Annotated in this window: 55 protein-coding genes (2 of these 55 running past the window's edge); 29 read left to right on the top strand and 26 right to left on the bottom strand. The window is 61.0% G+C overall.

What is annotated here, in order from left to right; translation table 11 throughout:
- A protein-coding gene (locus tag AC2FME_RS13435; RefSeq protein ID WP_496687282.1) for an Ldh family oxidoreductase crosses the window boundary here: on the top strand, positions 1 to 85 show its 3' end. 926 nt of this gene lie to the left of the window's left edge; 85 of the gene's 1011 nt are visible here — the last part of the coding sequence; its start codon lies beyond the left edge, outside the window; its stop codon occupies positions 83 to 85.
- A 44-nt stretch (positions 86 to 129) separates the two neighbouring features.
- Here the strand turns inward: AC2FME_RS13435 and AC2FME_RS13430 are convergent, their stop codons facing one another.
- Positions 130 to 351: an ATP-binding cassette domain-containing protein gene (locus AC2FME_RS13430; protein WP_496800673.1), complete on the bottom strand. Its 222-nt coding sequence runs from the start codon at positions 349 to 351 to the stop codon at positions 130 to 132.
- 1124 nt (positions 352 to 1475) lie between these two features.
- Here AC2FME_RS13430 and AC2FME_RS13425 point away from each other — a divergent pair.
- From AC2FME_RS13425 to AC2FME_RS13410, 4 genes are all read left to right on the top strand, one after another.
- Complete coding sequence (locus tag AC2FME_RS13425) at positions 1476 to 3908, top strand: efflux RND transporter periplasmic adaptor subunit (protein ID WP_496800672.1); 2433 nt, start codon at positions 1476 to 1478, stop codon at positions 3906 to 3908.
- On the top strand, positions 3905 to 7084 hold the full coding sequence (locus AC2FME_RS13420) for an efflux RND transporter permease subunit (protein WP_496800671.1): 3180 nt from the start codon (positions 3905 to 3907) through the stop codon (positions 7082 to 7084). Before AC2FME_RS13425 ends, AC2FME_RS13420 begins: the two co-directional genes overlap by 4 nt.
- A 33-nt stretch (positions 7085 to 7117) precedes the next feature.
- Positions 7118 to 7462 (top strand): copper-binding protein, encoded by a 345-nt coding sequence (locus tag AC2FME_RS13415; protein ID WP_496678544.1) that lies wholly within the window; start codon positions 7118 to 7120, stop codon positions 7460 to 7462.
- A gap of 318 nt (positions 7463 to 7780) precedes the next feature.
- A complete protein-coding gene (locus AC2FME_RS13410) occupies positions 7781 to 8320 on the top strand; it encodes a cysteine hydrolase family protein (RefSeq protein WP_496800670.1) in 540 nt (179 codons plus the stop codon).
- Positions 8321 to 8532: 212 nt separating this feature from the next.
- On the opposite strand, the gene AC2FME_RS13405 is transcribed toward AC2FME_RS13410, so the two are convergent.
- Positions 8533 to 9675: an NADH:flavin oxidoreductase/NADH oxidase gene (locus tag AC2FME_RS13405; RefSeq protein WP_496800669.1), complete on the bottom strand. Its 1143-nt coding sequence runs from the start codon at positions 9673 to 9675 to the stop codon at positions 8533 to 8535.
- 443 nt (positions 9676 to 10118) lie between these two features.
- Here AC2FME_RS13405 and AC2FME_RS13400 point away from each other — a divergent pair, with 443 nt between their 5' ends.
- Positions 10119 to 11315 (top strand): adenylate/guanylate cyclase domain-containing protein, encoded by a 1197-nt coding sequence (locus AC2FME_RS13400; RefSeq protein WP_496800668.1) that lies wholly within the window; start codon positions 10119 to 10121, stop codon positions 11313 to 11315.
- A 76-nt stretch (positions 11316 to 11391) separates the two neighbouring features.
- Positions 11392 to 12540, top strand: coding sequence for a hypothetical protein (locus AC2FME_RS13395; RefSeq protein ID WP_496800667.1), 1149 nt, complete (start codon positions 11392 to 11394; stop codon positions 12538 to 12540).
- A 128-nt stretch (positions 12541 to 12668) separates the two neighbouring features.
- Here AC2FME_RS13395 and AC2FME_RS13390 read toward each other — a convergent pair whose 3' ends face one another.
- From AC2FME_RS13390 to AC2FME_RS13375, 4 genes are all read right to left on the bottom strand, one after another.
- Positions 12669 to 13556: an SAM-dependent methyltransferase gene (locus AC2FME_RS13390; RefSeq protein WP_496800666.1), complete on the bottom strand. Its 888-nt coding sequence runs from the start codon at positions 13554 to 13556 to the stop codon at positions 12669 to 12671.
- An 82-nt stretch (positions 13557 to 13638) separates the two neighbouring features.
- Positions 13639 to 13923: a hypothetical protein gene (locus AC2FME_RS13385; protein WP_496800665.1), complete on the bottom strand. Its 285-nt coding sequence runs from the start codon at positions 13921 to 13923 to the stop codon at positions 13639 to 13641.
- A gap of 54 nt (positions 13924 to 13977) precedes the next feature.
- On the bottom strand, positions 13978 to 14313 hold the full coding sequence (locus AC2FME_RS13380) for a DUF5681 domain-containing protein (RefSeq protein WP_496800676.1): 336 nt from the start codon (positions 14311 to 14313) through the stop codon (positions 13978 to 13980).
- A gap of 158 nt (positions 14314 to 14471) precedes the next feature.
- Positions 14472 to 15032 carry a DNA-methyltransferase gene (locus AC2FME_RS13375; protein WP_496800675.1) on the bottom strand — a complete coding sequence of 187 codons (561 nt, stop codon included), beginning with the start codon at positions 15030 to 15032 and terminating at the stop codon, positions 14472 to 14474.
- A gap of 282 nt (positions 15033 to 15314) precedes the next feature.
- On the opposite strand from AC2FME_RS13375, the gene AC2FME_RS13370 reads away from it, so the two are divergent.
- The 3 genes from AC2FME_RS13370 to AC2FME_RS13360 are packed head-to-tail and all read left to right on the top strand — an operon-like array spanning position 15315 to position 19910.
- Positions 15315 to 17201 (top strand): CHASE2 domain-containing protein, encoded by a 1887-nt coding sequence (locus AC2FME_RS13370; RefSeq protein ID WP_496800664.1) that lies wholly within the window; start codon positions 15315 to 15317, stop codon positions 17199 to 17201.
- Positions 17202 to 17219: 18 nt separating this feature from the next.
- Entirely contained in the window at positions 17220 to 17867 is a 648-nt protein-coding gene (locus AC2FME_RS13365; protein WP_496800663.1) for a hypothetical protein, read from the top strand.
- Positions 17868 to 17882: 15 nt separating this feature from the next.
- On the top strand, positions 17883 to 19910 hold the full coding sequence (locus tag AC2FME_RS13360; protein ID WP_496800662.1) for a caspase family protein: 2028 nt from the start codon (positions 17883 to 17885) through the stop codon (positions 19908 to 19910).
- Positions 19911 to 20531: 621 nt separating this feature from the next.
- Here AC2FME_RS13360 and AC2FME_RS13355 read toward each other — a convergent pair.
- From AC2FME_RS13355 to AC2FME_RS13345, 3 genes are read right to left on the bottom strand one after another with little or no spacing between them, the layout of a single operon-like run.
- Entirely contained in the window at positions 20532 to 23579 is a 3048-nt protein-coding gene (locus tag AC2FME_RS13355; RefSeq protein ID WP_496800661.1) for an efflux RND transporter permease subunit, read from the bottom strand.
- Between the two features lie 11 nt (positions 23580 to 23590).
- Entirely contained in the window at positions 23591 to 24628 is a 1038-nt protein-coding gene (locus tag AC2FME_RS13350; RefSeq protein WP_496800660.1) for an efflux RND transporter periplasmic adaptor subunit, read from the bottom strand.
- Positions 24625 to 25092: a MarR family winged helix-turn-helix transcriptional regulator gene (locus tag AC2FME_RS13345; RefSeq protein ID WP_496800659.1), complete on the bottom strand. Its 468-nt coding sequence runs from the start codon at positions 25090 to 25092 to the stop codon at positions 24625 to 24627. The genes AC2FME_RS13350 and AC2FME_RS13345 overlap by 4 nt, the downstream gene beginning before the upstream one ends.
- A 165-nt stretch (positions 25093 to 25257) precedes the next feature.
- Between AC2FME_RS13345 and AC2FME_RS13340 the strand changes: the two genes are divergently transcribed.
- Positions 25258 to 26382: a beta-ketoacyl-ACP synthase III gene (locus AC2FME_RS13340; RefSeq protein ID WP_496800658.1), complete on the top strand. Its 1125-nt coding sequence runs from the start codon at positions 25258 to 25260 to the stop codon at positions 26380 to 26382.
- Positions 26383 to 26470: 88 nt separating this feature from the next.
- Here the strand turns inward: AC2FME_RS13340 and AC2FME_RS13335 are convergent, their stop codons facing one another.
- Entirely contained in the window at positions 26471 to 26932 is a 462-nt protein-coding gene (locus tag AC2FME_RS13335) for a hypothetical protein (protein ID WP_005981593.1), read from the bottom strand.
- A gap of 368 nt (positions 26933 to 27300) precedes the next feature.
- Here AC2FME_RS13335 and AC2FME_RS13330 point away from each other — a divergent pair, with 368 nt between their 5' ends.
- On the top strand, positions 27301 to 27879 hold the full coding sequence (locus AC2FME_RS13330; RefSeq protein ID WP_496800657.1) for a thymidine kinase: 579 nt from the start codon (positions 27301 to 27303) through the stop codon (positions 27877 to 27879).
- Here AC2FME_RS13330 and AC2FME_RS13325 read toward each other — a convergent pair.
- The 5 genes from AC2FME_RS13325 to AC2FME_RS13305 form a co-directional block, all read right to left on the bottom strand.
- On the bottom strand, positions 27876 to 28826 hold the full coding sequence (locus AC2FME_RS13325) for a 2-hydroxyacid dehydrogenase (RefSeq protein ID WP_496800656.1): 951 nt from the start codon (positions 28824 to 28826) through the stop codon (positions 27876 to 27878). The genes AC2FME_RS13330 and AC2FME_RS13325 overlap by 4 nt on opposite strands.
- On the bottom strand, positions 28826 to 29164 hold the full coding sequence (locus tag AC2FME_RS13320; protein WP_496678576.1) for a tRNA-binding protein: 339 nt from the start codon (positions 29162 to 29164) through the stop codon (positions 28826 to 28828). Before AC2FME_RS13320 ends, AC2FME_RS13325 begins: the two co-directional genes overlap by 1 nt.
- Positions 29157 to 29972: a pyrroline-5-carboxylate reductase gene (proC, locus tag AC2FME_RS13315; RefSeq protein ID WP_496800655.1), complete on the bottom strand. Its 816-nt coding sequence runs from the start codon at positions 29970 to 29972 to the stop codon at positions 29157 to 29159. Before proC ends, AC2FME_RS13320 begins: the two co-directional genes overlap by 8 nt.
- Before the next feature lie 39 nt (positions 29973 to 30011).
- Positions 30012 to 30512 (bottom strand): type III secretion system chaperone family protein, encoded by a 501-nt coding sequence (locus AC2FME_RS13310; protein ID WP_496687251.1) that lies wholly within the window; start codon positions 30510 to 30512, stop codon positions 30012 to 30014.
- 339 nt (positions 30513 to 30851) lie between these two features.
- A complete protein-coding gene (locus AC2FME_RS13305) occupies positions 30852 to 31100 on the bottom strand; it encodes an accessory factor UbiK family protein (protein ID WP_496711253.1) in 249 nt (82 codons plus the stop codon).
- 97 nt (positions 31101 to 31197) lie between these two features.
- Here AC2FME_RS13305 and lgt point away from each other — a divergent pair, with 97 nt between their 5' ends.
- From lgt to AC2FME_RS13285, 4 genes are all read left to right on the top strand, one after another.
- Entirely contained in the window at positions 31198 to 32085 is an 888-nt protein-coding gene (gene lgt / locus AC2FME_RS13300) for a prolipoprotein diacylglyceryl transferase (protein WP_496800654.1), read from the top strand.
- A complete protein-coding gene (locus AC2FME_RS13295; protein WP_496800653.1) occupies positions 32082 to 33149 on the top strand; it encodes a class I SAM-dependent methyltransferase in 1068 nt (355 codons plus the stop codon). Before lgt ends, AC2FME_RS13295 begins: the two co-directional genes overlap by 4 nt.
- Positions 33146 to 33904: a peptidoglycan editing factor PgeF gene (gene pgeF, locus AC2FME_RS13290; RefSeq protein WP_496743057.1), complete on the top strand. Its 759-nt coding sequence runs from the start codon at positions 33146 to 33148 to the stop codon at positions 33902 to 33904. The genes AC2FME_RS13295 and pgeF overlap by 4 nt, the downstream gene beginning before the upstream one ends.
- Positions 33905 to 34640: 736 nt before the next feature.
- Positions 34641 to 35423, top strand: coding sequence for a Hint domain-containing protein (locus tag AC2FME_RS13285; protein WP_496796465.1), 783 nt, complete (start codon positions 34641 to 34643; stop codon positions 35421 to 35423).
- Between the two features lie 128 nt (positions 35424 to 35551).
- Here AC2FME_RS13285 and AC2FME_RS13280 read toward each other — a convergent pair whose 3' ends face one another.
- Positions 35552 to 36052, bottom strand: coding sequence for an Lrp/AsnC family transcriptional regulator (locus tag AC2FME_RS13280; RefSeq protein WP_005981568.1), 501 nt, complete (start codon positions 36050 to 36052; stop codon positions 35552 to 35554).
- Between the two features lie 208 nt (positions 36053 to 36260).
- Between AC2FME_RS13280 and trxB the strand changes: the two genes are divergently transcribed.
- The 3 genes from trxB to AC2FME_RS13265 all read left to right on the top strand — a co-directional run bounded on the left by trxB (position 36261) and on the right by AC2FME_RS13265 (position 40924).
- Positions 36261 to 37202, top strand: coding sequence for a thioredoxin-disulfide reductase (gene trxB / locus AC2FME_RS13275; protein WP_496687241.1), 942 nt, complete (start codon positions 36261 to 36263; stop codon positions 37200 to 37202).
- A gap of 114 nt (positions 37203 to 37316) precedes the next feature.
- On the top strand, positions 37317 to 39008 hold the full coding sequence (locus tag AC2FME_RS13270) for an adenylate/guanylate cyclase domain-containing protein (protein WP_496800652.1): 1692 nt from the start codon (positions 37317 to 37319) through the stop codon (positions 39006 to 39008).
- Between the two features lie 197 nt (positions 39009 to 39205).
- Positions 39206 to 40924: a bifunctional sulfate adenylyltransferase/adenylylsulfate kinase gene (locus AC2FME_RS13265; protein WP_496711258.1), complete on the top strand. Its 1719-nt coding sequence runs from the start codon at positions 39206 to 39208 to the stop codon at positions 40922 to 40924.
- Positions 40925 to 40999: 75 nt separating this feature from the next.
- On the opposite strand, the gene AC2FME_RS13260 is transcribed toward AC2FME_RS13265, so the two are convergent.
- The 4 genes from AC2FME_RS13260 to AC2FME_RS13245 form a co-directional block, all read right to left on the bottom strand.
- A complete protein-coding gene (locus AC2FME_RS13260) occupies positions 41000 to 41866 on the bottom strand; it encodes a hypothetical protein (RefSeq protein ID WP_496800651.1) in 867 nt (288 codons plus the stop codon).
- Positions 41863 to 42750, bottom strand: a complete 888-nt coding sequence (locus AC2FME_RS13255; RefSeq protein ID WP_496800650.1) for a PhzF family phenazine biosynthesis protein — start codon at positions 42748 to 42750, stop codon at positions 41863 to 41865. Before AC2FME_RS13255 ends, AC2FME_RS13260 begins: the two co-directional genes overlap by 4 nt.
- A gap of 96 nt (positions 42751 to 42846) precedes the next feature.
- On the bottom strand, positions 42847 to 43071 hold the full coding sequence (locus AC2FME_RS13250) for a DUF1150 family protein (RefSeq protein ID WP_496678593.1): 225 nt from the start codon (positions 43069 to 43071) through the stop codon (positions 42847 to 42849).
- Positions 43072 to 43074: 3 nt separating this feature from the next.
- Positions 43075 to 43488 (bottom strand): Hsp20 family protein, encoded by a 414-nt coding sequence (locus AC2FME_RS13245; RefSeq protein WP_149776452.1) that lies wholly within the window; start codon positions 43486 to 43488, stop codon positions 43075 to 43077.
- Positions 43489 to 43653: 165 nt separating this feature from the next.
- Here AC2FME_RS13245 and AC2FME_RS13240 point away from each other — a divergent pair, with 165 nt between their 5' ends.
- The 3 genes from AC2FME_RS13240 to AC2FME_RS13230 all read left to right on the top strand — a co-directional run bounded on the left by AC2FME_RS13240 (position 43654) and on the right by AC2FME_RS13230 (position 45508).
- A complete protein-coding gene (locus AC2FME_RS13240; RefSeq protein WP_005981552.1) occupies positions 43654 to 43878 on the top strand; it encodes a YdcH family protein in 225 nt (74 codons plus the stop codon).
- An 81-nt stretch (positions 43879 to 43959) separates the two neighbouring features.
- Entirely contained in the window at positions 43960 to 44448 is a 489-nt protein-coding gene (gene purE, locus AC2FME_RS13235; RefSeq protein ID WP_496687236.1) for a 5-(carboxyamino)imidazole ribonucleotide mutase, read from the top strand.
- Positions 44441 to 45508, top strand: coding sequence for a 5-(carboxyamino)imidazole ribonucleotide synthase (locus AC2FME_RS13230; protein WP_496800649.1), 1068 nt, complete (start codon positions 44441 to 44443; stop codon positions 45506 to 45508). Before purE ends, AC2FME_RS13230 begins: the two co-directional genes overlap by 8 nt.
- Here AC2FME_RS13230 and AC2FME_RS13225 read toward each other — a convergent pair.
- From AC2FME_RS13225 to AC2FME_RS13200, 6 genes are all read right to left on the bottom strand, one after another.
- On the bottom strand, positions 45505 to 46665 hold the full coding sequence (locus AC2FME_RS13225; RefSeq protein WP_496800648.1) for an alpha-D-ribose 1-methylphosphonate 5-triphosphate diphosphatase: 1161 nt from the start codon (positions 46663 to 46665) through the stop codon (positions 45505 to 45507). The two genes, AC2FME_RS13230 and AC2FME_RS13225, sit on opposite strands and share 4 nt — an antisense overlap.
- Entirely contained in the window at positions 46662 to 47435 is a 774-nt protein-coding gene (locus AC2FME_RS13220; RefSeq protein WP_496678599.1) for an alpha/beta fold hydrolase, read from the bottom strand. The genes AC2FME_RS13225 and AC2FME_RS13220 overlap by 4 nt, the downstream gene beginning before the upstream one ends.
- Before the next feature lie 38 nt (positions 47436 to 47473).
- The gene (locus tag AC2FME_RS13215) at positions 47474 to 48316 is read right to left on the bottom strand and encodes a DMT family transporter (protein WP_496800647.1); all 843 of its coding nucleotides are present in this window, start codon (positions 48314 to 48316) and stop codon (positions 47474 to 47476) included.
- A 193-nt stretch (positions 48317 to 48509) separates the two neighbouring features.
- Complete coding sequence (groL, locus tag AC2FME_RS13210; RefSeq protein WP_496678602.1) at positions 48510 to 50153, bottom strand: chaperonin GroEL; 1644 nt, start codon at positions 50151 to 50153, stop codon at positions 48510 to 48512.
- A 51-nt stretch (positions 50154 to 50204) separates the two neighbouring features.
- Positions 50205 to 50516 carry a co-chaperone GroES gene (locus tag AC2FME_RS13205; protein WP_496678603.1) on the bottom strand — a complete coding sequence of 104 codons (312 nt, stop codon included), beginning with the start codon at positions 50514 to 50516 and terminating at the stop codon, positions 50205 to 50207.
- A 163-nt stretch (positions 50517 to 50679) separates the two neighbouring features.
- Positions 50680 to 51354, bottom strand: coding sequence for a DUF2161 domain-containing phosphodiesterase (locus AC2FME_RS13200; RefSeq protein WP_496800646.1), 675 nt, complete (start codon positions 51352 to 51354; stop codon positions 50680 to 50682).
- A 105-nt stretch (positions 51355 to 51459) separates the two neighbouring features.
- On the opposite strand from AC2FME_RS13200, the gene AC2FME_RS13195 reads away from it, so the two are divergent.
- From AC2FME_RS13195 to AC2FME_RS13165, 7 genes are all read left to right on the top strand, one after another.
- Positions 51460 to 52440, top strand: a complete 981-nt coding sequence (locus AC2FME_RS13195) for a TraB/GumN family protein (RefSeq protein ID WP_496800645.1) — start codon at positions 51460 to 51462, stop codon at positions 52438 to 52440.
- A gap of 109 nt (positions 52441 to 52549) precedes the next feature.
- Positions 52550 to 53470 carry a manganese-dependent inorganic pyrophosphatase gene (locus AC2FME_RS13190; RefSeq protein ID WP_496678608.1) on the top strand — a complete coding sequence of 307 codons (921 nt, stop codon included), beginning with the start codon at positions 52550 to 52552 and terminating at the stop codon, positions 53468 to 53470.
- A 238-nt stretch (positions 53471 to 53708) separates the two neighbouring features.
- Positions 53709 to 54584 carry a TIGR01459 family HAD-type hydrolase gene (locus tag AC2FME_RS13185; protein WP_496795218.1) on the top strand — a complete coding sequence of 292 codons (876 nt, stop codon included), beginning with the start codon at positions 53709 to 53711 and terminating at the stop codon, positions 54582 to 54584.
- 101 nt (positions 54585 to 54685) lie between these two features.
- Complete coding sequence (locus AC2FME_RS13180) at positions 54686 to 55129, top strand: MaoC family dehydratase (RefSeq protein ID WP_005981529.1); 444 nt, start codon at positions 54686 to 54688, stop codon at positions 55127 to 55129.
- 80 nt (positions 55130 to 55209) lie between these two features.
- Positions 55210 to 56142 (top strand): bifunctional riboflavin kinase/FAD synthetase, encoded by a 933-nt coding sequence (locus tag AC2FME_RS13175; RefSeq protein ID WP_496800644.1) that lies wholly within the window; start codon positions 55210 to 55212, stop codon positions 56140 to 56142.
- Positions 56139 to 56612 (top strand): YcgN family cysteine cluster protein, encoded by a 474-nt coding sequence (locus AC2FME_RS13170; protein WP_496678614.1) that lies wholly within the window; start codon positions 56139 to 56141, stop codon positions 56610 to 56612. Before AC2FME_RS13175 ends, AC2FME_RS13170 begins: the two co-directional genes overlap by 4 nt.
- Positions 56612 to 56664, top strand: the 5' end (the start) of a protein-coding gene (locus AC2FME_RS13165) for a threonine aldolase family protein (protein WP_496800643.1). The gene runs 982 nt beyond the window's last position; only the first 53 of its 1035 coding nucleotides appear in the window; the start codon lies at positions 56612 to 56614; the stop codon falls past the right edge of the window. The genes AC2FME_RS13170 and AC2FME_RS13165 overlap by 1 nt, the downstream gene beginning before the upstream one ends.

The following is a 56664-nucleotide window of genomic DNA, read 5'->3' as shown; positions in this document are numbered from 1 at the left end:
GAAGCATCGAGTGAAGGCGCGTTTGCAAGGGGTCGAAGTGGATAACGCGACCATCGAAAGGATCAGGAATATTATCGGCGACTAGACGGAAAATTGGTCGCTTATGCACTAATGGTCAAACTGGACCACTCAGGTGGGGCTGATCAACGCGACAATGTTCAGCAAGGTCGATTTTCCGCTGCCTGAAGCGCCAAGTAGCACAACGATTTCTCGTTCCGGAATGTCTAGAGTTACTCCACGCAATGCGTGCACGGCCGCAGGCCCTTCGCCGTAGACTCTCTTTAGGTTTCTTATTGTAAATGCACTCTTTTCCACGTCTGTAATGTAGCAAATTGCAGGTTTAAGGTACATTTGAAAGCGTTTCCGCTTGACACGGAAGAGAGTACCGCTTCGAATTTCCAAAAAATGGAGACTCTGCTATGTAATGGATACCATCTTTGGTATTCCACGACACCGTAGCGGTTCGTGGCTGCATAGTTATGGCCAGCAGCGCCAATCTGCTGACTTTCGGAAAAAATGTAGCGAAGCGCAGGAAATTAAACCCCACCAGCCCTCGGCGGATAGTGTTTGGCGTTACTCAGGTTGCCACCTACACGCGCCGGTAGCCTTGAATTAAGTCAATGATAACTTCTTCCGTTGAAGGCTACGCCTAAGCCTTTGATTGCTGAATACAAGCGACCGGCAGTTTTGTCCGCAACTCGGACCTCAGGGCAAAAAACACGCAACAGTCGGTTCGAACGGCAGCTTTTCTTTCTGCAGCGCAGCTGGCGACTCAGCCGGAGTGGTTTCTGCGTCTGCCAGCGTGCGAGCAGAGGCACTTCCGGATACCGCTCTTAGGAGACATCTGACGGTTTCGGTCAGGTTCGGACCGAGGCCCACTTGGCCGAATGACTGCTTGACGGACTTATCAGTCATGAAACAGCGCCCCTTCAGACGCGTTCACGCAAAATCTAGTTGTCTCGATACGTAGCCGAAACTATTTCAGAGTCATGGCAACGGTCGCGTACAGATTTGCAGCGAAGCGTCTAACGGCGCTGATCATGTGCATGTCGCTCATGATCACAGGACTGGCTGCGGCCGTTTCGATGGACCACGCGGGGCATGACATTCATGGAAACGTCGCTTGGATATCGTCCGACACCGGATCGATAGACCACGCATCGCACCATATGACATCCGGGAACCCCAACGCAGAATGCTGTGAACCCGAGAGCAAGGCCGCGTCAAACTGCCATGTATCGGTTTGCTGCCTTTCTGAATTTCAACATTCTGACATTCTACTGGCCACTGATCACAGCCGAAGCGCCTGCGCTCAGCGGATGACAAATCTGGTCGGACCTTCGATCGACACCCCTCTCCCTGAACGCCCTCCCCGACTTTCCTGACAGGTTCTTGCGGACCCGAGCCTTTTAGCGGTTCGGGTTCATCTTGATTTCTTGGCCGATCCACAGCGGATCGGCTGGCAGGAGGTTGCAATGCGTGGACGCTACACGGCTCTCGCGATCCTTGCTTTGGCGGGCGGCACCGCAGGCGGTATCACACTTGAGAGGCTCTACCTTAATCCGGAGAATACCGGGGGATCGGACGGTCCGGAGATCCTCTATTGGGTCGCTCCGATGGACCCGAATTTCCGGCAACCCGGCCCGGGCAAGTCGCCCATGGGAATGGATCTGATCCCGGTTTATGCCGGGCAGGAACCTTCCGACGACCCTTCGGAGGTCTCGCTCAGCGCGGCCGAGATCAACGCCATCGGGGTACGGACCGCGCTAGCTCGGATGACGGATGTGGCGCCAAGGATCGAAACCGTCGGATTTGTCAGCTACGACGAGCATCTGACCAGCCATGTCCACACGCGCGTCGATGGATGGATCGAGGTTCTGAACGTCAGGGCGGTTGGCGACGTCGTACGAAAAGGCGACGTGCTGTTCGAGCTCTTTTCTCCGGAATTCGGCGTCGCGAGCTTCGATTTCCTGCGCTCGCTTGAGCGAGGCACCGGCCTGTCCCTTGAGGCTGCGCGTAACAAATTGCGCAGCCATGGGGCTACCGACAGACAGATTGCAGAGATCGAGGCATCCGGCGAAATTGCGCGCCGCATCACCGTAGAAGCTCCAAGAGATGGCATCGTAGTGGCCCTTGAGGCTGCGGATGGCATGTTCCTGCAACCCGGCACCCAGGCGGTCTCGATCACGGATCTGAGCCAGGTCTGGCTGATCGTGGATGTGTTCGAGCGTGACATCTCGCGCCTGTCCGAAGACATGACTGCTGTCGCCCGCTTCGAGCATCTTCCCGGCAGGATCTTCGAGGGCCGGATCGACTACATCTATCCCGAGCTCGACCCGCGCACGCGCACTCTTCCCGTCCGCCTGCGGTTCGACAATGCGGAAGGCTTGCTTCGGCCCGGCATGTTCGGCAACGTGAGCCTCCTTCCCAATACAAGCCGTCAGGCACTTACAGTTCCGTCCGAGGCTGTGATCCGCACCGGATCGGCGGAGCGGGTCATCCTGAAGACGGGCGAGGGAACATTCCGGCCGCGGCTCGTCACGACGGGCCTTCGCGACAGTTTCGGAGAAGGTGGCCGCACGGAAATCCTGCAAGGCTTGTCTCCGGGTGAGGAGGTCGTCGCCTCGGCGCAATTTTTGATCGACAGCGAAAGCGCCCTGAGTGCGGGCTTCATGCGGATGGCGCCGACCGATGAAGAGCCGGCTCGTGGGACAGGCACGCTTGTCGCGCTGGACCGTGACCGGCGGGTCGCGACGCTTCGCCATGGTGCCCTGGAAAGCCTCGACTGGCCGGCAATGACGTCCGAGTTCCCGGTGCGCGCGGACGTGTCGCTGGACCGGCTGCGGGAGGGAGAGGAGGTGTCGTTCCGCGCCGCACGCGGCGCCGACGGTCTGCTTGGCCTGATCGAACTGGGTCCCGATGATGGTGTCGCTGCGACGGGAACAGGTATGGCGCTGGCCGTGACGCCCGAAGGCAAGCTAACGCTCGATCATGGCCCTATTCCAGACCTGGGCTGGCCTGCCATGCAGATGGATCTTGATCTGGCCGGCATCGATCCCGCGAGCGTGCCACTCGATACGCCAATCGAGTTCGATCTCGCCAAGGATGAGAACGGCTTGTTCTCCATTATCGCGGTGCGCGCCGAGGGCGAAGATGCACCGGCGGTGGAGGAAGTTGACGAGACGCCGACCGCGGCGGCTCCTCCAATCGTCGTTTCAGGAACGATTGACGCCATCAACCCGGCAACGGGACAGGCAACGATCACCCACGGACCGATCACTGAAATCGGCATGCCAGGCATGACGATGGCATTCGCAGTGGCCCCGGAACTGGACCTCTCTGGAACCGAAACAGATCAGGAGATGACCCTCACCTTCGCAAGGCCGGATGGAATGACCATGGTGCTGGCGGCCGCCGAGCCTGTCGTCCCGAGTGCGCCGCCAATCACCGTCACCGGTACCATCGACGCCGTCGATGCCGAGGCCGGGCGGGCGACCATAACCCACGGGCCGATCATGGAGATCGGGATGCCAGGGATGACAATGGAGTTTTCCGTCGATGCCGATCTCGACCCGACCTCTTTGCCGACCGGGATGGAAGTGTCGCTTACCTTTGCGCGCCCAGACGGCATGACGATGGTTTTGGCGGGGGCTGAGCCCGTGCAACCGCCGATGGAGGTCTCGGGCACCATCAACGCAGTCGACCCGGACGCTCGGATGGCCAACATCACCCATGGACCCATGGCCGAGATCGGCATGCCGGGCATGACCATGGATTTCGCCATCGCTGATGACATTGATCCGACTGCCTTGCCCACAGGTGAAGAACTCATCCTGCTTTTGCATCGCAACCCCGACTTCTCGATGACCCTCGTGGGCACCGCCGCCGCTCGGAGTGTCTCTCAATGATTCCGGCCATCATCCGCGCCTCGATTGCGAACCGCTTCATCATCGTGGCGCTCGCGCTCATGATGGCGGCGGCCGGAGTCTGGGCCATCCGCGAGACACCGGTGGACGCGATCCCCGACCTGTCCGACGTGCAGGTGATCGTGCGCACGCCTTATCCGGGTCAGGCGCCGCAGGTGGTCGAGAACCAGATCACTTATCCACTGGCCACGGCGATGCTGGCTGTGCCAGGCGCGCAGGACGTGCGCGGCTTTTCGTTCTTTGGGGACAGCTTCGTCTATGTTGTCTTCGAGGACGGCACTGATCTTTACTGGGCGCGCTCGCGGGTGCTGGAATATCTCGGCCAAATTACCGGAAGTCTTCCCGAGGGCGTCTCCCCGCAGCTGGGCCCGGATGCGACGGGCGTAGGGTGGATATACCAATATGCCCTGATCGACCGCACCGGGAACCATGACCTGTCGCAGCTCCGCACGCTTCAGGACTGGTTCCTGAAATACGAGCTACAGGCAGTCGAAGGCGTCTCTGAAGTCGCCACCATCGGCGGGATGGTCAAGCAGTACCAGGTTGTCGTCGATCCAAACAAGCTCAGAGCCTATGACATCACGCTCGCGCAGCTGCGCGGAGCGATCCAGGCCGCAAACAGGGAGACCGGGGGCAGCGTGATCGAGATGGGCGAAGCGGAGTTCATGATCCGCTCGTCGGGCTACATTGACGAGCTTTCGGACCTCGCCAGCGCGCCCTTGATGGTCAATAAGCGAGGTGCCGCGCTGACGCTGGGCGACGTGGCCGAGATCCGGCTCGGGCCGGAGATGCGACGCGGCGTCGGCGAGTTCAATGGCGAAGGCGACGCTGTGGGCGGCGTTGTGATCCTGCGCTGGGGCGGCAACGCACTGGCCACGATCAAGGCGGTGGAGGCTCGGATAGAAGAACTGCGCCCAAACCTGCCCGAGGGCGTCGAGATCGTCACGACTTACGACCGCTCCGGGGTGATCGAACGGGCCATCGAGAACCTGCAGAAGAAGCTGACCGAGGAATTCATCGTGGTGGTGCTGGTCTGCGCCGCGTTCCTTCTGCACCTGCGCTCGTCGCTGGTGATCCTACTGTCGCTTCCTCTGGGCATTTTCGCGGCCTTCATCCTGATGAAGGCCCAGGGCGTGAACGCCAACATCATGTCGCTGGGTGGCATCGCCATCGCCATCGGCGCAATGGTCGACGCCGCCATCGTGATGATCGAGGCGATGCACCGTCGGCTCGAAAAGGAGAAGCTGACGGCTGAGAACCGTTGGCGGATCGTGCAGGAATGCGCATCCGAAGTTGGACCTGCGCTTTTCTATTCGCTTGCCATCATTACGGTGAGCTTCCTTCCGGTCTTCGTTCTGGAAAATCAGGAAGGACGGCTGTTCAAGCCGCTGGCCTATACCAAGACCTATGCAATGGCGGCAGCGGCGATTTTGTCGATCACGCTGGTGCCGGTGCTGATGGGATACTTCATTCGCGGTCGGATCCTGCCCGAACGCAAGAACCCCCTCAATCGCATCGTTGTCTGGACATATCGCCCATTCCTGGACGCGGCCATCGCCTGGCCCTGGGCCACGACGCTTCTGGCCGCCGCGGTCGTCGCCTCGATGTGGTATCCGCTCCAGCGCCTCGGTTCGGAGTTCATGCCGGAACTGAACGAGGGTGACTTTCTCTACATGCCGTCGCTCTACCCCGGTGTCTCGATCGGCAAGGCGCGCGAGGTCCTGCAGCAAACTGATCGGCTGATCGCAACCATCCCCGAGGTGGAGACGGTGCACGGCAAACTCGGACGCGCGGACACGGCAACCGATCCGGCGCCGCTGACGATGATCGAAACCACGATCCAGCTGAAGCCCGAGGAGGAATGGCGCCCCGGAATGACGATGGAGAGGATCCGCGACGAACTTGACCGTGTGGTTCAGGTGCCGGGCGTCACGAATGTGTGGATCCAGCCGATCAAGAACCGGATCGACATGCTGGCGACGGGGATCAAGACGCCGGTCGGCGTGAAAATCTCAGGCGCCGATCTAGACGTCATCGAGCAAATCGGTGTCGCCGTTGAAGAAGCGGTAAAAGGGATAGATGGCACCGCCTCGGCCTATGCCGAACGACCCATCGGTGGGCGCTTCATCGAGATTGACGTGAGACGAGAGGCGGCCGCCCGTTACATGATGAGCGTCCGGGACGTGCAGGACGTTGTTCAGACGGCAATCGGTGGCATGCAGGTGTCGGAGTCCGTCGAAGGGCTAGAACGGTTCCCGATCAATCTGCGCTACCCACAGTCCTGGCGGGACAGCCCCGAGCGGCTCGAAACCTTGCCGGTGGTCACACCCTCGGGTGCCCATGTGCCGCTCGCGGCACTTGCCGACATCCGCATCGTGGACGGTCCGGGGATGATCCGGTCCGAGAACGCCCGGCGCACCGGCTTCGTCTTCATCGACATCGCAGGGCGCGATCTCGGCAGCTATGTCGCTGAGGCCCGTGCGCGAGTAGCCGAAGAGGTCACCTTGCCCCCGGGCTATTCGCTCACCTGGTCTGGCCAGTACGAATACATCGAACGGATGCAAGAGCGGCTCACTATCGTGGCCCCTGCGACGCTTCTGATCATCACGCTGATGCTCTTCATGGCCTTCAACCGGATCATCGAGGTGAGCATCATCCTCGCGGCCCTGCCGTTGGCGTTGGCCGGGGGCGTCTGGTTCCTGTGGTATCTCGCTTTCGACATCTCTGTGGCAGTGCTCGTCGGCTTCATTGCGCTCGCGGGGGTCGCGGTCGAGACCGCCATCGTGATGCTTCTCTACCTCAATCTTTCTTGGGAGAAGCGCCGCAAGCTCGCACAGGCGGAGAACCGAAAGCTGACTCGGGACGACATCGAGGAGGCCGTCTTCGAAGGTGCGGTTCTGCGGGTCCGGCCCAAGGTTATGACGGTGGCCACGATTTTCGCGGCGCTCATCCCGATCATGTACGGCACCGGCACCGGCTCCGAGATCATGCAGCGGATTGCGGCCCCGATGATCGGCGGCATGGTCACCGCGACCCTGCTGACCCTTTTCGTCATCCCTTCGATCTTCGTGATTTGGAAGATGCTGGCACTGCCCCGTGTCAACCGCGAGATCGGCCCCCTCGTTCTGCGGCCTGAACATTCAGCGCCTGCCGAATAATAGAAACTGCAACCTGAACTCCTGGAGTTTACAATGAAGAAACTGACTGCAACGCTCGGCCTCCTGGCCTTCACGACCCTGCCGGCCCTCGCTCAGATGAACCACGGCAATATGGACCATTCCAACATGCCAATGTCGTCCGAACAGATGGAAGGCGCCGTACACGCAAAGGCCGTCGTTAACTCGATCGGCGACGGCATGGCCAATGTCAGCCACGACCCAATCCCGGAGATCGGCTGGCCAGCGATGACGATGGATTTGCCGCTTCTCGATAACGCCCAAATGATGGGTGAGATTGCCGCGGGCGACGAGGTTACGCTTATGCTCGTGAAGGGATCGGACGGCATGTACGCAATTGGCGCGATGATGCCGAACTGAACCACGGAACAAAGCGACCGGCCACTCCGCGCCGGTCGCCCACAATTCTATGACGGGGCTGGGATATGAACCGAAACCTCTACCGCTTACTGGGCGCGATCGCGATTTGCCTATCAGCAACTTCTCTTATGGCGCATTCCGAAAAGTAAGGCACAACGCCTATGGACGGTACACGGCTGACCGAAACGCCCGAGATGATCCACATGGTGTTCGACAACCAGAACACGATCGCACGGCAGCGTCAGGCTTGACCGCAGGCAACTTCGTTGCATCATGCCTTGCTTATTGCACGCAACCTGCCGAGGAAGAGGCCCAAGCATGAAGACTGCTCTAATACTTGTGGATATCCAGAATGATTATTTCGAAGGTGGAAAATGGCCCGTTGCCAATATGGCAGAGGCTGCTGTCAATGCAGCACGGCTCCTGAAGGCAGCCCGGAAGAAAAAGGATATAATTGTCCATGTGCACCATGAAATGCCGCAAGGTGGGCCGTTCTTCGTCGCAGGTACGGATGGCGCAAGGATCAATGATACAGTCTCACCGCAAGGTGATGAAACGACAGTTCTGAAACACAGACCCAACAGCTTTCACGATACCGGGTTGGAAGCTCTGCTTCGCGATGCGGGGGTAACCAGCGTCACGATTTGCGGAGCGATGTCACAGATGTGTATCGACGCGACGGCACGCGCAGCACGCGACCTCGGGTTCGATGTGACCGTCATAGAAGATGCTTGCGGCGCGAAGGAAACCTCTTTTGGGAACGTTACAGTGCCGGCCGAATTTGTTCACGCCACTATTATGGGGGCGCTGAACGGCAGCTACGCGACTGTAACCAATACAGATTCCTACCTTGCCTGAGCCCCGAACGGGTGGCATGCGACATCCCACATAGCGAAGCGCTGACCTGGCACCATGCGTTATCACCCCGGGCAACACGGCTAGCGACTTCAGTATCTTGCTCCGTGCTTTTGCATAACCAAAACGGCTCATCGGCAAGGTAAGATATGCAGCCCCTCCGAAAGCTCCTTTTTGTGAACCAGAAGGCGCTCACCAACGAGAAGTTCACGACTTCAGGGCTTATAGAAATCCGATGTCCTTTGACGGCTGGCGAGCCACCAGCCCGATTGTACGGGCCATTCCGTAAAGTCGGTGTCGTGGCCCAGATCTCTGGCGGCATGAAGCGCCCATTGCGGATCGACCAGCGCCTCGCGCGCGATGGCGATAAGATCCGCAGCCCCGTCAGCAAGGATTTTTTCGGCCTGCAAAGGGTGCGTTATCAAGCCCACGGCCATCGTTGCCATGCCGACTTCGTTCCGGACGCGATCAGCATAGGGAACCTGGAAACCCGGTTGCCGCTTTTGCGAGCCGCTTGCCGTTGCGGCCCCGGCGATGCCGCTTGAGGAACAATCCATCACGTCGACGCCAATGTCCTTGAGCGCACGCGCCAGCACAACAGTGTCCTCGAGGCTCCACCCATCGGGCGACCCGTCGACCGCCGAGGTGCGAAAGAACAAGGGCAGGTCTTCCGGCCAGGCGCCGCGCACCGCTTCGGCGATTTCGAGGGCAAGCCGCATGCGCCCGGTCAAATCCCCGCCATAGGCGTCCTTGCGCCTGTTCGAGAGCGGCGACAGAAAGCTGTGCAGCAAGTACCCGTGGGCGCCGTGAATTTCGACTATCCTGTAGCCGGCCTCTCGCGCGCGGTGCGTCGCGGACACGTAATCGTCGATCAGGGCCTTGATCTCGGACACCGGCAGCTCATGCGGAACGGGCCAGCCATCGGCAACAGGTATCGCGCTTGGCCCGACCGGCGTCCAGGGCATGTCGCCGCGGGCGATATCGGCGTCGTTCAGAGGGCCATTGCCGAACCACGGCCGCTGCATCCCTGCCTTGCGCCCCGCATGCCCAAGCTGGAGCGCCGGAATGGCACCGTTCCGCAGCGCGAATTGTGCAATCCTTGCGTGACCCGGAATCTGGCTGTCGGCCCAAAGCCCGGGGCACCCGTGCGTGATGCGCCCGGCCTTTTGCACGGCGGTCGCCTCGGTAAAGACGATGCCGGCGCCGCCAATCGCGAAGCGGCCGAGTTGCACAAGATGCCAGTCATCCATGTGCCCTTCATGCGCCGAGTACTGGCACATCGGCGAGATGACGACACGGTTGCGGGTTTCGACGCCCCGAATCCTGAGGGGCTGGAACAGTCTTGGGGTCTCGGTCATCGGCATGCTTCCTTGCAAGATCATTCCATCTTGCATGCATGTTCACGCAGTTCAATCAGACGGCAGCGCGTTGAACGGTCGACCGGCGCTTTCCCCCGCCAGCGCTAGTCGCCGGAACAGGGAACATCGGGGCGCACGATCAGCGCCCTGGGTTACCGCCCACCGGCCCCGGAAACCGTCGTCCCGATGGACCAGAGGCCGACTACGCACTAACAGTCAAACTGGACCACTCAGGTGGGGCTGATCAACGCGACATAGGTCAGCTCAGCGGACTTAGCTGGCATTCACCTTGAAGCAAAAAGTTAGACGAACGCCTTATCATTGGAAAACTGCGGGAGCTGGAAATAAGAAAGCGCTAGATTTTCGATTTGGTCTCGGTATTTTTTGTTAAGCGTCAGTCGCGAACGTAGCACACTTACCATTGCATCATAAGAAAATGAATTTTGCCGCAAGATAACGAAACGCAAGCGAGTACTAACAAGATTGCAAGACGTCTTGCAGCCATACTGGCTGCCGACGTGGCCGGATATAGTCGTCTTACCAGCGTCGATGAAGAAGGCACTGCTAAAATGCTCTTAGAGCATAGATCAGTGACTGATGCGCTTATTGAGAACTTTGGTGGTCGGATTGCCAACACCGCTGGCGATAGCATTATTGCTGAATTTGCGAGCTCTGTCGAAGCGGTGCGATGTGCCGTTGAAATTCAGGAAGCAATTCGGACACGCAACCTCTCGGTTCCGTCGTCTTCACAAGTTCAGTTTCGCATCGGGATAAATGTCGGAGACGTGATCCTTCAAGATGGTGACCTTTTAGGTGACAGCGTAAATGTGGCCGCTCGACTAGAAAGCCTCGCTGAACCCGGTGGGATCTGCTTGTCTGGCGAGGTACACGACCAGATACAAGGCAAGCTGTCCCTTGGGTTCCGTGCTATGGGAACCAAGCGTCTAAGAAACATTGATCGTCCGGTGCGCACTTACAACGTTGAGGGCATCCAAGATGTCAGTGCGCGCAAAGAAAACAAGCTGCGCATTCTGGCCGCGGGAGGTGCCTTTTTCGCTGCCGCCTGCTTGGGTCTTGTGTATGTTCTAACTGCTCGTGACAGCACTACAACGCTTTCTGGTGGGTCGCCGCCGTGGACGTCTGAAAGCAACCTAGATGCACCTCCACTGCCCCAGATGTCTGACGTTGTTGCGTCAGGCGAATGGAATGAACATTCCTATTATGCAATTTTGACATGGGGCAGTTCCTGGCAGTCAGCTGTTGCAGATGCCAAAAAAAGGGGTGGCTATTTAGCCTCCATTACATCCGAAGCGGAGAACAGTTTTGTTTTCGAACTCATTAAGAACGATGAGCGCTTGTGGGATATGCATCAGGATGGGCAAGCTTTCGGACCTTGGATCGGCACATATCAGGAAGAAGGGGCCATTGAGCCAGACGGTGGGTGGGCGCTGGTCAGCGGCGAACCGGTTACGTTTTCGAACTGGTCAGAAGGCCAGCCAAACAATCATGGTGGGAACTCGGACGTCGTTCGGTTCCACAATTACGTTCACCAGCCTTCACCGTATTGGGACGATGCAAATGGCGCCGGCTCAGCACGAGGGTATATTTTGGAAATTGAGCGCGTGGATAGTACTAAATGAGAAAAAAGCGGGCCTTTGACGTTGCAAGTATCAATATATTCCAATTCTTTGAATACGGGGAACCTGAAGAAGCATAATGCAATTTTTCTTTAGACATTGGATCTTATCCGTTTTTGTCGCGTCGTCGATTATTTCGACGTCGGCAAGCGCGCAAAACGTGACGTTCCCAACGGACTTCTTCGCTGAACGCCTGCAAGGCTCTGCATGCTCGAAGTTTTTTTCTTCATCTCGCCTGAACAGTGACCTTAAGATGATTTCAGCACTAAGTTCGGCGAGCATGACGAGCACCAATTCTCTGAACGTCAACCACGATGCCTTCTCCAAAAGGTGGACAAAGCTCTTAGAAGTTTCATATGGCGCGGCGGCAAAAGGTGACGCCACGGCCGGCAAAAAAATCTTGGGCACTCTGGTCAATCTTGCGCAAGCGAACGCCCTGCTGAATGCCCCATCATATAATAGCGCAAAAAAAGTGGAGTGCTGGAAAGGTGGCCGAAGCGACCGACCATGTCCACTGCATGTTGTGCAACACACTGGGTATACTGGCGTTGCAATGTTGTATTCGGCCATTGTGCTTGAGGAGTACGCAACACCAGATCAGAAACGAATTCTGGATACGTACTTTGACAAGATCTACAAGAAATTCATTTCCCCACTGGCGTCAAACGGCGCGAAAAGTGACGGATTGTATGAATTTGGAGACTATGGTTTGGGCGTGCTTGCCTACGCTAGGTGGAAACGTGATGCACGGCTCGCCAAAAGCGAAATACGCAAGCGCCGCTCCTCTTTCATCAAAAAGATAGATGCCCAAGGCATGCTGAAAGAAAACTCATTTCGCGGCTACCGCGGCTATTGGTATCACACTCTGGGAGCAGAAAGCGCCTTTGGTTACGCGCTAGTTGCCAGAAGTTTCGGCACCGACTTTTTCAAGGACGCCAAACTTGGTCCAAGGTTTCAGAACCTTGCTAATCAAACGGTGAATGGTGGGGTGAGTTACTCTGATTTTCGGGAGCGCGCCCTGCAAAAATCTCCGAAAAATGCAATCAAGGACCCAAACGCAGAAATCCCGCACATGCATCAATTCGCCGTTGGCTTACCGATCATCCTAAAACGGGAATATGGCTACGATGTAACAACAGCGTCAGCTTACAAATCAAACGGCCGTCTCGAAACAATCAGCAAAATAACAGGTTTCAATGCTGATTGTTACTACTCCAGTTTTCGCTGAGTTCGGCAGCTTATCTGTTGCTGCGTGGCAAACTGAGAAATTCTAACGTTCTGCTTTGGGCTCGGTGCGGACGCTCGCAGTATTCTCGTGAGCGTCTGCTGCGCGGACAAAGCGCTCACTGGCTCACTCTAGGTTTCACGGCGGGACGCCCAAAGATGAAGTGGCGATCCAGCGGCGATATCTCCAACCGAAACAAGCCCGGCGTTCTCCGCCATAGTCGCCAGTTGTTTGTCGCTCCAGGCTCGACCTCCTGAAATTGTCGTCCGCAGGTCATTGAGAGCAGCCAACTTGCGATCCTCTGGCACGCGATATGCGGCCGCAAACAGCCATCCCCCCGGCTTGAGTGCCTGTTGAAGGTTCTTGAAGGTCTGGTCAATGATGGCCTCGGGAAGGAAAATGACCGGTACGAAGATAACGTCAAATGCAGCATTTTCCTTCAGGTCGGCGACGTTCTCGTTTCTGAAGGTGACGCGATCGGTTAGCCCTGTTTGTTCCAGGTTATTGGCGGCAAGGTCCAGAGCAGGCCCGAGGATGTCTATGCCGATTGCGGTAAGCGATGGCCATTGCTGGGCCATGGAAAGAGAAATCCATCCGACGCCGCTCCCAACATCAAGAAACCGTGGAGCGTTTGACAGGGTGGCCTCGAATTCCGGCTCTTTTGCCGCGTACTCGGTCAGAAATTTCGTCACGAGCCGGGATGAACGTCCCTGAGTTTCGAGAATGCCGGGGTCGTCGAACGACCAACCAAAGCTGCCGTCGTCGGGTAGTTCTAGTGGATGCAGCATTTGGCGCATGGCTGCCCTGACAAACCCATACAGCGCGTCCAGTTCTTCGTCCGTCAAGCCGTCCAGCAAGTCGGGCTCGAACGCGTCGACGACAGCGTCAAGTTTCGAGGTAAGAGTATCATTTGGTCGGAGGTGGCCTGAGGCCGCCCCAATTCTTGCGCCCAGCGCAGCGAGTGCGTCTGCCGCCCTGATGTGTTTTTGGATTGCTGCCATTGCTTCAGGAAAGGCCATAGTCTCGCTCCCTTCTCCTCATCGGTATACTCTTCACTCGAAGCAAGTCGGCGTAAAGCACTTGGGCGCTTTGGGCTCGTGCTCACTCCGAAGTGGGTTGCTCGGCCACTGCCAAAGCGGTGCTGGTCCGCTCGTACAGCTCTTCACCTATCCGGGTGTGGCGTTCGAGCTCTGCGATCTCATCTGGGTCGGTCTCGTGGACCATCGCCTCACGCAGATCGTCGATATTGGCACGGAGGTCAGGAAGCTTTCTACGCCAGTCGTCCAATACCTTTTTCTCTCCTTTGGTCATTGGTCCGACAATGCGCACCTTACCAGTTCGAAAGTCGATCTTGATGTGATCCGGATGCGGAATGGGCTTATCCATGGTTTTTTTCCCGGCTTCTGCGCCCCTGCGCAGTTCCTTCTCCCATTCGATCTTTTAGGTCAGCGCCTTGTCCAGATATTCAGCGTGAAGCATGTTGCGGGAGCTTTCCACCTCAGCCAGCAACTGTGAGAAGAGCCGCTGCGCGCGGTGCTGGCCCTTGACGGCGTTCACAGCCAGAGACCGCATGACCGCCTGCACCATGGGGATTGTCACGCTGCGGCGCCCTTCCCGGATCGTGATGTCGCGGTATGCCTCATCGAGAATGATGTCTTTCATACGTTCCTCATGCATGCCCGGACGTTTGTTCTTTGATCCCCTGGGCCGCCCCTTCGGATTACCAGACTTGCCCGGTTTGAAGCGGGCGTCTTTCGGCGGTTTACCATATCCCACGTCATAGCCGGGTCGGGCCACGAGCCCGCGCTTGTCCTTGTCGCTGCCCGTTCCGCCGCCTCCATCGCCTTGTTTGTCGCCGCTGGCGTCCAGCCGCAGAGAACCTGCGCCGCCTCGTCCCTGGCATAGGCCTCCTAGCGGGCAATGATGCGATCACATTAGATCTCGTCAAACTCGCAGAGATAGGCGCGCCGGCCGGTTTTCTCAGCCGCGATCAACGTCGAGCCGGGTCCGCCAAAGACATCGAGCACGATGTCACCGCGTCCGGACACATCGCGGACGGCATCGACAATCATCTGCACGGGCCTTACGGTCGGATGCAGCGCCAGTTCTTCCATGCGCCCTGCCCGCATGGTGTTGACGTCGCGATACTGCCAGACATTGGTCCGGTAGCGCCCGTGCTGCCCCAATTCAAAAGTGTTGATATGCGGCGCGTCCCTCTTCTTGAAGGCAAAGATCAAGTCGTGCCGTGAGCGGTAGAAGGTGCCCATACCTCCGTTGTCCTTGACCCAGACAATCAGGTTCTTGAGATCGTCGCAGACCCTCTGCCCCGCTGCAAGTATCTCGCCCATATGACGCCAGTCCATGCAGATGAAGTGGATCGAGCCGTCGACACTGTGATCAACAAGGTTGCGGAACGCGCGCCGCAAAAAGCGCGAGAACTCTGATGCCGACATCTCATCTGCTGCCGTGGTTTCGGGGGCATTTTGCGGAGCGATGCATCTACCTGCACGCCTGTCGAACCAGGTCAGAGGCCGGGCCGGTGTCTTAAAGTGGGTCAGGTTTTTCTACCGCACGCGCCCATTCAGCCCTTGGCGTAAAACCTTTAGCGATGATCCATTGCCTGAGACAAGACGAAAATCAACCCGATCGTCAGGAGCAGAGAGAGAAGCCAAAAACACGCCGGACACCGTCCAAGGATTAGCCAGTAGCTCAAGTCGGTTAGCAGCATTGCAAAACTGTTGTAGTCTTGGCTTGAGTTTGAATGGCCGAATTAGATTATGCAGTTGACGTTGTTCTCGAAAATAGCAGGGCTGTCTCTTGTTACTTGCGTGTCTGCAATTGTTTCGGGCTTGACGTTGCTGGCGCGCGGCACAGGCATTCTCGAGCCTGTTGAACTCGCCCATTATGATTTTGCCACTTCACAAGCTGCATCGTCCGATCTCACGCCCGACGTCGCAATAGTTGCCGTCCGCGACAATGAACTCGCTAAATGGGGATGGCCGATCAGTGATGAGCAACTGGCCCGGCTAATACATGCCGCTTTGGGGGCAGGCGCGAAAGTGGTGGGTGTGGACATCCTTCGCGAGCGCCCGGTCGAACCCGGTGCCGCTACGCTGGAGGCGGTACTGAAAAATCCGCGTGTCACGACGATCGGCAAGCTGGGGAATGCAGGCGACTTCGTTATCACGCCGCCAGATGTCTCTTTGAAAAGGGGATCATTCGGGTTCGCCGATGTGCCAGTCGACCGTGACGGCGTGGCGCGTCGCTCGCTGCTTATGGTGAACGATGGCCAAACGTTGAAATACTCTTTTTCACTCCAACTCGCATTCTCCGCTTTGGGCATCGCCGAACTGACCCCGTGGCCCGACGACCCCCAGGTTTTGAAGCTGGGCAACATACCCGTGCCGCCTTTGAGCTCGGATTTCGGCAGCTATGCCAGGCTGGACGCAAGTGGCTATCAAATCATGGCTCATTTTGCCCAGCGCCTGCCCGTGGCACCGATGCTGTCTGCTAGGGAATTGCTGGAAGGCGAAACCGATTTGAGAGGGAAAGTGGTTCTGATCGGACTAATCAGCGATTCGATCAAGGATCATTTCGTTACACCGCTGAACCGGAATTCTGGAACTCAATATGTCTACGGGCTTCAGGTTCACGCGGCATTGGTCCAGCAATTGGTTGACCACGTGCAAAACGGACTGCGCCCGATAACGGACCTACCACATTGGATCCAGGGCTTCATGGTTGTTGCTGCCAGTGTGTTGGCTTCGGGGATCGTTGTCCTGTTCCGGAACCCGGTCTTGGCAATCCTGCTTGGCGGAGCCGGGGCCATTGGACTGTTGGGAGGAATGACATTCTCGCTGAACTGGCACCTCTGGTTGCCCGCTGTGCCGGTTACCGCCGCGTGGATCACGGCCTTTGTGCTGACGTTCATCTTTGTGGCTTCACGTGCGCGGCAACAACGTCGCGTCATGTCTCAGCTCTTTGAAAGCCAGTTGTCGCCAGAACTGGCGCAGGAAATCTGGAACCAGCGGGCATCCATACTCTCCAAGGGCGAAACGATCCCGCGGCGATTGCAGGTGAGTTTGCTGTTCGCCGATGTGGTCGGCGCTACGACGGTGGGCGGTAAAGCTGAACCTGATGCCTACCTTGCTTGGATTGGTACGCTGCTTGACGCTCTCAGCGAAGATGCCGCTTGCCACGGTGGATTTGTCGAGAAGTTCACCGGTGATGGCATCTTGGTTGCCTTCGGTGCGCCCCTGGCCCGCGAGAGCGGCAAAGAACTGACCGATGATGCCCGCGCAGCCTGCGCTTGCGCCCTCAAAATGCGCGAGACGGTTGCACGACTCAACTCGGCAGACGGTGTTCGCTGGCCATATGCCATGAGGATTGGGCTTCACAGCGGGCTGGTTTTTGGCGGGACGATCGGGCGAAAGGGCTCGATGCGCTACAATCTGGTCGGGGATGCGGTCAATGTTGCGGCTCGTATCGAAGCCTATGCCAAGACGCTGGAAGGTCGACAAATTCAGCCTGTTACGATATGCTGCAGCGAAGAATTTATGCTCCTTTTGGATGGATTTGCCGAGTGCTCGCCCGCAGGCACTCTTCTGCATGACGACAAAACGACGACCCATCGGATTTATACGATCGCGGGACTAATTCGGTAACCGACATCGGGTGTTTCGATGAAACTCGACTTCTTGGTTATTCCTGCTTTGGCTGTTGCGACGTTTTTTGTCGGCGCAGCCTCGGTCACAGCGGAATCAAAGAAGGCTAACGAGTCCAAAGAGCAAACTACGGTTGTTTTCGTTCCTCCGGCCTCGGGCGTGCCAGCCGACCGCGTTGGCGCGGGCACCCGAGATCTCGAGCTTTCTGGCAAGCGGGTTCGTGTGATTGCTCCCGACGGAGGTGGATTATCTTCTGAAAGCCGCCCTCTTGTCGTCTGGGAGTTGACGGAACCATTTGATGGTATCATGCAAGCCGAGGTCACCTTGCTGGAGGAAGGGGTGCGGGTTGCCGGGACAGCCCAAAACGCACGTTTCCGCCCCGGACTCTACGGGCTCGACATGGCAAGGGGCGACAGAGATCTGGAGCCGGGGCGAATCCATGCGATCACGATCTATCTGGCCGATGGCAAAACGCGCGAAGTCGTAGAGCGAGCAACCAGCCTGATCGAGCGTAGCGGACCGCGCCTTGGGAACGCAGCAGAGGCGGCATCAGCAGGCATCTGGTTCGATGCGCTTGGATACCTGACCGATATCGACTTTTCGGGTCGTGTCCGCGTGCAGGATGTCAGCGGTTTCACGCAGCTTCTGCAATCGGCAGGACTTTGAAACGGGAAAGCAAAGATGAGACTCGAGTTTCTGTCGAAGGCTTCAGCCAGGAAGAGACAATTTATTCGTCTGGCCGCATGGTTTTTGCTACTCGCTTCCATCCTTCCATCGGTGGCTGCGGCGGAAAAACGCGTCGCACTTGTGATCGGCAATTCCGACTATGAGTTCGTCAGCAACCTCGGAAACCCGGCCAATGACGCCGAGGACATCGCGAAGGCACTAGAAAGAATCGGATTTGCAGTAACATCCGGTCTCAATCTGGATTATCGCGAGATGCGTCTTGCGATTCGGGATTTTGCCGAAACAGCTCAAGACGCGGATATGGTGTTTGTCTACTTCGCTGGTCATGGCGTGGAAATCGACAAGACCAACTACTTGATCCCTGTAAACGCCGAACTCCGAAGCGACCGGGACGTAGAGTTCGAGGCGATCAGGCTGGATGCGGTCATCAATGCGGTGGCCGATACGTCGGCTCTCAAGGTCGTCCTGGTGGATGCGTGCAGAAATAACCCGTTCCTGACCGACATGCTCCGAACCTCGGCGACCCGCTCGGTCGGGCAGGGCCTTGGGCGGATTGATCCCGGTGGCGTACTGGTGGGCTACTCGGCACGGGGTGGAACCTTGGCGTTGGATGGTGAGGGGCGAAACAGCCCTTATGCCGAGGCGCTTCTTGCCCATATCGAGGAGCCAGGGCTTGAGATTGGAAAGATGTTTCGCAAGATCCGCGATTCCGTTTATCGGACAACCGACGGGTATCAAGAGCCGTTTACCTACGGTTCGCTTCCGGGCGAGGACATTTTTCTGGTGCCAGAGGTTCAGGTCGCAGCAATGACTCCAGTTCCGGAAGCGCCCTCCATTGGACAAGAAATCGCAGCGGGTTTCGCTGATGCGGATCAAGATGGCTCTATAGGTGCCTGGCAAACTTTTCTGGAACGGTTTGGTGTTCATGAGGCACACCCCCTGGTTCGTTTGGCTGTGCGCAAGCACGAAGAACTCACCCGTACTGCCGCCGCACCACCCAAGAGTGACGTTGAAAAATCGGCCTCTAACATTCAGAATGAACTGACCGCCTATGCTGCTGCCGAAAAAATTGCCTCTCCACGCGGCTGGGCACTCTATTTTGAGCGCTTCCCGACCGGAAGGCTATCCAAAAGCGCGATTGTGCGCGAAGAGCAGGCCCTCTTTGACGATCTTCAAGCCCGAGCCTTCGGACGGTATCGCACGATCCGAGACGGTGAAGTCATGAATGCGGAAATGCGAAGGCTCGGCTTGGAAATGCTCGATCTGCCCAAGAAGCTGGTGTCCGAGATGCAGTGGGCACTGAAATCCAGGGGGAACGATATCGGGCAAATTGACGGTCAGATCGGTCCACGGACCATCGGGGCGATCGAGAAGGTTCAACTTGCGCTGGGCTTGCCGAAGACAGGATTGCCAACACGTGCGACCTTGGCCGCCCTTGGCCAAATTGACCGCGACACCCCCGCATCCGGCCTTTTTTCCACTTCGGGGGCGATAGCTCGACCTGTTGATCCCGAGGCAATAGGGATTCTGGAAAACGATACTAGGCTTGCCAGAGTCGTCCGCACTTTCAAGCGAAAGCCCCTAATCTACGGTTTTTTCCAAGGGAGTCTGTACGTGGCTGTAGATCTCGGTACCACGATCGGAGAACCTGACCTGGACGCGTATCTCAGAGAAGTCGGTGGCAAACTCGTCGAAATCGAAACGAAGGAGGAAGAAGAGTTCGTAGTTGATATGGTTCGTTTCGATCAAAAACTTTGGACTGCTCAAGCGTCGAGTATAAAAAACAATTACGGGCCTGCGATCGGGTTGACCAAGACTTCGTTGGGATGGCGCTGGCGCTCAGGTTCGGATTTGACATTGGAAAATTGGGCGCCTGGGCAACCTTCGCTCAAGGACGCCGAAGCGATGTATGGGATGCTGGTTCCCGTCGATAGATTATCAAGAAACGCACACCGAGTTGGCCGAGTAGGATGGATGCCAAGCCGTTTTATCTCCCGCCAACTCATCATCGAGATAAAGTGAAACTGAGCATCCGAGCATTGGCTGACTGCGAAAGTGTTGACCTTCGGTTTGGTGGGCAACTTGCCAGTCCTTGGCTAATTTCAGACACCCCCTCCCCTTAGGCTCGGGACCCATTGATTTCCGCCGTGCCACATGATTCATCGCACCCAAAGAAACCGGTGAACATGTCAGATCGATTCCGGCTGAGCGACGAGCAGATGGCCCGTGTGGAACCCTTCATGGGAAGGCGCAAAGCGCAGTGACCTCAAAGCAGAGAGCGCGCGGGGAGCATAACCTGACGTATGTCCCCGAGAACCGAGAACACTCCTGCATCTAAATAAAGAAGCAACTGCAGGAGGTTGATCGATGAAATACCTGTCTGGCCACCTGCGGTTTTTTTCGTGAATGAGGCGGTCTTGGCTGGTCTGCTCTGGTCCAACCTTTCGCCCCCGATTGCGGCGTTATTCCTGTCGACGGGGCCTCGCGCGATCCCGAAATTATTGCCAGACGTCGCTGGGCGTTTGCACCCAATACGCAAAGCTTGATGTCGCGCTGAAATCAGCCAGCCCGAAGGCCGGCTGATCCGTCCGACCTCCCCTCGATAGGCGCTTGCAATGCACCCGAGGTCCTTTCGATTACGATCTATGCCGCCTGCGCCGCCAGCCTGCGTTGTTCTTCGCGTGAAAAGAACAACAGGTAGAATACCGGCGCAGCGACCATGGTCAGGACCGTCGCAAAGGCCAGGCCGCCCATGATTGTGACCGCCATCGACACGAAGAAGGCGTCGGTCAGCAGCGGCGCCATGCCCAGAATCGTGGTGATCGCCGCCAGCATTACCGGACGCAGTCGCGAAACCGAGGCCTCGATGATCGCCTCGCGCAGAGGCTTGCCGGTGGCACGGACCAGGTCGATTTCCTCGACCAACACGATGCCGTTCTTGATCAGCATACCCGACAGGCTGAGCAGACCCAGAAGCGCGGTGAAGGTAAAGGGCAGCCCCGTACCCAACAGCCCGATCACCACACCGTTCACCGACATCGGCACCAGCAGCCAGATGATGATCGGCTGCCGGATTGCGTTGAACAGCAGCACCGAGATCAGAACCATGATCAGCAGGCTCAGCGGCAGTTGCCTGCCCAGGCTCGCCTGTGCCTTGCCCGAATCCTCGAACTCGCCGCCCCATTCCATCTTGTAGCCCAGCGGCAGGTCCATCGATTCGATGGCGTCGCGCACCTCGGCATGCACTTCCGCGGCAGTCAGATCGGCGGGGATATCGGCGCCCACTGTGATGGTCAGCACCCGGTCGCGCCGGTGCACCAGAGTGTTGAGCGCCTTGTACTGGAACCCGTCCACCATCTGCTCGATGGGTACGAATTTCTGGGACTGGTCCGAATACACCACCTGATCGACGATCGAATAGTCTCCGTCCGCCGGACGGCGCAGGATGATGGGGATAAGACGGTCGCGCTCCCGGAACACGCCGCCGGTGATGCCATCGGTCGAGAATTGCAGCGTCGCGGCAATGTCCTCGCGGGCAACGCCGGCGGTCTGGGCGCGTTCGGTCGCATAGATCGGCTGCAGCACCAATTCCTGCTCGCGCCAGTCGTGATGTACGTCCAGCGCGTTGGGAGATGCCTCTGACATGCGCCGCACCGCCTCGTCGGCCAGTCGCCGCAGCACGACCGGATCGCTGCCCGAGAACCGCGCCTCGATCGGGGTGCCGCCGCCGGGGCCGAAGACCAGGCGCTTGGTGCGGAACTCGCCCTCGGGGAACCGGGCCGAACCGAAGGCCTTAAGCTCGGCCTGAAGCGCGGGGATGTCCTCGAGCGTTTCGGTGCGGATGATCATGTGCCCATAGCTGGGGTTCGGCTTTTCGGCCGAATAGGTCAGCATGAAGCGCGTCGCGCCCTGCCCCACGAATGTCGCAACAGAGACCACGTCGTCACGCTGGGCCAGCCAGTCCTCGAACACGGCCATGTCGGCGGCCGTGCGGTCGATCGGGGTGCCCTGCGGCAGCTTGTAATGCACGAAGAACAGCGGCGTGTTCGAGTTGGGGAAAAACTGCTGCTTCATCAGCCCGAAGCCCGCATAACAGGCCACTGTGATGCCCACCAGCCCGGCCACCACCAGCCAGCGGAACCGCAGCGCCCAGGCCAGCGTCGCGCCATAAAGGCGGAACAGAAGGCCACTGTATGCGTCGATCCCTCCCTCTTTACCCTGATTGAAGAAATAGTGCCCCAACAACGGCGTGACCGTGATCGCCAGAACCCAACTGAGCAGCAGCGAAATGCCGATCACCGCAAACAGCGAGAACAGGAATTCGCCCGTCGCATCCGGGCTGAGCCCGATTCCCGCAAAGGCCATGATGCCGATGACCGTGGCCCCTAGCAAAGGGATCTGGGTCTTGGAAGCGGCCTCGTCTGCGGCATCGCGCGAGTTCTTGCCCTGCAGCATCGCGATCTGCATCCCTTCGGCCACCACAATGGCGTTGTCGACCAGCATCCCCATCGCGATGATCAGCGCGCCCAGCGAGATGCGCTCCATCTCGATGGAAAACACCGCCATGAACAGCAGTGTGCCCACCACCGTCAAAAGCAAGGTCGATCCCACGACGACGGCCGCGCGCCAGCCCATGAAGATGCCCAGCACCACCACCACGATGGCCACCGACATAGCCAGGTTGACCAGGAAATCGTTCGAGGCCTGCTCGACCACCACATGCTGCTGGTAGATGGGCAGAATTTCCACCCCGGCGGGGATTTCCACGTCGAGTTCGGCCAGCTTGGCGTCGACGCGTTTGCCGACCTCGACGATGTTCTCGGTCGACAGGCCGGCGATGCCTAGGGTGAATGCCTCGACCCCATTGAAGCGGATCAGCATGTCGGGATCGGTCTGGCGGGCGCGATAGACATTGGCCATGTCGAACAGGTTGATCACCTGCCCTTGCGAGCCGACCGACAGCCCGGCGATTTCCGACACGCTGTCGGACCCGTCCGCCGTCAGGATCGTGGTGCGGTGATCCTCGGCCCGCAGGGTACCCGATTGCTGAACCGAGTTGGCGTTGGCGATAGCCTCGTTGATCGCGGTCAGCGGAACGTTCTGGTTGACCGAAATGGCAAGGTCAGGCTCGATGAAGATCGCCTCGTCCGGCAGGCCCTGCACCTCGACATCGGCCACGCCTTCGACCGTCAGCAATTCGCGGCGCAGAAAGGTGGACAGTTCGTGTTTTTCCGCGTCGGTGAACCCTTCGGCGGTGACGGCATAGAACAGGCCGAACACGTCGCCGAACCCGTCATTGACGAACGGCGCGCTGACCCCCGAGGGCAGACCGCGCGACGCATCGCGCACCTTGGCCCGCAGGCGGGTCCAGATGTCGGGCAGTTTGGACCCGTCATAGGTGGATTTGATCTCGACCTCGATCAGCGACTGGCCCGGGCGGTTGACCGAGGTGATGACATCGACCTCGCCCATCTGCTGGATGGCGGATTCCAGCGGCTCCGAGACCTCTTCTGCGACCTGCTCGGCGGTTGCGCCGGGATAGCTGGTGATGATGACGGCGTTCTTGATGGTAAAGGCCGGGTCTTCCAGCCGGCCCAGCGCGGAAAAGCCCCAGATGCCGCCCAGCAAGGTGACCAGGATGATCAGCCAAGTCTGGATCGGCCTGTCGATCGAGGCGCGTGCGATATTCATCGTCGCCCCCTTCAGTTGGCAAAGCCGGCAAAGCGCCGGACGGTCTGCCCGTCGGTCAGAACTGCGCCGCCCGCGACGACGATCTCATCCCCATCCGAAAGGCCGGTCAGCACCCGCACGTCGCCCGATTGGGTGGGCTCGACCGTGACCGGAACCCATTTGACGGTTCCTTCGTCGGCGCCCACGGGCGAAAACACCATCACGCCAAGATTGCCCTCGGCGTCGGGAACGATGGCGGTGGGGGGCACGATGATGCCGGTGCGTTTGTCATCGACTTTGACGTTCACCGTGACCGATGAGCCGGGCAGTATCCGCAACCCTTCGGGCGGCGTCAGGCCGAACTGGATGCGGAAGGTCTGACCGACGCTGGATGTTTCGGCGTCGAATTCGCGGATTTCCAACGGGAACACTTGATCGCTGGCCGGGAATTTCGCGGTGATGGTGAATCCATCCTCCTGGCTGGTGCGCTGGAACAGGATTTCGGGCACGTCCACCTCGATGCGCAGTTCCGACATGTCATGGATGCGCACGATCGGGGTGCCGGCCGAAACGGTGGTGAAATTCTCGACCTCGCGCCGCGAAACCAGTGCATCGAATGGCGCAGTCAGGGTGGCATGTTCCAGGTTGTATTCGGCGTCGCGCACGGCGATGGCCGCCAGTTGCGCGGCGGTTTCGGCATCATCGACGGCGACCTCGCTGGCGGTGGTGCCGCGCAGACGCGACAGGCGCGCAAGCGTGCGGTCGGCCTGTTCCTTCTGAAGCTTGGCGCGATCCAGCGCCAGCTCGAACGGTTCCTGATCCAGCCGGGCGATCAGGCCGCCCTTGGGAACCTCGAAGCCTTCGTTGACGGGCAGTTCCAAGATCTGGCCGCCCACCTGAAACGCCAGGTCCACGGTCTGGCGCGCAGCCACACGGCCGAAGAATTGCCGCGAGAAACCGGGGGCGGTTTCCTGCACCACCATCAGTTTCACGGGTTTCACCGCTTCCTGCGCGGCGATCGGCGTGGCCACAAAGGCCAGGGCAAGACCCAGAGAAGTCAGCAGCTTCATTTCGTCAGTCCCTCGGGTATTCCCGTTTTCAAGATGTTGGCCCGGATCTTGCAGGCAAGTCGGGCAAATTCGGCGGTTTCGGCGTCGTTCAGGCCAGAGGCGCTGCGAAAAAGCTCTCCGGCGGTGGCGACCAGCATGTTACGGGTCTCGGTGCCCTTGTCGGTCAGCACCAGCAGCCAGGCCCGGCGATCGCTGGGGTCGGGCTGACGGGTCAGATAGCCTGCGCGCTCCAACGCGTCCGCCGTGGCGGTGATCGTCGACGGCACGGTCAGCATGTCAGCCGCCAGCACGCCCATGCGCTTGGGCTGGTCCAGCTTGACCAGCATGTGGCATTCCTGCTGACTGAGGTCGGTTTCGATGCTGGCAAAGCTTTCTTCCAGCTTCCAGTACAACGCATAGACGCCCATCATCGCCTGGATCTCGGGCGTCAGGCTGGACAGCCGCTGGCCGATTTCTGTCGTCATGTTCTTCTCCGCACGGATCAGACGGTCATATACTTCAACTAATGAACTATTCAAGACTTGAAGTTAAAGTTTGGTTTCCACGCTTGATTCCCTTGGGTCAACCTCTCTTGATCTGGGGGCGTTGTGACTGCATTTTGGGCGAATCCGAAACGTTCAGGACCCGACATGTATACGCCCGCAATCACCGGTACCGGGGTTTTCACGCCCGAAAACGTCATCACCAACGCCGAGCTGGTCAAAGCCTTCAACGCCTATGCGGACAAGATGAACGCCGCCAACGCCGAGGCCATCGCTGCGGGCGAGATGGAGCCGATGCAGCATTCCTCGGAAGAGTTCATCGTCAAGGCATCCGGCATCGAGAACCGATATGTCATGGACAAGACCGGCGTGCTGGACCCCGAGGTCATGCACCCCCTGCTGCGCCAGCGCAGCGACGACGAGCCGGGTATCATGACCGAGATGGCACTGGACGCCTGCCACAACGCGCTAGCCCAAGCGGGGCGGACGGCGGCGGATGTCGATCTGGTGATCTGTGCCGCGTCGAACCATGAACGGGCCTATCCCGCCATCGCCATCGAAATCCAAAAAGAGCTGGGCATCACCGGGTTCGGGTTCGACATGAACGTGGCCTGTTCCTCGGCCACGTTCGGCATCCAGGCGGCAGCCGACATGATCCGGTCTGGGTCCGTGCGGGCGGCGCTGGTGGTCAACCCCGAGATCTGCTCGGGGCACCTGGAATGGCGCGACCGGGATTGCCACTTCATCTTCGGCGACGTGGCCACGGCGACTCTGATCGAACGGATCGAGGATGCCAAAGGCCCGCATTTCGAGATCCTGTCGACCCGCTGCGCGACCGAGTTTTCCAACAACATCCGCAACAACAACGGCTTTCTGCGGCGCACCCGGCCCGACGGGTTGAAGGACCGCCGCGACATGCAGTTCATGCAGAACGGACGCAAGGTGTTCAAGGAAGTGCTGCCGATGGTCAGCAAGCACATCAGCGACCACATGGCCGCCGAAGGCATCCAAAGCAGCGATCTGAGGCGCCTGTGGCTGCATCAGGCCAACAAGACGATGAACGACTTCATCGGCAAGAAGGTCCTGGGCCGCGAACCTGAGCCGGGCGAACAGCCCAACATCCTGCAGGACTATGCCAACACCTCGTCGGCCGGATCGATCATTGCCTTCTCGAAATACTCCGACGACCTGCAGGATGGTGACATCGGCCTGATCTGTTCATTTGGGGCGGGGTATTCTGTGGGGTCCGTCCTCGTCAAACGCCACGCCTAGAGGGGCCGTTCCGCCAAGGTCGGTCCAAACGAGCCGCTCCGTCACGTCAGGCATGAAAGGTGTCGGGCGCAACCTGCCCAGACGGACGTTAGCTGACGCTTTCTTCTTCCAGATGCAGCTTCATTTCGATCAGCACCTGCTGCAGCATTGAGGTTTCCTTCAGCAGGCGCTTGGCCTCGTTCACGGTAATGATCCCATCCTCGATCGCCGACTGGTATTCAGTCATCAGCATGGCGAAACGCTGGCTGAGCGCGATCACGTCCGAGTTGACACCGCCCGTGCGGCTGCGCTGTGAATTTCGCTCGTCATAGGACAGGGTGATGTTCTTCAGATCGGCCAGCGCCGAGGTCACATGCGGATAGGTCGCGACCGCCTCGAGCCGGGCCACCGCATCGACGGGCATGAACCTGTCGGCGTGCTCGGGATTGTCCGAATAATACCGGCCCAGAGTTGCCTTCGACTTTCCGGTGATCTCGCATGCCGCCTCGATGCCGACATCCTTGACCAGGGCTTCGGTGTGTTTCTTCAGATAAGGCCCGATATCCGCCATGTTCTTCCCCGAGTCTTCGACATTGCCCTCCCGGCTGTCCACTCCGGGGAAAGGGTAGGAATAATTCCCATACAGGAATAATCTTTGAAATGCCATAAGTTTGCCATCCCTCGAAGAACCAAGGGATATCTGAGTGAGTGGCGGCAATATTCAGCCGGTAATGAGTACAAGCAAAGCCAATCTGATTGGCTTTGCGAAAGGTTCGGTCGAATTGCGACCGGCGGTGTCGCTGTTGCGTGCACGAGGTAATCCATCCCCAAGAGCCAAGCTCTGCCTCTGCAACCGCAACGGCGGCGTCGACCTTCCCCCGGCATCGCGGCCGGAACTGACCGCTTGCCCGCGCCGACGCGTCCGATTAGACCCGGGCCATGGCCAAGCTGTACTTCAACTACTCAACCATGAACGCGGGCAAATCGACAGTGTTGCTGCAGGCCTCGCACAACTATCGCGAGCGTGGCATGGACACCTATCTGATGACCGCCGCCATCGACGGACGTGCAGGGATGGGGCGCATCGCTTCGCGGATCGGGATTTCGGCCCGGGCCGACACGTTCCGCCCCGAGGATGACGTGTTCGCAATGGTTCGCGACCGGCTGGACCAAGGGCCAGTGGCCTGTGTCTTCGTGGACGAGGCGCAGTTTCTGTCCGAAACCCAAGTCTGGCAACTGGCGCGCGCGGTCGATGACCTGAACGTGCCGGTGCTGGCCTATGGGTTGCGGGTGGATTTCCAGGGCAAGCTGTTTCCCGGCTCGGCCGCCCTGCTGGCGCTGGCGGATGAAATGCGCGAGGTGCGCACCATCTGCAAATGCGGGCGCAAGGCCACGATGGTGATCCGCCAGGACGAAAATGGCCGCGCCATTACCGAAGGCGCGCAGGTGCAGATCGGCGGAAACGAGACCTATGTCTCGCTGTGCCGCAGACACTGGCGTGAGGCTGTGGGCGCCTAGACCGGGTTCGGCAGCAGACGCCCCGCAACAAAGGCCGCCACGTTGTCCAGTGCCATGTGCCCCATGTCGGTGCGCACCTCTTCGGTCGCGGTCCCGAGATGCGGCAGCAAGGTCACGTTTTCCATGTCGCGCAGGGCCTCCGGCACGGCGGGCTCGAACTCATAGACATCCAACCCCGCCCCGGCGATCTGACGCGCCTGAAGCGCATGGATCAGCGCGGTCTCGTCCACCACTTCGCCGCGAGCGATGTTGATCAGGATGGCCGAGGGGCGCATCGCCGCTAGCACCGCGCCGTCGATCAGGTGGAATGTCTCGACCCCACCGGGGACCGCAATCACCAGGAAATCGACTGCCGAGGCAAGCCCAGAAAGATCAGAAGCACAGTCCGCGGGAAAGTCCAGCGCCTTCGGGCTGCGCGAATGATAGGCGACCTGCATGCCGAACCCGAAATGGCAGCGCCGCGCAATGGCCTGCCCGATCCGGCCCATGCCGACGATGCCGACCCGCTTGCCCGTCACATGATGGCCCAGCATCTGGGTCGGGTGCCAGCCTTGCCACGCACCCGACCGGACCAACCGTTCGCCCTCGCCCGCGCGGCGCGCCGTGGCCAAAAGCAGGGTCATTGCGATGTCAGCGGTGGCGTCGGTCACCGCGCCGGGCGTGTTGGTGACCTGCACCCCGGCCGCGCGCGCGGCGGCCACGTCAATATGGTTGAAGCCCACGCCGAAATTGGCCAGCAGCCGGCAGCGCGGCTGGGGCACCTGCTCGAACACGCGGGCGGAAAACAGGTCGCCCAACGTCGGGATCACAACGTCGAACGCGCGCAGGGCATAGAGCAACTCGTCGGGGTCCAACGGCGCGGTGCTGTCGCGGATTTCGGCGCCGTACTCGGTGCGGGCGCGGTCGGTGACCGCAGGCGGCATGGGGCGGGTGATCCACAATTTCATCAGTGCATCCGCCCGCCCAACGGCACCTTGCCGTCGGGTCCGATCAGAACGATCTCGCCGTTTTCGTCAGGCAGGCCCAGCACCAGAACCTCGGACATGAACCGGCCGATCTGGCGCGGCGGAAAGTTCACGACCGCCAGCACCTGTTTGCCCACCAGCGTTTCCGGCTTGTAATGCGCGGTGACCTGGGCCGAAGTCTTGCGTTCGCCGATCTCTTCACCGAAATCGATCCACATCTTGATCGCGGGCTTGCGCGCCTCGGGGTAAGGTTCGGCGCGGATCACCTCGCCCACGCGGATATCGACCTTGAGGAAATCGTCGAAGGAAATCTCACTCATGCGACAACTCCTTCGAGCGTTCGGTGGCAGCGGTGACGGCGCGCTGCAGCAGCGCCGGAAAGCCGGTTTCCGGGTCCATCAACACCTCGAGTGCGGCCTGCGTGGTGCCGTTGGGCGAGGTGACGTTGATGCGCAGCTGCGCGGGGTCTTCCTCGGCCGCCATGGCCAGCGCCCCGGCCCCGGCCACCGTGGCCTTGGCCAGGTGCAGCGCCAGATCGGCGGGCAGACCGTTGGCCTGACCGGCGGCGGCCATGGTTTCGATCAGGTGAAACACATAGGCCGGACCCGAACCGCTGAGACCGGTCACCGCATCCATCTGGCCTTCGTCCTGAAGGCGCACCGTCTGGCCTACGGCCGACAGCAGGCCCTCGGCCAAGGTCATGTCGTCCTCCGAGGCATGATTGTTGCCGATCAGCGCGGTGATGCCCTGCCGGATCGCCGCCGGCGTGTTGGGCATCGCGCGCACGATCGGCGTATTCGCGCCCAGCGCTTTTTCAAAACTGGCGATCTGGGTCCCCGCGGCGACCGAGATGAACAGGCTGCCGCCCCCGCCCAGCGCCTGGATCGCCGGCAGCGCATCACCCATCATCTGCGGCTTGACCGCCACCAGAACCACCGCTGGGGATTCGGGCAGCGCAGTGTTCAGGTTGACCCCCTGCGCCCTGAGCCAATCCGAGGGTTTCGGGTCGACCACCCAGACCGAGGCGGCGGGCAATCCGTGGTCCAGCCAGCCGGCCAGCATGGCCGACCCCATCTTGCCACATCCCAGAAGCACCAGCCCCTGATCTGCGACGCGTGACATGTCCATGATCGCCCCTCCCCTGCTTTTGCGGTTCAGGGCAAAGCTTTACGCGCGGCCGTAAGCCTCTGCAATGGCGACTTGCATCGCCTCTTCGGCACTGCGGTTGCCCCAGGTCACCAGCTGGATCGCCGGATAGTAGCGCTCGGCGCTCAGGACGGCGGCGGTGATCATCGTGTCGATCTGCTCGGGGCTGGCCGACTGGCCACCCGCCATAACCAAGCCGTACCGATAGACCATCAGCTTCTGGTTGGCCCAATAGGTGAAGGCCCCGGCCCAGCATTGATCATTCATGTGATTCAGCAGTTCGTACAGATCACCAATCCGGTCGGATGGCGGCTCCATCTCGAACGAACAGACCATGCGCAACGTTTCGTCGTAATTGGACCAAGCCAGGGTGATCGAGTAGGTGCGCCACTGGCCTTCGACCGCCATGGCGATCTGGTCGTCGCCGATCCGGTCGAAATCCCAGTCGTGATGCTCGGCCAGATGTTCGACAATGTCGATCGGATGAAGGTCTTCTTCCAGAAAATGCTCGGACAGGGCCATGATGCCACCTCACTGAAAATCTAGCATTTCGGGGCTGGCAGCGCCCCAGCGCTAGTTGCCTGCTCTACAAGCCGGGCTTCCCCCTTTGGCCTGTACTAAATATGGTGCGCTGCAGGCCGGACTCTGACAACCCCCAAACTTGGGGATAACAGCAATAAGTTGTGGATGGATGGCAACGGCGATCAAAATATTGGCGGCAATTGCAGGTTTGTCTTGATTTATGCTCAACTGACGGCAAGATTCACCTCACCGCAGGATCCCGACCCGGACCCTGCGAAAAAGAGCGTTTCTTCCGAAGTTTTTGACTAGGGATTCGGGCGCGGAGCGCCCCGACCTGGCTTACTTGTCCAGCTTGGCCTCCAGCGCGGCGATGCGCGCCTCGAGCGCGGCGTTCTCTTCGCGCGCCTTCTGGGCCATGGCGCGGACGGCTTCGAATTCCTCACGCGTGACGAAATCGCGATCGGCCAGCCAACGGTCGAGCAGCGACTTCATCGCATTCTCGGCCTCTTCCCGCGCGCCCTGGGCCACACCCATCGCGTTGGTCATCAGCTGGGACATATCGTCCAGAAACTTGTTGCGGGTCTGCATGTCACTTCTCCGGTATCGCGGTTGACCCCTATATGGGGGATCAGGGGCGCGGGCTCAAGGTTGACTTGCCCCGCGAACCCCGGGCAATGAGACGCACATGCAGGCTGTTTTGAACTTTCCCGATTTGTCGCCCGAGCTGTTCTCGATTTCCGCCTTCGGGGTGGAATTCGCGCTGCGGTGGTATGCGCTGGCCTATATCGCCGGCATCCTGATCGCGTGGCGCATGGCGCTGATGGCGCTGCGGCGCCCGGCCCTGTGGCCCCATCAGACCCCGCCGATGCGCCCCGAGCAATTGGAGGACCTGATCACCTGGATCATCCTGGGCGTGATCCTGGGCGGGCGGCTGGGTTTCGTGCTGTTCTATCAGCCGGGATATTATCTGAGCCATCCGCTGGACATTCTGAAAGTGTGGCAGGGCGGCATGTCATTCCATGGCGGGCTGTTGGGCGTGGTGACCGCCGCATATCTGTATGCGCGGCGCAACACGGTGCCGATTCTGCCGCTGGCCGACCTGATCGCGCACACCGTGCCGCCTGGGCTGCTGCTGGGGCGGCTGGCCAATTTCGTCAATGCCGAGTTATGGGGCCGACCCAGCGACCTGCCCTGGGCGGTGATCTTTCCGGGAACGGAGGCGCAGGATTGCGCCAACGTAGCCGTCGGGCTGTGCGCCCGCCATCCCTCGCAACTGTACGAGGCCGCGCTCGAAGGGCTGCTGTTGGGCGCGCTTCTTTTGTGGCTGGTCTATCGGCGCGGGGCGTTTCACTGGCCGGGCCGGGTTATGGGCGTGTTCCTGGCGGGCTATGGTGCGTCGCGATTCATCGTCGAGTTCTTTCGCCAGCCCGATGCCCAATTCGTCTCGCCCGGCAACCCGCTGGGTCTGGCCTGGCATGTCGGCGGCTATGGCCTGACCATGGGCCAGTTGTTGTCCCTGCCGATGATCGCGCTCGGCCTGTGGTTCGCGCTACGCGCCCGGAGGGCGGGATGAACCTGCGAGACCATCTGATTGCCCGCATCCGGCAGGACGGGCCGATGAGCATCGCCGACTACATGGCCGAGTGCCTGCTGCATCCGACTTACGGCTACTATACCACCCGCGACCCTCTGGGCGCGCAGGGCGATTTCGTCACCGCCCCCGAAATCAGCCAGATGTTCGGGGAACTGATCGGGTTGTGCCTGGCCCAAGCCTGGATCGACCAGGGCAAGCCGGATCGGTTTGCGCTGGCCGAACTCGGCCCCGGGCGCGGCACGTTGATGGCCGACATCCTGCGGGCCACCAAGGGGGTACCGGGGTTTCACGACGCGGCACAGGTGGTGCTGCTCGAGGCGTCGCCGGTGCTGCGCGGCCTGCAGGCCGAGGCGCTGGCGGGGCACGCGCCGGACTGGATCGTACAGGTTGGCGCGTTGCCGGACCTGCCCCTATACTTGGTGGCCAACGAGTTCTTTGACGCCCTGCCCATCCGCCAGTTCCTGCGCGACGGCGACGGCTGGCGCGAGCGCCTGGTGGGGCTCAAGGGCGACGATCTGGCCTTTGGCCTGGGCGCACGGGCAGCGCAGCCGGCGTTGACCGCGCGGCTCGAGGACACGCGGGATGGCGATCTGGTCGAACTCTGTGCCGCCGCTGTTCCCGTCGTCACCGAAATCGCCCGCCGGATCCGCACCCATGGCGGCGTGGGCCTGATCATCGACTATGGCGACTGGCTTTCGCTGGGCGACACGTTCCAGGCCCTGAAGGGACACGAACGGGCCGACCCGCTGGCCAGCCCCGGCCAGGCCGATCTGACGGCCCATGTGGACTTCGAGCTGCTGGCCCAGGCCGCCCGCGCCGCGGGCTGCGCCCATACCCGGCTGACGCCGCAAGGGGTGTTCCTTGAACGGCTGGGCATCACCCAGCGTGCGCAGACTTTGGCAGGCCCGCTGACGGGCGATGCGCTGAACATGCTGGTCGCCGCACATCGACGGTTGACGCACCCCGAGGAAATGGGAAACCTGTTCAAGGTGCTGGGCCTGTACTGCAAACCCGCAGCACCGCCACCGGGACTCGAGCCATGACACTGGAAATTCTGACCTCGGACTTGCTTTCACCTGTTCGACACGGTTTCTTCAGCCGCCGCGGCGGCGCATCGTCGGGCATATTTGCGGGACTGAACTGTGGGCTGGGGTCCTCGGACCAGAGCGAGGCGGTCGCGCTGAACCGCCGCCGCGTGGCCGCTGCGATGGAGATCGCGCCCGAGGCGTTGATCGGTGTTCACCAAGTACATTCGCCTGCCGTCGTCACGATCGAAGGACCGATCCTTGGCGACAAACCCAAGGCCGACGCGATCGTGACCGCCACGCCGGGTCTGGCCCTGACTGTTCTGACCGCCGACTGTCAACCGGTGCTGTTTTCCGATCCTGACGCAAACGTGATCGGCGCCGCACATGCCGGCTGGCGCGGCGCTTTGGAAGGCGTGCTCGAGGCCACGCTCGACACGATGGAGACGCTGGGCGCCCGACGAGCAAACATTCGGGCGGTGATCGGGCCCACGATCTCGCAACGCGCCTATGAGGTAGGCCCCGAATTTTTGGACGATTTCATCGCCGATGATCCTGACAACACCCGCTTTTTCGCGAATGGCCAAGGTGACCGGATGCTGTTCGACCTGCCGGCCTTTGGGCTGCACCGGCTGCGGCGGGCCGGCGTCGGGCATGCCGAATGGACACGCCACTGCACCTATTCCGACCCGGAGCGGTTTTATTCCTATCGACGCGCGACCCATGCGGGCGAAGCCGATTACGGGCGACTGATCTCTGCGATCCGGCTGTAGACTTCGGCGAAAATTTGTTCCGACGCCCCCTTTTCGCCACAATTCCGTGAAAACATCGAAGGCGGAATCAGAAGAGTTTTCGGACGGTTATCAAAGCTTTGGACGCGGGGCCTCGTCCGTATGGCTGACCGATAAAAAAAGAGGCGCGTAAAGACCAAACACATCCCATCTCCAATTGATCCCAGTGCGGCCATATCAGTGCCGCAATGGTCCGGAATTCTCAGCGGGAAACGGGTGACCCCCACAAAAACGGGTGATCCCCACGAAACTGCGCAGGATGTGACATGAAGTCGAAATCGCGTTTTCTTCGCGGCGTCATAGCCGCGACATCGAACCAAAAGCTGGAAATGCCCTGGAAACGGGTATCCAGCAGATCCGTCAGGGTTGCGCGCCGTCTGGCACTGCAGTCCTGATCCGGACAGCGACCCTGGGCAAGCTGCCTGCCCATGGTCGCCTGCGCATCTCGGGCCTGCCCCGACCGGATGTGCCGTCCGCGCACTGAACGCGCGGAGAAATGTGCCAGGGGCATGAGTGCGTGGACAATTTCGTCCGCGGTTTACGAGTTTGTCTGGGGGGTCAATGATTTGACCGAATGTAAGACGTGTATTTTCTGCACTGCCTGCGCGGGTTGTTGCCGGGCCACGTATCACTCCTCGAGACAGGAATACGAACCGTCAGACGCGAATGCGGCCACGCTGCAATCGCCCAGATGGTCATTTGAGAGGATCAAGATTTCATGACTTTTCCAAATTCTCTGATGCGCGCAGCGAGAAACGCTATTGAAACAGCACCGTTGACGCAAAGTGGCGATCAGCCCGGCCACGCGCCCCGGCCGCAGCTGCGCCGCTACGAAGTCAGCGCCCTGCTGGCAAATGGCGACATTTCGCAAACCAGGCATATCGCGCCCGCTCTACCGGTCTTCGAAGACGCCTTCTGCGCGTTTTCCCGCGGGTCGCTGTTGGAGACTGAACACGGGCCTTTGGCAATTGAGGATCTTCTGCCTGGCGACACGGTGCTGACCCATGACGGGACATCGCAGACGGTTCTATGGAAAGGGTCGGTCACCCTGATCCCGGGGCGGCCCGACTCGCGGGGCCGAACCCGCCCGCTGACGCGGATTATGGCCGACGCCTTCGGGCTGCAAAAACCGCAATCCGGCGTAATCGCAGGGCCCGCGGCACGCCTTTTGGCCACACCCGCGCATTTGCGGCACCTGAACAACGGTCAGCCGATGCTGACCCCAGTGGATGAATTCCAGGACGGCATGAACGTGATCGAGACCCTGCCGCCGACCCCAGTCGAGTTGTTCCACATCTGCCTTAGGCGCCATGCGGTGATCAACGTGGACGGCCTGCAGTTCGAAACCTACCACCCCGGCCTGACGGCTTTGCGGATGATGACCCCCGCCTTGCGGGCGGTCTATCTCAATCTGTTCGCGCACGTCCATTCAATCAACGACTTCGGACCGCTGGCCATGGAACGCGCTCGAGACGGAGAAATGGACTCGATCATCGCCTGAACAATCTACTTACTACTTAAAACTGCATCAAAGTGGGGGAAACATGCAGATCTTGATCAGTTGGGCCATTTCGTTGGCCATCGCCGCTATCTTGCCGCCTTGCGCACCGCAAACGGCGCAGGCCGGGGTCACGCCGTCCGGTTCATCCGTTCTTCCAGCACGTCGAACGGGACGCCCGGTTCGTCCTTGGCGCCGCGGATGACAAGCGAGGTCTTGACGCTGGCCACGTTCGGCGTGGTCAGCAACTCGCCCGTCAGGAACTGTTGAAAACTGCTGAGGTCGGGGGCGACGCATTTCAGGATGAAGTCCACCTCGCCGTTCAGCATGTGGCATTCCCGGACCAGCGGCCAGTCGCGGCAGCGGTCTTCGAACGCCCGCAGTTCCGCCTCGGCCTGGCTTTCCAGTCCCACCATCGCAAAAACCTGAACTTCGAATCCCAGCTCGCGGGCGTTGACCTCGGCGTGGTAGCCGCGGATGTACCCGGCCTCCTCGAGCGTGCGCACGCGGCGCAGGCAGGGCGGCGCTGAAATTCCAACGCGTTTTGCCAGTTCGACATTGGTCATGCGCCCATCCGCCTGCAATTCTGCAAGGATCTTTCGGTCGATCTCATCCAGCCGTGTCGTGACCATGCGGTGCTCCTGAATTTTTCGGTTCTTATATCAGCACCCAGGCTGCGCGCAATATTCTTTCGCATCTGCGCAATTTTCTTTTCGCGCCGACCCTGCCCGCCCCGCCTGACGCAGGCGTGACAGGAAGGGGCTTTAAGCCGTGCGATGCCACCGCTATATCGAGGTCCGGCGCCCGCGACGGGCACAGGCAAATTCGAGTGGGGATTCCATGGCCGAGACACGACACACAAAGGTTCTTATCATCGGATCGGGGCCTGCCGGATACACCGCGGGCATCTATGCCAGCCGCGCGATGCTGAACCCGATTCTGGTGCAGGGCATCGAGCCGGGCGGCCAGTTGACCACCACCACCGAGGTCGAAAACTGGCCCGGCGACACCGAGGTTCAGGGCCCGGATTTGATGGTGCGCATGCAGGATCACGCCAAGGCCATGGGCTGCGAGGTGATCGGTGACATCATCAATGACCTGGACCTGTCCAAACGTCCTTTCACCGCCAAGGGCGACAGCGGCACGATTTATACCGCCGACGCGGTGATCCTGGCGACCGGTGCGCGCGCCAAATGGCTGGGGCTGCCGTCGGAGGAGAAATTCAAGGGCTTCGGTGTTTCGGCCTGCGCCACCTGTGACGGCTTCTTCTATCGTGGGCAGGAGATCGTGGTGATCGGCGGCGGCAACACCGCCGTGGAAGAAGCGCTGTTCCTGACCAATTTCGCCAGCAAGGTCACGCTGATCCACCGCCGGGACGAGCTGCGCGCCGAAAAGATACTGCAGGACCGCCTGTTCAAGAACGAAAAGATCGAGCCGCTGTGGTTCCACGAACTGGAAGAGGTGTTCGGCACCGAGGATCCGCTGGGCGTCGAAGGCGTGCGGGTGAGAAACGTCAAGACCGGCGAGATCACCGAGATCCCCTGCAAGGGTGTGTTCGTCGCCATCGGCCACGCGCCCGCCAACGAGCTGGTCAAGGACGTGCTGGAAACCCATATGGGCGGCTATGTCAAAACCAAACCCGGCACCACGCAGACCTCGATCCCCGGCGTGTTCGCGGCCGGCGACCTGACCGACCATGTGTATCGGCAGGCGGTGACCTCGGCCGGAATGGGCTGCATGGCGGCGCTGGATGCCGAACGGTTCCTGGCCGAACAGGAATAACCCCTAAAACGCGGCACGCAGGTGCCGCGTTTTTTTTTCGTTTTGCCCTACGCTTGACCCGGGGTACCCCCGCGCCGCAGACTTACGGCACGCACGTAAGAAACGGGTGATAGATTGGGCAACCCTCTTTGGCAGGGCACTTGGACGACCCGCCTGCGCATCGCTAGCGGCTTGGTTCTGTTCACCTTCGCCTTCTTTCATTTCCTGAATATAGGGCTGGGTCTGTTTCACACCGACCACCTGCACGGGATGCAGGATGCGCGGCAGCAGGTCACCCGGCATGTTCTGGGTGGCGTTCTGCTGTATTCTGCACTGCTGACCCATGCCGGGCTTGCCCTGGTGTCGATCGCCCGGCGCCGGACGCTGCGCATGCCTTTTCAAACAGCCCTGCAAGTGGTGCTGGGACTGTTGATCCCCCTACAGCTGATCTCGCATATCGTGCACACGCGCTATGCGCATGAGGTTTTCGGCGTCAATGACGAGATGGGTTACATCATCATCCTGATGTGGCCCAACGTGGCCATCTGGATGCAGAGCACGTTGATGCTGGTGGTTTGGATCCACGGCTGCATCGGGCTGCACATGTGGCTGAGACTGACCCGCTGGTGGGGCAAGCTGGTGCCCTATCTGATCGGCGTCGCCGTGTTCATTCCTGGCTTTGCCTTGGCCGGCCTGCTGACCGAGGGGCGGCGCATCTGGGCCGATTTCGCCGTTCCCGACCTGCGCGAGCAGTATATCGAACATTACAACTGGCCTCGCCCCGAAGCCTTTGAAACCATGCTCGGCGTGAAAGACAACGCGCTGATGGTGTTCTGGGTGGCGCTGGGCGCGGCGCTCGCGGTGCATTTCGGGCGCAAGATATGGCGCAGGCGGCATTCGGTCCGGGTGCGTTATGTGGACGGCCCCGAGGTGGTGTCGGAAAAAGGGCTGACCCTGCTGGAAATCTCGCGGGCCAACGGCGTTCCCCATACCGCCCTGTGCGGCGGCAAAGGGCGATGCACCACCTGCCGGGTGATCGTCGAAGACGGCGCGGACCGGCTGCCCGCGCCCAGCTCGTCCGAGGCGCGCAGCCTGAAGGCTGTTGGAGCCGCCGAACGCACGCGCCTCGCCTGCCAGGTCCGCCCCCAGGATCCGCTGACCGTGTTCCGGGTGTTCCGGCCCGACGGCGGGCGGCAACGCGCCCATGCCAGCCAGGGGCAGGAACGGAAACTGGCCGTGCTGTTTCTCGACATGCGCGGCTTTACGGCGCGCACTACCGGGCAACTGCCCTACGACATCGTGTTTCTGTTGAACCGGTTCTTCGATGCGATCGTTCCGGCCATCACCGCCGACGGGGGCACCGTCGACAAATACATGGGCGACGGGTTGCTGGCGGTCTACGAAACGGCGGATGCGGCCAGTTCGGCCCGAGCCGGATTGAAGTCCGCCGCAAATATCAGCCGGGCCCTGCAGCGGTTCAACCAGAAGTTGGCCGCGGAAAACAGCCCCGAGATCCGCATCGGCATGGGCCTGCATCTGGGCGATCTGGTCCTGGGCGAAATCGGTGCTGCCGGTCATGCAGCCCGCACGATCATCGGCGACGCGGTCAACGTGGCCAGCCGCCTGGAGAGCGAAACCAAAGCCCTTGGGGTCGAGCTTCTGGCCTCGGAGATCGTGTTGCGCGCGGCGGGGGTCGCGACCGATGCGCTGACCTTGCGAAGTTTCCTGCTGCGCGGCGTGTCGGAACCGCTGGCCGCGCTGGCGGTTGAACGTGCCAGCGATCTGAACACTTTGCTGGCGCCCGCGGAACAAATCATCGCCGACTGACCCGATTGTCGGCGATTTGCAGAAATCTGGCTACGTTCGCGAGATTTTCGGGGAAAATTCTTCCAAAACCGGCAAAAACCGCGCATATCCTCCTTTGTTTCATGAAACGGTGTGGACTTTGCTCACCGACCGGGGCACATGCCCCCACGGAACGCACCTGAATCACCAAGCAACCACACTGCGACAAGAGTATTGCAATGACGATGTTGAGTAATCTGGCCCCGATCCCGGAGCTGTATGTTTCTTATGAATCCGCACAGAAGCTGAAGGTCGAAGCCGCCGACCTGACCAGCTGGGATCTGACCCCGCGCCAGATTTGCGACCTGGAACTGCTGATGAACGGCGGGTTCAACCCGCTCAAGGGTTTCCTGACCGAAGCCGACTATGACAGCGTGGTCGAGAAAATGCGCCTGGCCGATGGCAGCCTTTGGCCGATGCCGATCACCCTGGATGTCAGTGAAGAGTTCGCCGAACAGATCGAGCTGGGTCAGGACATCGCCCTGCGCGACCAAGAAGGCGTGATCCTGGGCACCATGACGGTGACCGACCGCTGGACCCCGGACAAGTCGCGCGAGGCCGAAAAGGTTTTCGGTGCTGACGACTTGGCGCACCCGGCCGTCAACTATCTGCACAACGTGGCCGGGAAGGTTTACCTTGGCGGTCCCGTGACCGGCATCCAGCCGCCGGTGCATTACGACTTCAAAGCCCGCCGCGACACGCCGAACGAGCTGCGCGCCTATTTCCGCAAGCTGGGCTGGCGCCGCATCGTCGCGTTTCAGACCCGCAACCCGCTGCACCGCGCGCATCAGGAACTGACCTTCCGTGCCGCGCGTGAGGCGCAGGCCAACCTGCTGATTCATCCGGTCGTAGGCCTGACCAAGCCCGGCGATGTTGATCATTTCACCCGCGTACGCTGCTATGAGGCGGTGCTGGACAAATACCCGGCCTCGACAACCACGATGAGCCTGCTGAACCTGGCGATGCGCATGGCAGGCCCGCGCGAAGCGGTCTGGCACGGCCTTATCCGCAAGAACCACGGCTGCACCCATTTCATCGTCGGCCGTGACCATGCCGGCCCGGGCAAGAACAGCCAGGGCGAGGACTTCTATGGTCCCTACGACGCGCAGGACCTGTTCCGCAAATACCAGGACGAGATCGGCATCGAGATGGTCGACTTCAAACACATGGTCTATGTGCAGGAGCGCGCCCAGTACGAACCCGCGGACGAGATCGAGGACAAGGACAACGTCACGATCCTGAACATCTCGGGCACCGAACTGCGCCGCCGTCTGCGCGAAGGGCTCGAGATCCCCGAGTGGTTCTCGTTCCCCGAGGTGGTCGAGCAGCTGCGCCGCCGCTATCCGCCGCGCAGCCAGCAGGGCTTTACCGTCTTCTTCACCGGTTTCTCGGGCTCGGGCAAATCGACCATCGCCAACGCTCTGATGGTCAAGCTGATGGAGATGGGCGGCCGTCCCGTCACGCTGCTGGACGGTGACATCGTCCGCAAGAACCTCAGCTCGGAACTGGGCTTCTCGAAGGAACACCGCGACCTGAACATCCGCCGCATCGGCTATGTGGCCTCCGAGATCACCAAGAATGGCGGCATTGCCATTTGTGCCCCGATCGCACCCTACGCGGCCACACGCCGCGCCGTGCGTGAGGAGATCGAGCAGTTTGGCGCCTTCTGCGAGGTCCACGTGGCCACCAGCCTCGAGGAATGCGAGCGCCGCGACCGCAAGGGCCTGTACAAGCTGGCGCGCGAAGGCAAGATCAAGGAATTCACCGGAATTTCGGACCCCTATGACGTGCCCGAAAACCCGGAACTGCGGGTCGAGACTGAGAATGTGGACGTGGACAACTGCGCCCACCAGGTTCTGCTGAAGCTGGAAAGCATGGGGCTGATCGCGGCGTCGTGATCCGAGCTGCCCCAAAGTTCAGAGGCCCCCGGTTTCCGGGGGCCTTTCTTTTTGGTCCGGCGCCAAAGGTGATCGTCAGCCGCGCAAGGCGTCACGCAGGGCCTGTGCCGCGCGGGTTTCGAAATCGCCGAACCACGCCGCCTTGTCCTGTATGGCCCGCAGATGCGGCAGGCGTGATTGATAATCCTCTTCGGACGCCGATTGAATCGCACGCTGGATATCGGCTTGGCTGTTACACAGGATCATGCCCTTGGTATCGAAAAAATCACCGATATTCGGGCAGCCCCAATAGATCGGCACGGTCGCGCACAGGATCGCGTCAGTCAGTTTTTCTGAAAAGTAGTTCCGCTCACGCACGTTTTCGATGATGACCGAATAGCGATAAGGCGCCAGCCCGTCGGATTTGCGCTCGAACGGGTTGTAGCCACGGCCCATGATGTCGACATCGGCCCCCGCTTCGCGCGCCCAGTCGATCACCGCATGGCGTAGCTGATGCCCCTCAAGATCGCGCTTGGCCGAGGCGATCAGCGAGCACGACCGGTGCTTGGTCACGTCCAAGTCGCGCCAATCGGGCACCTGGGTCACGCCATAGGGCAGGAACACCGCGTTGGGCAAGCTGTCCAGCAACACCTCGTGGAAGGTGAACACCCGGAAGAATCGCCGCCAGGTCCATCGCAGCATCCGGTCATGCTTGCCATGGATGGCCGACGGCTCGCCCATCATCAGAGATATCCGCGCCCGCGTGCCGCGCCGCAGCCGCAAATGCACAGTCGAGTTGGGATACATGAGCAGATGGTCCGATGGTGTCAGGTCGCCCACGGTCTTGCCCGTCAACCGCTCGGGGCAGCCCAAAGGCCAGATCAGATCGGACAGCGGCACCGATGCCAGTTTCGGCCCCAGACGGTGGCCGTAGGGCAGGATCGCGATCGCAGATTCGGTCATTGCAGGGTGTCCGGCAGGTCGGTCTGGCCGCGCATCAGGACGAACCCGCACCCGGCGACCTTGATGCCCGTCATCGCATCCGGCGGCCCCACGCGGGTGACGACGGCCTGCCCCGGGCGACCCATGTCGTGGCCCTGTTCGGCGACAAAGCTGTCCTTGGCCATCAGCCCGTATTTCCACAGATACGCCGCCATGGCGCCGGTGGCCGATCCGGTGAACGGGTCTTCCGGCGGGCTGGGCGGGGCCAGCAGCAGGCGCGAGAACGTGTCGCCCGCCTCGGTTGCGCCTTGCAGCGTCACCAGGAAAGGTTCGGCCATGTCGGCGCCTGAATAGCCCGCCGTCTGCGCCACTTGGCGCAGCGCATCCAGGTTCAGTTGTGCCGCGCGCAGGGCCGCGTGATCGCGCAGAACGGTAATGCAGAACGGCAGCCCGGTCGAAACCAACTGCGGCGGCGAAACGATCGCGCTGGCGGGCAGCCCGATGGCGGCCGCCGCCAGCTCGGGCGCGACATGCGGGCCGAACTCCGGCGCGACCTGCGTCATCTCGATCTGGTCGCCATCCAAACGGATGCCCACGATCCCCGCACCGGTTTCCAGGGTCAGGGTGTTGCCCAAGATCAGCCCGCGACTGCGCATCGCCGCCACGGTGGCTATGGTCGGGTGACCGGCAAAGGGAATTTCACGGCTGGCCAGGAAATAGCGCACCCGGACATCGGCCACGTCCGAAGGGCCGGTAAAGGTGCATTCCACCAACGAGGTTTCGCGGACGAAGGCTGTGCAGACCGAAACGGGCAGATGTGCACCCTCATGCACGACCGCACAGCCATTTCCGCCAAAGGCGCGGTCGCTGAAGGCGTCCACCCAATCGAATTCGAACCAGCTCATGTGCCCTCGTGCCCTGTCGGTCTACGCTCAGGGCCGGGCCCTGCGGGTGGGAGTATGTCCATTCGCGCGGCCTGAACTGCGCCGTCGCGGGCCGTGTCAGTGCACGGCCACCGGCGACAGGTCATGCTGGCGGGCCAGAACGAAGGCCAGCTTGCGGTCGGCAACCAGCGCCAATTGCTGCCCGTCCGAGTTGTGGACGGCATAGAGATGCTCCAGATCTCCGGCCTGCGCGCGCACCTCATGCGGCAGCTTGGCCACGTCCACGGCTTTCACATAGACGATCCGATCGCCTTCGGTGTTGATTTCATACGGTGTATTCATGGCTTACCCTTTCCTGATGTTGATCGTCTGCACCACGGCTTCCGGCACGGCGCGGGTCAGGTCGATGTGCAGCAGACCGTTTTCCATGATGGCCTCGCCCACTTCGACCCCGTCGGCCAGAACGAACATGCGCTGGAACTGACGGGCCGCGATGCCGCGATGCAGGAACACGCGCCCCTCGCTGTCGTCGCGTTGACGGCCCCGGATCACCAGTTGCCGATCCTCGATGGTGATCGACAGGTCGTCTTCGGAAAACCCGGCCACGGCCAGGGTGATGCGGTACGAGTGATCGGATGTCTGTTCGATGTTGTAGGGCGGATACCCTTCGTTTCCGGCCTTTGCGGACCGTTCCAGAAGGCGTTCCAACTGCTCGAACCCCAGAAGATGCGGGTATGAGCCAAGAGTAAGTTTTGACACGTTTTCTCGTCCTTCTTTGTCAAAGCGACGTGATGCGCGGCCCCAAGTCGGCAACCGCACACATCAGAATATGGGGTGAAATACGGCCGACCACAAGGTCTAGGAGATTTCACCCGAACGCACTATTCTGTGGGTCACGCACCACCAGCCACGAATGAGTCGCCCATGAATGCGCCCACCGACATTTCGATGAAAACCGACGAGGTTCTGCGTGTCGAACTGGAGGTGTTCCGCCAGCAGCACCGCGACTTGGACGAGGCGATCAAGGCGCTCGAGGCGACCGGCACCGCCGACCAGCTGACGGTGAAGCGTCTGAAGAAACAGAAGCTGCGCCTTAAGGACATCATCCGGCTGATCGAGGATCGCCTGACCCCTGATATCATCGCCTGATCCGGCGCGGTCAACCGCATTGCCACGCAAGCGGATTTCACTATAGTGCGCGCTTCCTAACGCAGGCGGGGAACAGGGCAGATGAGCGAGATCAAGGTCGGAATCATCATGGGCAGCCAGTCGGACTGGCCCACCATGAAAGGCGCTGCAGAGATACTGGACGAACTGGGTGTGGCCTACGAGGCCAAAATCGTCTCGGCCCACCGTACGCCGGACCGTCTGTGGGAGTACGGGAAGAGCGCCGTGCAGCGCGGGCTTCAGGTGATCATCGCCGGCGCTGGCGGTGCCGCGCACCTACCGGGCATGATGGCGTCCAAGACGCGGGTGCCGGTGATCGGCGTTCCAGTTCAGACGCGGGCGCTGTCCGGTGTCGACTCGCTCTATTCCATTGTGCAGATGCCCAAGGGCTTTCCGGTTGCGACCATGGCCATCGGTTCGGCCGGCGGCGCCAATGCCGGCCTGATGGCCGCTGGCATTCTGGCCCTGCAGGACGCAGCCCTAGCCGACCGGCTGGACGCCTGGCGTGCGGCACTGTCGGACTCGATCCCCGAGGAGCCCCGCGATGAGTAGCCCCTTGCAGCCCGGCGCGGTGATCGGAATTCTGGGCGGCGGCCAATTGGGCCGGATGCTGTCGATGGCCGCGGCGCGACTGGGCTTCGTGACCCATATTTTTGAGCCGGGCGCCAACCCGCCCGCGGGCCAGGTGGCGCATCGCGTGACCACCGCATCCTATGAGGATGCCGAGGCGCTGGCCGCTTTTGCGCAATCCGTCGATGTCATCACCTACGAGTTCGAAAACATCCCGACCGAGGCGCTGGACGTTCTGGAGTTGTACCGCCCCATCCGGCCCGGCCGCGAGGCGCTGCGGGTCAGCCAGGACCGGTTGACCGAAAAGACATTCCTGCAAGGTCTGGGCCTGAACACCGCACCCTTTGCCGATGTGACCGACCTGGAAAGCCTGCAGGCCGCCATCGAACGGATCGGCACGCCGGCGATCCTCAAGACCCGCCGCTTCGGCTATGACGGCAAGGGGCAGGCGCGGCTGAAGACGCCCGAGGACGCCCGGGCCGCGCTGGCTGACATGCAGGGTGCACCCGCGATCCTGGAAGGCTTCGTGAATTTCAGCCACGAGGTGTCGATCATCGCCGCCCGCGGGCTGGACGGCCAGGTGGCCTGTTTCGACCCCGGCGAGAACGTGCATCGCGACGGCATCCTGCACACGACCACGGTGCCCGCGCGCCTGTCCCCTGCCCTGCGGACCGACGCGGTGCTGCTGGCCGCGAATATCCTGAACGCGCTGGATTATGTCGGCGTCATGGGGGTCGAACTGTTCGTGACACCGCAGGGCCTGATCGTGAACGAGATCGCGCCGCGCGTTCACAACTCGGGTCACTGGACGCAGAACGGCTGCGCGGTCGATCAGTTCGAGCAGCATATCCGCGCCGTGGCTGGCTGGCCGCTGGGCGACGGGCAGCGTCACGCGGATGTGGTGATGGAGAACCTGATCGGCGACGATATGGACCGCGTGCCCGAGCTTGCGCAACAGCGTGACGTGGCCCTGCACCTGTATGGCAAGGCCGCGGTCAAGCCGGGCCGCAAGATGGGCCATTTCAACCGGATCAAACGCTAGCGCGCCGCGGCGACGAACCGCCCGGCGATATCCCCCGACAGGAAACTGACCCGGCCGCCGGCGATGGTTGCCGCCACGCGCTGCGTTTCAGCGTCTAGAATGACCAGATCGGCGCGTTGGCCGGGTTGCAGCGACCCGCGGTCCTTAAGGCCAAGTACCCGTGCGGGCCCCGACGACACCAGTGCCCATGCGCCCGCCAGATCCATCAGCCCCGATTTCATCAGCATCAGCGCCGCCCTGCGCGGGCTGGGATAGTGGTAGTCCGACGCCAGCGCATCGCACAGCCCCATGGCGAGCAGGTCCAGCGCGCTGACATTACCCTTGTGCGATCCGCCCCGCACCACGTTGGGCGAGCCCAGAATGACGTGATCGCCCGCAGCCTTGGCAGCCTCGGCCGCTTCGAGCGTTTCGGGAAATTCGGCGATATGCACGCCGCGTTTGCGCCATTGGGAACGGGCCTCTGCCGTCGCGTCGTCATGGCTGCCCAGACGCACGCCTTGTTGGGCCAGCGCCGCGCACAGCGCATCAAGCGCGGCGGGTACCTCGGAGGTCCGGGCATGCATCGCCTGCAGCATCTTCAGGTGCGCCTCGGGGCTGCGACCGGCCTTGAGCGCTTGCCCTGTCAAACGCGGCGGGGTGCGCCCCTGCGCCAGACGGTCATGCGGCAGGTGATCGTTGAACACGACATAGGGCACCTGCCAGTCAGCGATGCGCCCCGGCAGGTCGGCACAATCGTCCAGCAGGTGGGTTTCGAACCGCAACTGCGGGATCAGGTCAGTGACCACGCTGCCCTTCACCGCCGCGATCGCGCGGAACACGTCGGCGGCGAAACGAGGGCCGCGCACGCCGCCCTCCCAGCTGTAGAATTGCGCCAGCACGGCGGTGGTGATGCCATTGGCCGCCAGCTCGGCCTCGGCGGCGCGGATTCCCTCGTCCATCTGCTTCATGGCCCCCCGGCGCGGGGCGATGTGACGCTCGAACCCGTCACCGTGCAGGTCGATGATGCCCGGCAGGACCAGATAGCCGTTCAGATCAACGACCGGCGCACCGCCGCCTTCTTGGATCAAGCCATCGGCGATCGAGAGGTCATCACCGACAAGTCCGCAGTCAGGGTGCAGGACCTGCGCCCCGGTAAAGGTCAGTTCCAATGCGGTCACCGCGTGGGCTCCGAGTTGGGTTCGCCGCAGTCCTGGCCGATGCAGATCTCATCGATGATATCGAGAACACCGTCCAGCCAGGTGATGCTGCGGTCGAAAGATCCGTATTCTATGAAATGCAGCGCTTGGGCCATGACCCGCGGGTTGTTCATCATGAAGGTGTGTGTCACCGGCAAGACGATGTGGTCGGCCATGCCCTCGACCTTGGTTTCCTCGACCGCGACCTTGCCGTCGTCCGGCCCGTCGACCAGCGCCGAAAAGACAGGGTTCAACGAGTTTTCCCCGGCGATCACCCCGAGTTTGAAATCCACCGGTGGCAGGCGTCGGGGGATGCCCTCGGAGCCTGTTCCCAGCTGCAGTCCCGCAGGCCCGTTCAACAAGCCGAACACCTCGAGATCGCCCAGTTCGTCGACCAGCTGGCTACCTTGATTGGGCGGGCCCAGCATGACCACGCGGCCCAGGTTTTCCGGGCGATGATCCTGCAGCCAATAGCGCAGCAGGATGCCGCCCATCGAATGCGCCACCACGTTCGCCGTGTCGCCGTTGCAGGCCGAAAAGGCCGCTGGCAAGGTCTGGTCCGCCAATTCGGGAATCGGCAGGTCGGTGGAAGGGTAGCCCGGGCGCACGACGTCATAACCGTGCAGTTCGAACAATTCCTCCATGACCGAAAAGGATGCCTCGGTCCGGGCAAGCCCATGCAGAAGAACCACGCATTTGGCGTGCGCCAGCGAAGGCGCCAGGCACAGAAGGATGACGATCAGAAAACGCATTCCCGCCAGATAATGCTTTATCCCGACCGAGGAAAGACCTAGCTGGCTTTCGGCTGCAAGACCGCCACCAGAATACCGCCAAGAACAAGACCGGCGCCCAGTACAAGCCGCGCTCCGGGCGCCTCGTTCAGCAAAGCCGCCCCCGCGACGATGGCGATCACCGGCACGCTGAGTTGCACGACCGCCGCCTGAGCCGGGGCCATCAACGGCAGGATGCGATACCACAGAGCATACCCCAGCCCCGAGGCGACACCGCCAGAGAGAGCGGCCAACGCAAAACCCCAAGGGGTCAGGTGCCATGTGCCACCGATCGCCAGCAGCACGGTCGCAGTGACCGGAAGCGCCCATACGAAATTGGCGGCCGTACCCGCCAGCGGATCACCTTCAGTGCGACCCGCAAAGGAATACGCGGCCCAGCCGACCCCCGCGGCAGCCATCAGAGCCGCGCCTGTCGGATCCACCCGAACAGAGCCCGAGGGCCACAGGACCCAAGTCAGCCCGGCCATCGCGACCACCGCTCCCGCCACCTGCCGCCTATCCGCAGCCGCCCCATTAAGGCTGCTGGCCGCGAACATCGACAATTGCACGACGCCAAACAGAATCAGTGCCCCAAGCCCGGCATCCAATGTCAGGTAGGCGGCGGAAAATCCGACCATGTAGAGGGACAGCGCCCCTGCCCCGACGATGCGGCGGGGATGCCACAGCCGCAACCGGCCAGAGCGCAGCATCACAAGGCAGGCTAGAACCACGGCTCCGGACATGACCCGCACGACCGCGAACCCGGCCGGGTCGCTGGCGCCACCGTCAATAGCGGCCCGGGTCAGGACCGAGTTGGCCGCAAAGGCGCACATGGTCAAAGTGGTCAGAGCAATCAGTCGCATGCCCCCTCCTTAGCCGTTTCATCGCCGACACTCACCCCATTCCTTTCGCCCGCGACATCTTCTGTTTTCGACCGGTCCGCCGCGTGCATCGGTGCGCGGCAAAAAAACGGGGTCGCCCGAAGGCGACCCCGCATCATCTTAACCAGATGCTCCCTGATCGGGAGGTCGAATTCGCCGAGGCGAATTCGATTGTTTACATCATGCCGCCCATGCCGCCCATGTCGGGCATGCCGGCACCGGCGCCAGCGCCTTCCTTGGCGGGCTTGTCGGCAACCATGGCTTCGGTGGTGATCAGCAGACCGGCAACCGAGGCTGCGTCTTCCAGAGCGGTCCGCACCACTTTGGCCGGGTCGATCACGCCGAACTTGAACATGTCGCCATACTCTTCGGTCTGGGCGTTGAAGCCGAAGGCCGGATCGGTCGATTCGCGGACTTTGCCGGCAACCACGGCACCATCGACGCCTGCGTTCTCGGCGATCTGGCGCAGCGGAGCCTCGATGGCCTTGCGAATGATGTTGATGCCTGCGTCCTGATCGGCGTTTGCGCCTTTCACGTCGCCCAGAGCCTTGCCGGCCTGAACCAGGGCAACACCGCCACCCACGACGACACCTTCCTGAACGGCCGCACGGGTTGCGTTCAGAGCGTCGTCCACGCGGTCCTTGCGCTCTTTCACTTCAACCTCGGTCATGCCACCGACGCGGATCACGGCAACACCGCCGGCCAGCTTGGCAACGCGCTCCTGCAGCTTCTCGCGGTCATAGTCGCTGGTGGTTTCTTCGATCTGGGCGCGGATCTGGGCAACGCGTGCCTCGATCTCGGCCTTCTCGCCAGCACCGTCGACGATGGTGGTTTCGTCTTTCGAAATGGTGACCTTCTTGGCCGAACCCAGCATGTCGATGGTAACGTTTTCCAGCTTCATGCCCAGTTCTTCGCTGATGACCTGACCGCCGGTCAGGATTGCGATGTCCTGCAGCATGGCCTTGCGGCGATCGCCGAAGCCCGGAGCCTTGACGGCAGCAATCTTCAGGCCGCCACGCAGCTTGTTGACAACCAGGGTTGCCAGCGCTTCGCCTTCAACGTCCTCGGCAATGATCAGCAGCGGCTTCTGCGACTGGATCACCTGCTCCAGCAGCGGAACCATCGGCTGCAGAGACGAGAGCTTCTTCTCGTGCAGCAGGATCATGCAGTCTTCCAGCTCGGCGATCATCTTGTCGGCATTGGTCACGAAGTAGGGCGACAGGTAACCGCGATCGAACTGCATGCCTTCGACGACGTCGGTCTCGGTTTCCAGACCTTTGTTCTCTTCGACGGTGATGACGCCTTCGTTGCCGACCTTCTGCATCGCGTCTGCGATCTGGCGGCCGATTTCAGCTTCGCCGTTGGCCGAGATGGTACCAACCTGCGCAACCTCGTCGCTGTCCTTGACTTCGCGGGCAGCGGCTTTGATGGCTTCGACGACCTTGGCGGTTGCCATGTCGATGCCGCGCTTGAGGTCCATCGGGTTCAGGCCGGCTGCAACCTGCTTGAGGCCTTCCTTGACGATGGCCTGAGCCAGAACGGTTGCGGTGGTGGTGCCGTCACCGGCTTCGTCGTTGGTGCGGCTGGCGACTTCCTTCACCATCTGCGCACCCATGTTTTCGAACTTGTCTTCCAGTTCGATTTCTTTGGCGACCGAAACACCGTCCTTGGTGATGCGCGGCGCGCCGAACGATTTGTCCAGCACCACGTTGCGGCCTTTGGGGCCCAGGGTCACTTTGACGGCATCAGCCAGGATGTTGACGCCCTTCAGCATGCGGTTGCGGGCATCGGTATCGAATTTGACGTCCTTTGCAGACATGTCTCTCTCCGTATCTTCGGTAAATTGCGTGTCTCAGATGATCCGAGGCGTTCAGGCGGCCTTCGCGGCGGACGACGCCTCGACAATGCCCAGAATGTCGCTCTCTTTCATGATGAGCAGCTCTTCACCGTCGACGGTGACTTCGGTGCCCGACCATTTGCCGAACAGGATCTTGTCGCCTTCGGAAACGGCCATCGGGATCAGCTCGCCGCTGTCCTTGCGGGCGCCTTCGCCACAAGCAACGACAATACCTTCGCTGGGTTTTTCTTTTGCACTGTCGGGAATGATCAGACCGCCGGCGGTCTTCTCTTCGCTTTCCACGCGGCGCACCAGCACCCGGTCATGAAGTGGTTTGAATGCCATCTTTGCAGCTCCTTGAGGCTCAAAGGTTGTTAATCCCCTCCTCGCGGCTTCGCGAGGCGTTAGCACTCACACTTGGCGAGTGCTAACGGCGTATAGCTAGGCGGTCGCCCGGAAGCTGTCAACAATCCCGATGAAAAATTTTTTTCGCCGCGCCCAGCGCGGATTAGTCATCGTTTTCCCAACTGCAGGCCCAGTGTTTCAAACCCGCACGCCCTGCGGCTGAAAGGGCGTAAATGCCCTTCTCGACCTTTTCGAACCAGCCATAGTGATTGTCGCGCATCAGGCGTGTGGCGTGGGGCACTTGCGCGGCGCGGGCCACCTCGGCGCCCTTGGTGGCACCGTGTTCGGCCAGATGGGCAGCGCATTTCAATGCGTCCTGGCGATAGGCCGTCACGATGCCATGGCGGGTGGCGCCCCCGGCATTCGGATCGCCCTGCAACCGATCGAACTCGCGCAGCAGGCGGGCAGCCCTGCCCTTGGCCTTGCGCGGAGAGTAAGGCCCCGGATCACAATGAACATCGACCGCACCGTCGCCGCGGACGGTCATCAGACCCAACCCCAGCCGCCGGCACAGGGACAGGTTGTCCCGCAGCGCGCGCCTTGCCGTCCGCCCTGTCGGTCTGCAAACGGCGATATAGACATGATCGGTGATCTTCTGGCGCGCTACTGCCTGATGGAACAGCGCCAGCGAGAATCGCAGCTTCAACTCGACGATGACGGGGTCCTCAGCGCCCCGGACGGCGACGATGTCGGCCGCGCCGACTTCGCCCTTGACGACGTAGCCCTGGCGCTCGAGAAGCGCTTTGATCGGGGGATAGAGGTCCTGCTCGCGGTTCATGCGCTCATGCTACGGGGAATCTCGGGGAATGCCAGTGGATGGGTTGCGCATGGCGCATGCGCGGGGTCTAAGGACGGGCGAGATTTCCTGCAATCGGATCGTTCCATGCGCCTGTTCCTGCTTGCACTGTTTCTGTTGTCCCCTGTCGTGGGCAAGGCCGACTGCGACGGGCACGATCTGCGGCTGGCCATGGCGCCTGAAACGCGCGCCGAACTGGAGGCCGCCGTCAGCCAGACGCCATTTCCCGCAGGCAACCACTGGATCGCGCGCAAGGGGGAAACGGTCCTGCACCTGATCGGCACACTCCACCTCAACGACCCGCGCATGGGCCCGATCGTCGAGCGGCTGACCCCGACGCTGAGCCGGGCCGACGCATTCTATTTCGAGATCACCCAATCCGACATGGCTGAATTTGAAAAAACCTTGGCGACGGATCTTAGCCCGGTTCTGATCACCTCCGGCCCCACCCTGATCGAGATGATGAGCGAATCGGACTGGGCGCGGATCTCGGCCTCTCTTGCCGCGCGCGGCATACCTGGGTGGATGGCGGCCAAGATGCAGCCCTGGTTCCTTTCGATGATGCTGGGCATGCCGCCTTGCATGCTGCAGATGCCCGACGCCGACTACGGTATGGACGCGCGCCTGGCCGAACTGGCGCAGGCGCGAGGGATCCCGCAATATTCCCTGGAAAGGATCGAGGACCTGATCGCAATCTTCCAGAGCCACCCCCTGGAAGACCAGGTGCAGTCGCTGGTTCGCATGGCCGATGCATTGCAGGCCGAAGATGACCAGATGGCGACGATGGCCAACGCGTATATCGAGGAGAAACACGCCGAAATCCTGCAATTGGCGAAAATTCTGGGGCGCGATGCTTCGGGGCTGTCGCCCGAGGTGTTTGCCCGCGAATGGGCCGGTTTCGAAGATCAGATGCTGGTCCAGCGCAATGCCAACTGGATGCAAAAGATTCTGGCGCTTGACAGCCAAACCGCAGTGGTTGCAGTTGGCGCCGGACACCTGCCCGGGCGGCACGGGCTGCTGAACCAACTCTCGCTCGCCGGGTACAGCCTGACCCGGGCGCCGTTCTGATTAGGCGCGGCGGGCGTCAGACCAACGGTCGCAGGCCCTTTTCTGCCGGGTGACAAGGCCCGCCCCGCCTTCTATAAGGCGCGCAAACATCCAGCATCAGGAATCCAAAATGACCATCCAAGTATTTGGCCATAAATCCCCCGACACCGACTCGACCGGATCTCCGATCCTGTGGGCCTGGTATCTCAACGAAGTCAAAGGCGAAAAGGCCGAGGCCGTCCTGCTGGGCGAACCCAACACCGAGGCCGCCTTCATGCTGCAGCGCTGGGACCTGCCCAAGCCGCGCATCATCGGGGATGTCGAGACCGATGCTCCGGTTGTCATCGTCGACACCAACAACCCGGCCGAGTTGCCGGCCAACGTCAACAACGCCGATATCCGGGCCATCATCGACCACCACAAGCTGGTCGGCGGGCTTGAAACCAAAGGCCCGATCGACATCACCGTGCGTCCGCTGGCCTGTACCGCAACCATCATGATCGACCTTATGGGCGACGATGCCGCCAAGATGCCCGACGCCATCAAAGGCGCCGCCCTGACCTGCATCCTGTCGGACACGCTGGAGTTCCGCTCGCCCACCACAACCACACATGACCGAGACGTTGCCGAGAAACTGGCCGCTGATCTTGGCTTGGATATTTCGGCCTATGCCGCCGACATGTTCGCAGCGAAATCGGACGTATCGTCCTTCTCGGACGCCGAACTGATCCGCATGGACAGCAAGGAATACGAGGTCGACGGCACCAAGTTCCGCGTCTCCGTTCTGGAAACCACCGCGCCGAGCGTGGTGCTGGACCGCAAGGACAGCCTCGCCCAGTCGATGCTCGAAGTGGCCAAGGAAGATGGCGTGGACCAGGTTCTGCTCTTCGTCGTTGACATCCTGAATGAAGAGGCCACCCTGCTGGTGCCCAACGACTTGGTCAAATCCGTCGCCGAAAAGAGCTTTGGCGCCTCGGTTGACGGCGACACCGTCGTTCTGCCGGGAATCATGAGCCGCAAGAAGCAGATCATTCCGAACCTGAAGGTCTGACTTCGCCGAAACACAAGGATTGGCACCCGCTGTGCGGGTGCCATTTCATTTGCGAGGCTCTGCCTCGCGCTCCGGGATATTTTGGGCCAGATGAAGTCAAGGTGTCGCCCTTCATCTGGCGGCAAATATCCCGGGGGAGCCGTCCCAAGGCGGCGGGGGCAGAGCCCCCTCTGGCAAATTCGGTCCGGCTCTGCCATAGGCTTGGGTTGATGCGAGGCCCAAGCCAGAAGAGACAATCATGACCCAGATCATCCCTGCTCTCGACGCGGTATCCGACCGCTACAAAGCCCTTTTTGTGGACCTGTGGGGGTGCGTGCACAATGGTATCACCGCCTTCCCCGAGGCCGTAGACGCGTTGAAAGCCTACCGCAGCAAAGGGGGAAAGGTGGTTTTGGTGACCAATTCACCAAAACCGCGAGCTGGCGTAGCCGAGCAACTGAAACAGTTCAACGTTCCTTCGGATGCGTACGACACGATCGCGACCAGCGGTGATTCCGCGCGCTCGGCAATGTTTCGCGGTGCAGTTGGTGAAAAAGTTTATTTCATGGGCGAATGGGATCGGGACGCGGGCTTTTTCGAGCCACTGAAAATTCTGGATCACCCGATCCACATCGAACGCGTGCCGCTGGACCAGGCCGAGGGGATCGTCTGCTGTGGCCCGTTCGATCCGATGGCCGATCCGGCCGTGAACCGGCCGGACTTCCTGTACGCCAAGCAGAAAGGCCTGAAGCTGCTGTGCGCCAACCCTGACATCGTCGTCGACCGGGGCGAGGTGCGGGAATGGTGCGCCGGTGCGCTGGCCAAGCTCTACACCGAAATGGGTGGCGAGAGCCTGTATTTCGGCAAACCGCATCCGCCCATCTACGATCTGGCACGGCGCCGCCTTCGCGCGCTGGGAGTGGACATATCAGACGACGAGATCCTCGCGATCGGCGACGGGCCGCATACCGATATCGCGGGCGCCATGGGTGAGGGCATTGATTCCCTTTTCATCAGCGGCGGGCTGGCGGCATCGGAAACAAAAACGTCGCACCAGCCGGATCCGGATGCCTTGAGCGATTATATTTTCAAGGAAAAGATTAACCCAACCTATACGATCGGCCGCCTACGCTAAGCAGAAAACGCTTGATTTTCTGCAGTTGCAAAGTAATAAAGTTACCAATCTTGGGTCGTTGGTGATTTTTTGTTGCCGGACCGATGCATAGTGAGGGCGACATGTTGGACAATCTTCCGCGCGGAACGATCTGTATCGAAGACATCGAAATGGGTATGACCCGGCACCTGCGCAAAGTGGTGACGGACGAAGACATCGAGATGTTCGCCCAGGTCTCGACCGACCGGAACCCGGTGCATCTGGATGACGACTATGCCCGCGATACGATTTTCGAAGGGCGCATCGCCCACGGGATGCTGACCGCTGGTCTGATCTCGGCCGTGATCGGCGAACAGCTTCCGGGCCATGGGACTGTCTACATGGGTCAGTCGCTCAAATTCCTTGCGCCGGTCCGCCCCGGCGACATGGTCTATGCCGAGGTCAAGGTGATCGACATCGACTTTGCCAAGCGCCGAGTCAAGCTGGACTGCCACTGCTCGGTCGATGGCAAGAAGGTCCTGGTAGGCGAGGCCATGGTTCTGGCCCCCTCGCGGAAGTTCGACTGACGGCAGGTTTTATTGACCAGCCAAGCCCCAGTCTGGAACTGCCGCTTGAACCCGGTGGACAGTCCCGCTAGGCAAGCCCCATGCAGATCATCCGGGACTACAAGTATGTCGATCCAGAGGACCGCGGCGCCAGCGCCGCGATCGGGAATTTCGATGGCGTTCATATTGGCCACCAGTCGGTGATCGATCTGGCCCGGAAGGCATGCCCCGATGCGCCCTTGGGCGTTCTGACCTTCGAGCCGCACCCGCGCGAATATTTCGCCCCGGAAGCCCCGCCCTTTCGTCTTATGCGCGGAAATGCGCGTGCGCACCGGCTGGAGAAGCTGGGTGTGCAGAAACTGTACGAACTGCCGTTCAACGCCGCGCTCGCCGGGCTGACGCCCGAGGAATTCGCCAGCAACGTGATCTGCGAAGGTTTGGGTCTGGCCCATGTGGTGATCGGGGCCGATTTCTGTTTCGGTAAAGGCCGCAGCGGCACCGCGCAGGATATGGTGCAGTTCGGCCGGCAGATGGGGTTCGGCGTCACCATCGCCCCATTGATGCAGCAATCCGCTCACGTGGTCTCGTCCACCGCGATCCGGCAAGCCCTGAGCGATGGTCGCCCGCGGGACGCGGCGGCCATGCTGGGCCACTGGCACCGGATCGAAGGCGAGGTGATCGGCGGCGAACAGCGCGGCCGCGAATTAGGCTTTCCGACGGCCAATATGTCGATCGAAGGAATCCACCCCCCGAAATTCGGCGTCTATGTGGTTCTGGTCGACGTGCTGGATGGCCCGCATGCCGGCAGCTATCACGGGGCGGCCTCGGTCGGGGTGCGGCCAATGTTCCATGGCGAGGTCCCGAATATCGAAACCTTCCTGTTTGACTTCTCCGGCGATCTCTATGGTGCGACCCTCTCGGTGGCCCTGGTCGAATTCCTGCGCCCTGAGATGACCTTTGACGGCCTCGATGCTCTGATCGCCCAGATGACCGAAGACTGCGATCGCGCGCGCAAGATCCTGGCCGCGACATGAGCAAGGATCCGATCGACCGCGCCGGGCTGACCCCACGTTTTTGGGAGCGCAAACCCCTGCAAAAGATGACCCCGCGTGAATGGGAAGCCCTGTGCGACGGCTGCGGCAAGTGCTGCCTGAACAAACTCGAGGACGAGGACAGCGGCGAGGTTGCCCTGACCCGTGTCGCCTGCCGGCTGCTGGATGACGCGACTTGCCGCTGCACCCAGTATGACATCCGCCACCAGTTCGTACCGGAATGCATCGTCATGCGCCCGGACAACATTCACGAACACGCCTACTGGTTGCCGCAGACCTGCGCCTACCGCCTGTTGTGGGAGGGCAAGCCCCTTTACGATTGGCACCCGTTGCTGTCAGGGTCGCCCGACAGCGTCCACGCCGCTGGCGTTTCGGTTCAGGGCCTGACCGTGTCCGAATTCGAGACGCCCGAGGAAGAGTGGGAAGACTACATCATCGAGGAGCCAACCTGATGCATTTCGCCTCTGACAATTCCGGGCCCGTCCACCCCGAGGTCCTGACCGC

Source organism: Ruegeria sp. BHSC026, assembly GCF_059613065.1.
Note: the sequence above shows the minus strand (reverse complement) of the source record. Positions and strands in the feature narration are given on the sequence as shown.

Coding starts and splice junctions, on each gene's coding strand:
- AC2FME_RS13180 (WP_005981529.1), top strand. CDS start 54,686: ATGTTGGACAATCTTCCGCGCGGAACGATCTGTATCGAAGACATCGAA.
- pgeF (WP_496743057.1), top strand. CDS start 33,146: ATGACACTGGAAATTCTGACCTCGGACTTGCTTTCACCTGTTCGACAC.
- AC2FME_RS13190 (WP_496678608.1), top strand. CDS start 52,550: ATGACCATCCAAGTATTTGGCCATAAATCCCCCGACACCGACTCGACC.
- AC2FME_RS13170 (WP_496678614.1), top strand. CDS start 56,139: ATGAGCAAGGATCCGATCGACCGCGCCGGGCTGACCCCACGTTTTTGG.
- AC2FME_RS13330 (WP_496800657.1), top strand. CDS start 27,301: ATGGCCAAGCTGTACTTCAACTACTCAACCATGAACGCGGGCAAATCG.
- AC2FME_RS13250 (WP_496678593.1), bottom strand. CDS start 43,071: ATGAATACACCGTATGAAATCAACACCGAAGGCGATCGGATCGTCTAT.
- AC2FME_RS13385 (WP_496800665.1), bottom strand. CDS start 13,923: ATGGATAAGCCCATTCCGCATCCGGATCACATCAAGATCGACTTTCGA.
- proC (WP_496800655.1), bottom strand. CDS start 29,972: ATGGACATGTCACGCGTCGCAGATCAGGGGCTGGTGCTTCTGGGATGT.
- AC2FME_RS13230 (WP_496800649.1), top strand. CDS start 44,441: ATGAGTAGCCCCTTGCAGCCCGGCGCGGTGATCGGAATTCTGGGCGGC.
- trxB (WP_496687241.1), top strand. CDS start 36,261: ATGGCCGAGACACGACACACAAAGGTTCTTATCATCGGATCGGGGCCT.
- lgt (WP_496800654.1), top strand. CDS start 31,198: ATGCAGGCTGTTTTGAACTTTCCCGATTTGTCGCCCGAGCTGTTCTCG.
- AC2FME_RS13175 (WP_496800644.1), top strand. CDS start 55,210: ATGCAGATCATCCGGGACTACAAGTATGTCGATCCAGAGGACCGCGGC.
- AC2FME_RS13325 (WP_496800656.1), bottom strand. CDS start 28,826: ATGAAATTGTGGATCACCCGCCCCATGCCGCCTGCGGTCACCGACCGC.
- AC2FME_RS13430 (WP_496800673.1), bottom strand. CDS start 351: ATGTACCTTAAACCTGCAATTTGCTACATTACAGACGTGGAAAAGAGT.
- AC2FME_RS13405 (WP_496800669.1), bottom strand. CDS start 9,675: ATGACCGAGACCCCAAGACTGTTCCAGCCCCTCAGGATTCGGGGCGTC.
- AC2FME_RS13195 (WP_496800645.1), top strand. CDS start 51,460: ATGCGCCTGTTCCTGCTTGCACTGTTTCTGTTGTCCCCTGTCGTGGGC.
- AC2FME_RS13265 (WP_496711258.1), top strand. CDS start 39,206: ATGACGATGTTGAGTAATCTGGCCCCGATCCCGGAGCTGTATGTTTCT.
- AC2FME_RS13340 (WP_496800658.1), top strand. CDS start 25,258: ATGTATACGCCCGCAATCACCGGTACCGGGGTTTTCACGCCCGAAAAC.
- groL (WP_496678602.1), bottom strand. CDS start 50,153: ATGTCTGCAAAGGACGTCAAATTCGATACCGATGCCCGCAACCGCATG.
- AC2FME_RS13370 (WP_496800664.1), top strand. CDS start 15,315: ATGCAGTTGACGTTGTTCTCGAAAATAGCAGGGCTGTCTCTTGTTACT.
- AC2FME_RS13395 (WP_496800667.1), top strand. CDS start 11,392: ATGCAATTTTTCTTTAGACATTGGATCTTATCCGTTTTTGTCGCGTCG.
- AC2FME_RS13350 (WP_496800660.1), bottom strand. CDS start 24,628: ATGAAGCTGCTGACTTCTCTGGGTCTTGCCCTGGCCTTTGTGGCCACG.
- purE (WP_496687236.1), top strand. CDS start 43,960: ATGAGCGAGATCAAGGTCGGAATCATCATGGGCAGCCAGTCGGACTGG.
- AC2FME_RS13305 (WP_496711253.1), bottom strand. CDS start 31,100: ATGCAGACCCGCAACAAGTTTCTGGACGATATGTCCCAGCTGATGACC.
- AC2FME_RS13185 (WP_496795218.1), top strand. CDS start 53,709: ATGACCCAGATCATCCCTGCTCTCGACGCGGTATCCGACCGCTACAAA.
- AC2FME_RS13285 (WP_496796465.1), top strand. CDS start 34,641: ATGACTTTTCCAAATTCTCTGATGCGCGCAGCGAGAAACGCTATTGAA.
- AC2FME_RS13200 (WP_496800646.1), bottom strand. CDS start 51,354: ATGAACCGCGAGCAGGACCTCTATCCCCCGATCAAAGCGCTTCTCGAG.
- AC2FME_RS13260 (WP_496800651.1), bottom strand. CDS start 41,866: ATGACCGAATCTGCGATCGCGATCCTGCCCTACGGCCACCGTCTGGGG.
- AC2FME_RS13415 (WP_496678544.1), top strand. CDS start 7,118: ATGAAGAAACTGACTGCAACGCTCGGCCTCCTGGCCTTCACGACCCTG.
- AC2FME_RS13335 (WP_005981593.1), bottom strand. CDS start 26,932: ATGGCGGATATCGGGCCTTATCTGAAGAAACACACCGAAGCCCTGGTC.
- AC2FME_RS13390 (WP_496800666.1), bottom strand. CDS start 13,556: ATGGCCTTTCCTGAAGCAATGGCAGCAATCCAAAAACACATCAGGGCG.
- AC2FME_RS13355 (WP_496800661.1), bottom strand. CDS start 23,579: ATGAATATCGCACGCGCCTCGATCGACAGGCCGATCCAGACTTGGCTG.
- AC2FME_RS13295 (WP_496800653.1), top strand. CDS start 32,082: ATGAACCTGCGAGACCATCTGATTGCCCGCATCCGGCAGGACGGGCCG.
- AC2FME_RS13365 (WP_496800663.1), top strand. CDS start 17,220: ATGAAACTCGACTTCTTGGTTATTCCTGCTTTGGCTGTTGCGACGTTT.
- AC2FME_RS13215 (WP_496800647.1), bottom strand. CDS start 48,316: ATGCGACTGATTGCTCTGACCACTTTGACCATGTGCGCCTTTGCGGCC.
- AC2FME_RS13240 (WP_005981552.1), top strand. CDS start 43,654: ATGAATGCGCCCACCGACATTTCGATGAAAACCGACGAGGTTCTGCGT.
- AC2FME_RS13410 (WP_496800670.1), top strand. CDS start 7,781: ATGAAGACTGCTCTAATACTTGTGGATATCCAGAATGATTATTTCGAA.
- AC2FME_RS13345 (WP_496800659.1), bottom strand. CDS start 25,092: ATGACGACAGAAATCGGCCAGCGGCTGTCCAGCCTGACGCCCGAGATC.
- AC2FME_RS13255 (WP_496800650.1), bottom strand. CDS start 42,750: ATGAGCTGGTTCGAATTCGATTGGGTGGACGCCTTCAGCGACCGCGCC.
- AC2FME_RS13205 (WP_496678603.1), bottom strand. CDS start 50,516: ATGGCATTCAAACCACTTCATGACCGGGTGCTGGTGCGCCGCGTGGAA.
- AC2FME_RS13420 (WP_496800671.1), top strand. CDS start 3,905: ATGATTCCGGCCATCATCCGCGCCTCGATTGCGAACCGCTTCATCATC.
- AC2FME_RS13310 (WP_496687251.1), bottom strand. CDS start 30,512: ATGGCCCTGTCCGAGCATTTTCTGGAAGAAGACCTTCATCCGATCGAC.
- AC2FME_RS13425 (WP_496800672.1), top strand. CDS start 1,476: ATGCGTGGACGCTACACGGCTCTCGCGATCCTTGCTTTGGCGGGCGGC.
- AC2FME_RS13320 (WP_496678576.1), bottom strand. CDS start 29,164: ATGAGTGAGATTTCCTTCGACGATTTCCTCAAGGTCGATATCCGCGTG.
- AC2FME_RS13220 (WP_496678599.1), bottom strand. CDS start 47,435: ATGCGTTTTCTGATCGTCATCCTTCTGTGCCTGGCGCCTTCGCTGGCG.
- AC2FME_RS13360 (WP_496800662.1), top strand. CDS start 17,883: ATGAGACTCGAGTTTCTGTCGAAGGCTTCAGCCAGGAAGAGACAATTT.
- AC2FME_RS13280 (WP_005981568.1), bottom strand. CDS start 36,052: ATGGTCACGACACGGCTGGATGAGATCGACCGAAAGATCCTTGCAGAA.